50 protein-coding genes (2 of these 50 cut by a window edge) are annotated in these 56,036 nt (G+C 71.3%); 21 read left to right on the top strand and 29 right to left on the bottom strand.

Annotation, left to right across the window (positions count from 1 at the left end; genetic code table 11):
* The 12 genes from ACWCP6_RS04765 to ACWCP6_RS04710 form a co-directional block, all read right to left on the bottom strand.
* Positions 1-701: the 5' portion of an ABC transporter permease gene (locus ACWCP6_RS04765; RefSeq protein ID WP_450930872.1), read on the bottom strand. Its footprint begins 592 nt before the window's first position; the window shows 701 of its 1,293 coding nt (coding positions 1-701); its start codon is at positions 699-701; its stop codon lies beyond the left edge, outside the window.
* Positions 698-1,831: an ABC transporter permease gene (locus ACWCP6_RS04760; RefSeq protein ID WP_450930871.1), complete on the bottom strand. Its 1,134-nt coding sequence runs from the start codon at positions 1,829-1,831 to the stop codon at positions 698-700. The genes ACWCP6_RS04765 and ACWCP6_RS04760 overlap by 4 nt, the downstream gene beginning before the upstream one ends.
* A complete protein-coding gene (locus ACWCP6_RS04755) occupies positions 1,828-3,405 on the bottom strand; it encodes an ABC transporter ATP-binding protein (protein WP_450931107.1) in 1,578 nt (525 codons plus the stop codon). Before ACWCP6_RS04755 ends, ACWCP6_RS04760 begins: the two co-directional genes overlap by 4 nt.
* 201 nt (positions 3,406-3,606) lie before the next feature.
* On the bottom strand, positions 3,607-4,665 hold the full coding sequence (locus ACWCP6_RS04750) for a BMP family lipoprotein (RefSeq protein ID WP_450930870.1): 1,059 nt from the start codon (positions 4,663-4,665) through the stop codon (positions 3,607-3,609).
* A gap of 392 nt (positions 4,666-5,057) precedes the next feature.
* Positions 5,058-6,344: an amidohydrolase gene (locus ACWCP6_RS04745; RefSeq protein WP_450931106.1), complete on the bottom strand. Its 1,287-nt coding sequence runs from the start codon at positions 6,342-6,344 to the stop codon at positions 5,058-5,060.
* Between the two features lie 396 nt (positions 6,345-6,740).
* Positions 6,741-7,229, bottom strand: a complete 489-nt coding sequence (locus ACWCP6_RS04740) for a hypothetical protein (protein ID WP_450930869.1) — start codon at positions 7,227-7,229, stop codon at positions 6,741-6,743.
* The gene (locus tag ACWCP6_RS04735) at positions 7,210-7,674 is read right to left on the bottom strand and encodes a hypothetical protein (protein ID WP_450930868.1); all 465 of its coding nucleotides are present in this window, start codon (positions 7,672-7,674) and stop codon (positions 7,210-7,212) included. Before ACWCP6_RS04735 ends, ACWCP6_RS04740 begins: the two co-directional genes overlap by 20 nt.
* A 193-nt stretch (positions 7,675-7,867) precedes the next feature.
* Positions 7,868-8,344, bottom strand: a complete 477-nt coding sequence (locus ACWCP6_RS04730; protein ID WP_450930867.1) for a GNAT family N-acetyltransferase — start codon at positions 8,342-8,344, stop codon at positions 7,868-7,870.
* Positions 8,345-8,924: 580 nt separating this feature from the next.
* Positions 8,925-10,118, bottom strand: coding sequence for a hypothetical protein (locus ACWCP6_RS04725; RefSeq protein WP_450930866.1), 1,194 nt, complete (start codon positions 10,116-10,118; stop codon positions 8,925-8,927).
* A gap of 208 nt (positions 10,119-10,326) precedes the next feature.
* Positions 10,327-11,265 (bottom strand): N-acetylneuraminate synthase family protein, encoded by a 939-nt coding sequence (locus tag ACWCP6_RS04720; RefSeq protein WP_450930865.1) that lies wholly within the window; start codon positions 11,263-11,265, stop codon positions 10,327-10,329.
* Positions 11,266-11,279: 14 nt separating this feature from the next.
* Positions 11,280-12,581, bottom strand: coding sequence for a cytidylyltransferase domain-containing protein (locus ACWCP6_RS04715; RefSeq protein ID WP_450930864.1), 1,302 nt, complete (start codon positions 12,579-12,581; stop codon positions 11,280-11,282).
* 38 nt (positions 12,582-12,619) lie between these two features.
* A complete protein-coding gene (locus ACWCP6_RS04710; protein ID WP_450930863.1) occupies positions 12,620-13,942 on the bottom strand; it encodes a DUF6716 putative glycosyltransferase in 1,323 nt (440 codons plus the stop codon).
* A gap of 198 nt (positions 13,943-14,140) precedes the next feature.
* Between ACWCP6_RS04710 and ACWCP6_RS04705 the strand changes: the two genes are divergently transcribed.
* From ACWCP6_RS04705 to ACWCP6_RS04695, 3 genes are read left to right on the top strand one after another with little or no spacing between them, the layout of a single operon-like run.
* The gene (locus ACWCP6_RS04705; RefSeq protein WP_450930862.1) at positions 14,141-15,118 is read left to right on the top strand and encodes a glycosyltransferase family 2 protein; all 978 of its coding nucleotides are present in this window, start codon (positions 14,141-14,143) and stop codon (positions 15,116-15,118) included.
* Positions 15,115-16,500, top strand: a complete 1,386-nt coding sequence (locus tag ACWCP6_RS04700) for an alpha-2,8-polysialyltransferase family protein (RefSeq protein ID WP_450930861.1) — start codon at positions 15,115-15,117, stop codon at positions 16,498-16,500. Before ACWCP6_RS04705 ends, ACWCP6_RS04700 begins: the two co-directional genes overlap by 4 nt.
* Positions 16,497-17,645 carry an acyltransferase family protein gene (locus tag ACWCP6_RS04695; protein ID WP_450930860.1) on the top strand — a complete coding sequence of 383 codons (1,149 nt, stop codon included), beginning with the start codon at positions 16,497-16,499 and terminating at the stop codon, positions 17,643-17,645. The genes ACWCP6_RS04700 and ACWCP6_RS04695 overlap by 4 nt, the downstream gene beginning before the upstream one ends.
* 41 nt (positions 17,646-17,686) lie before the next feature.
* Here the strand turns inward: ACWCP6_RS04695 and ACWCP6_RS04690 are convergent, their stop codons facing one another.
* Positions 17,687-18,355: a TetR/AcrR family transcriptional regulator C-terminal domain-containing protein gene (locus ACWCP6_RS04690; RefSeq protein WP_450930859.1), complete on the bottom strand. Its 669-nt coding sequence runs from the start codon at positions 18,353-18,355 to the stop codon at positions 17,687-17,689.
* A 57-nt stretch (positions 18,356-18,412) separates the two neighbouring features.
* Between ACWCP6_RS04690 and ACWCP6_RS04685 the strand changes: the two genes are divergently transcribed.
* Positions 18,413-19,903 carry an FAD-dependent monooxygenase gene (locus tag ACWCP6_RS04685; protein WP_450930858.1) on the top strand — a complete coding sequence of 497 codons (1,491 nt, stop codon included), beginning with the start codon at positions 18,413-18,415 and terminating at the stop codon, positions 19,901-19,903.
* Positions 19,904-19,916: 13 nt separating this feature from the next.
* Here the strand turns inward: ACWCP6_RS04685 and leuE are convergent, their stop codons facing one another.
* Positions 19,917-20,570 carry a leucine efflux protein LeuE gene (leuE, locus tag ACWCP6_RS04680; protein WP_450930857.1) on the bottom strand — a complete coding sequence of 218 codons (654 nt, stop codon included), beginning with the start codon at positions 20,568-20,570 and terminating at the stop codon, positions 19,917-19,919.
* Between the two features lie 193 nt (positions 20,571-20,763).
* Between leuE and ACWCP6_RS04675 the strand changes: the two genes are divergently transcribed.
* A complete protein-coding gene (locus ACWCP6_RS04675; RefSeq protein ID WP_450930856.1) occupies positions 20,764-23,886 on the top strand; it encodes a COR domain-containing protein in 3,123 nt (1,040 codons plus the stop codon).
* Here ACWCP6_RS04675 and ACWCP6_RS04670 read toward each other — a convergent pair.
* Entirely contained in the window at positions 23,862-25,442 is a 1,581-nt protein-coding gene (locus ACWCP6_RS04670) for an acyl-CoA mutase large subunit family protein (RefSeq protein ID WP_450930855.1), read from the bottom strand. The genes ACWCP6_RS04675 and ACWCP6_RS04670 overlap by 25 nt on opposite strands.
* A 349-nt stretch (positions 25,443-25,791) precedes the next feature.
* Here ACWCP6_RS04670 and ACWCP6_RS04665 point away from each other — a divergent pair, with 349 nt between their 5' ends.
* Entirely contained in the window at positions 25,792-26,631 is an 840-nt protein-coding gene (locus tag ACWCP6_RS04665) for a L,D-transpeptidase family protein (protein ID WP_450930854.1), read from the top strand.
* 924 nt (positions 26,632-27,555) lie between these two features.
* Here ACWCP6_RS04665 and ACWCP6_RS04660 read toward each other — a convergent pair.
* From ACWCP6_RS04660 to ACWCP6_RS04645, 4 genes are all read right to left on the bottom strand, one after another.
* On the bottom strand, positions 27,556-28,896 hold the full coding sequence (locus ACWCP6_RS04660; RefSeq protein WP_450930853.1) for a hypothetical protein: 1,341 nt from the start codon (positions 28,894-28,896) through the stop codon (positions 27,556-27,558).
* Positions 28,896-29,582 (bottom strand): RNA polymerase sigma factor, encoded by a 687-nt coding sequence (locus tag ACWCP6_RS04655; protein ID WP_450930852.1) that lies wholly within the window; start codon positions 29,580-29,582, stop codon positions 28,896-28,898. Before ACWCP6_RS04655 ends, ACWCP6_RS04660 begins: the two co-directional genes overlap by 1 nt.
* Positions 29,583-30,350: 768 nt before the next feature.
* Positions 30,351-31,124 carry a hypothetical protein gene (locus tag ACWCP6_RS04650; RefSeq protein WP_450930851.1) on the bottom strand — a complete coding sequence of 258 codons (774 nt, stop codon included), beginning with the start codon at positions 31,122-31,124 and terminating at the stop codon, positions 30,351-30,353.
* On the bottom strand, positions 31,121-31,738 hold the full coding sequence (locus ACWCP6_RS04645; protein WP_450931105.1) for an RNA polymerase sigma factor: 618 nt from the start codon (positions 31,736-31,738) through the stop codon (positions 31,121-31,123). Before ACWCP6_RS04645 ends, ACWCP6_RS04650 begins: the two co-directional genes overlap by 4 nt.
* A 185-nt stretch (positions 31,739-31,923) precedes the next feature.
* Between ACWCP6_RS04645 and ACWCP6_RS04640 the strand changes: the two genes are divergently transcribed.
* Positions 31,924-32,631 carry a DUF998 domain-containing protein gene (locus tag ACWCP6_RS04640; protein WP_450930850.1) on the top strand — a complete coding sequence of 236 codons (708 nt, stop codon included), beginning with the start codon at positions 31,924-31,926 and terminating at the stop codon, positions 32,629-32,631.
* 103 nt (positions 32,632-32,734) lie between these two features.
* A complete protein-coding gene (locus ACWCP6_RS04635) occupies positions 32,735-33,574 on the top strand; it encodes an alpha/beta fold hydrolase (RefSeq protein WP_450930849.1) in 840 nt (279 codons plus the stop codon).
* Positions 33,575-33,899: 325 nt separating this feature from the next.
* On the opposite strand, the gene ACWCP6_RS04630 is transcribed toward ACWCP6_RS04635, so the two are convergent.
* Positions 33,900-34,124 carry a hypothetical protein gene (locus ACWCP6_RS04630; protein WP_450930848.1) on the bottom strand — a complete coding sequence of 75 codons (225 nt, stop codon included), beginning with the start codon at positions 34,122-34,124 and terminating at the stop codon, positions 33,900-33,902.
* 111 nt (positions 34,125-34,235) lie between these two features.
* On the opposite strand from ACWCP6_RS04630, the gene ACWCP6_RS04625 reads away from it, so the two are divergent.
* Both ACWCP6_RS04625 and ACWCP6_RS04620 read left to right on the top strand, forming a co-directional pair.
* Complete coding sequence (locus ACWCP6_RS04625) at positions 34,236-35,060, top strand: helix-turn-helix domain-containing protein (RefSeq protein WP_450930847.1); 825 nt, start codon at positions 34,236-34,238, stop codon at positions 35,058-35,060.
* Entirely contained in the window at positions 35,047-35,343 is a 297-nt protein-coding gene (locus ACWCP6_RS04620; RefSeq protein WP_450930846.1) for a DUF397 domain-containing protein, read from the top strand. Before ACWCP6_RS04625 ends, ACWCP6_RS04620 begins: the two co-directional genes overlap by 14 nt.
* Positions 35,344-35,447: 104 nt before the next feature.
* On the opposite strand, the gene ACWCP6_RS04615 is transcribed toward ACWCP6_RS04620, so the two are convergent.
* The gene (locus tag ACWCP6_RS04615; protein ID WP_450930845.1) at positions 35,448-35,981 is read right to left on the bottom strand and encodes a hypothetical protein; all 534 of its coding nucleotides are present in this window, start codon (positions 35,979-35,981) and stop codon (positions 35,448-35,450) included.
* A gap of 203 nt (positions 35,982-36,184) precedes the next feature.
* A complete protein-coding gene (locus ACWCP6_RS04610; RefSeq protein WP_450930844.1) occupies positions 36,185-37,477 on the bottom strand; it encodes a sensor histidine kinase in 1,293 nt (430 codons plus the stop codon).
* Between the two features lie 260 nt (positions 37,478-37,737).
* Here ACWCP6_RS04610 and ACWCP6_RS04605 point away from each other — a divergent pair, with 260 nt between their 5' ends.
* Positions 37,738-38,481 (top strand): class I SAM-dependent methyltransferase, encoded by a 744-nt coding sequence (locus ACWCP6_RS04605; RefSeq protein WP_450930843.1) that lies wholly within the window; start codon positions 37,738-37,740, stop codon positions 38,479-38,481.
* A gap of 39 nt (positions 38,482-38,520) precedes the next feature.
* Here ACWCP6_RS04605 and ACWCP6_RS04600 read toward each other — a convergent pair whose 3' ends face one another.
* The 4 genes from ACWCP6_RS04600 to ACWCP6_RS04585 all read right to left on the bottom strand — a co-directional run bounded on the left by ACWCP6_RS04600 (position 38,521) and on the right by ACWCP6_RS04585 (position 42,493).
* Positions 38,521-39,252 (bottom strand): hypothetical protein, encoded by a 732-nt coding sequence (locus tag ACWCP6_RS04600; RefSeq protein WP_450930842.1) that lies wholly within the window; start codon positions 39,250-39,252, stop codon positions 38,521-38,523.
* An 82-nt stretch (positions 39,253-39,334) separates the two neighbouring features.
* On the bottom strand, positions 39,335-39,907 hold the full coding sequence (locus ACWCP6_RS04595; RefSeq protein WP_450930841.1) for a hypothetical protein: 573 nt from the start codon (positions 39,905-39,907) through the stop codon (positions 39,335-39,337).
* 115 nt (positions 39,908-40,022) lie between these two features.
* On the bottom strand, positions 40,023-40,760 hold the full coding sequence (locus ACWCP6_RS04590) for a DUF4328 domain-containing protein (RefSeq protein WP_450930840.1): 738 nt from the start codon (positions 40,758-40,760) through the stop codon (positions 40,023-40,025).
* Positions 40,761-40,918: 158 nt separating this feature from the next.
* Positions 40,919-42,493: a family 20 glycosylhydrolase gene (locus tag ACWCP6_RS04585; protein ID WP_450930839.1), complete on the bottom strand. Its 1,575-nt coding sequence runs from the start codon at positions 42,491-42,493 to the stop codon at positions 40,919-40,921.
* Positions 42,494-42,866: 373 nt separating this feature from the next.
* On the opposite strand from ACWCP6_RS04585, the gene ACWCP6_RS04580 reads away from it, so the two are divergent.
* The 8 genes from ACWCP6_RS04580 (at position 42,867) to ACWCP6_RS04545 (ending at position 48,980) form a co-directional block, all read left to right on the top strand.
* Positions 42,867-43,457, top strand: a complete 591-nt coding sequence (locus ACWCP6_RS04580; RefSeq protein WP_450930838.1) for a 2-oxo-4-hydroxy-4-carboxy-5-ureidoimidazoline decarboxylase — start codon at positions 42,867-42,869, stop codon at positions 43,455-43,457.
* Positions 43,458-43,604: 147 nt separating this feature from the next.
* Positions 43,605-43,985, top strand: a complete 381-nt coding sequence (gene sdhC, locus ACWCP6_RS04575; protein ID WP_450930837.1) for a succinate dehydrogenase, cytochrome b556 subunit — start codon at positions 43,605-43,607, stop codon at positions 43,983-43,985.
* A gap of 5 nt (positions 43,986-43,990) precedes the next feature.
* Positions 43,991-44,470: a succinate dehydrogenase hydrophobic membrane anchor subunit gene (locus ACWCP6_RS04570; protein WP_450930836.1), complete on the top strand. Its 480-nt coding sequence runs from the start codon at positions 43,991-43,993 to the stop codon at positions 44,468-44,470.
* A 22-nt stretch (positions 44,471-44,492) separates the two neighbouring features.
* On the top strand, positions 44,493-46,247 hold the full coding sequence (gene sdhA, locus ACWCP6_RS04565; protein ID WP_450930835.1) for a succinate dehydrogenase flavoprotein subunit: 1,755 nt from the start codon (positions 44,493-44,495) through the stop codon (positions 46,245-46,247).
* Positions 46,247-47,008 carry a succinate dehydrogenase iron-sulfur subunit gene (locus ACWCP6_RS04560; RefSeq protein WP_450930834.1) on the top strand — a complete coding sequence of 254 codons (762 nt, stop codon included), beginning with the start codon at positions 46,247-46,249 and terminating at the stop codon, positions 47,006-47,008. Before sdhA ends, ACWCP6_RS04560 begins: the two co-directional genes overlap by 1 nt.
* Before the next feature lie 214 nt (positions 47,009-47,222).
* On the top strand, positions 47,223-47,630 hold the full coding sequence (locus ACWCP6_RS04555) for a hypothetical protein (protein WP_450930833.1): 408 nt from the start codon (positions 47,223-47,225) through the stop codon (positions 47,628-47,630).
* 4 nt (positions 47,631-47,634) lie between these two features.
* Positions 47,635-48,147, top strand: coding sequence for a thiol-disulfide oxidoreductase DCC family protein (locus tag ACWCP6_RS04550; protein WP_450930832.1), 513 nt, complete (start codon positions 47,635-47,637; stop codon positions 48,145-48,147).
* Positions 48,148-48,269: 122 nt separating this feature from the next.
* Positions 48,270-48,980, top strand: coding sequence for a TetR family transcriptional regulator (locus tag ACWCP6_RS04545; protein WP_450931104.1), 711 nt, complete (start codon positions 48,270-48,272; stop codon positions 48,978-48,980).
* Between the two features lie 36 nt (positions 48,981-49,016).
* Here ACWCP6_RS04545 and ACWCP6_RS04540 read toward each other — a convergent pair whose 3' ends face one another.
* Positions 49,017-49,604 (bottom strand): MarR family winged helix-turn-helix transcriptional regulator, encoded by a 588-nt coding sequence (locus ACWCP6_RS04540; RefSeq protein ID WP_450930831.1) that lies wholly within the window; start codon positions 49,602-49,604, stop codon positions 49,017-49,019.
* 89 nt (positions 49,605-49,693) lie between these two features.
* On the opposite strand from ACWCP6_RS04540, the gene ACWCP6_RS04535 reads away from it, so the two are divergent.
* Complete coding sequence (locus tag ACWCP6_RS04535; RefSeq protein ID WP_450930830.1) at positions 49,694-51,004, top strand: MFS transporter; 1,311 nt, start codon at positions 49,694-49,696, stop codon at positions 51,002-51,004.
* Here ACWCP6_RS04535 and ACWCP6_RS04530 read toward each other — a convergent pair.
* A complete protein-coding gene (locus tag ACWCP6_RS04530; protein WP_450930829.1) occupies positions 50,937-52,490 on the bottom strand; it encodes an ABC transporter substrate-binding protein in 1,554 nt (517 codons plus the stop codon). The genes ACWCP6_RS04535 and ACWCP6_RS04530 overlap by 68 nt on opposite strands.
* 591 nt (positions 52,491-53,081) lie before the next feature.
* On the opposite strand from ACWCP6_RS04530, the gene ACWCP6_RS04525 reads away from it, so the two are divergent.
* Positions 53,082-55,118, top strand: a complete 2,037-nt coding sequence (locus ACWCP6_RS04525; protein WP_450930828.1) for an N-acetylmuramoyl-L-alanine amidase — start codon at positions 53,082-53,084, stop codon at positions 55,116-55,118.
* Between the two features lie 76 nt (positions 55,119-55,194).
* Here the strand turns inward: ACWCP6_RS04525 and ACWCP6_RS04520 are convergent, their stop codons facing one another.
* On the bottom strand, positions 55,195-56,036 hold the 3' portion of the coding sequence (locus ACWCP6_RS04520) for a metallophosphoesterase (protein ID WP_450930827.1). It continues 475 nt past the right edge of the window; 842 of the gene's 1,317 nt are visible here — the last part of the coding sequence; the start codon falls outside the window, past its right edge; the stop codon is at positions 55,195-55,197.

The raw sequence follows: 56,036 nt of genomic DNA, 5'->3' as shown, positions 1-56,036 counted from the left end.
CCGACGAACAGGACCACGGCGAGGATCGTCACCACGGACACGTCGGTGACCAGGCCGCCGAGGATGCCGGCCAGGTCGGAGACGAAGAACCAGTGGTGCTTCTCGATCGACTTCAGCCCGCTGGACAGGCCGGGGATGGTGACGCTGGGAAGGCTGTCGACCGGCGGGGACTGCTTGGGGTTGCCGCCCTTGGCCGAGGCCGTGCCCTCGGAGAAGAAGATCTTGGCGAGGTACTGGGTGGCGCCCAGCGCCAGCAGGTTGACGGCCACACCGGAGACGATGTGGTCGACGCCGAAGGTGATCGTGGCGACCGCGTGCACCAGGCCGCCTATGACACCAAAGCCGATGCCGCACAGCAGGCCGAGCCAGGGGTTGGTCTGCCAGCCGATCCAGCCGGCACCGAAGGTGCCGAGGATCATCATGCCTTCGAGGCCGATGTTGACCACACCGGAGCGCTCGGACCACAGACCGGCGAGGCCGGCGAGCGCGATCGGCACGGCGAGGCCGACCGCGGCGCTGATCTGGCCCTCGGAGGTGAGCTGGTCGGCTCCGGTCGCGACACGGACGGCCGCGACCAGGAGCAGGGCGCCCGCGATCATCAGCGTGATCTGCGCGGGCGAGTGACGCCGCCGCTTGAGCGGCGAGGCGCCGGCCGCCTTGGGCGCCGCGGGGGGCGGCGTCTCGGTCATCGTGGCAGTCACTTCGCCACCTCCTGGTTCTCGGACGAGGCGGCGGCTGCCTGGGCGGCGAGCTCCGCACCGACGCGCTGCTGCTGGCGCTTGAGGCCGTAGCGGCGCACGACCTCGTAGGCGATGACGACGCACAGGACGATGACGCCCTGGATGACGCCGAGGATCTCCTTGTCGTACCCCTGGAACTCCAGGTGGTTGGTGGTGCGCTCCAGGAAGCCCCAGAGCAGCGCGCCCAGCGCGATGCCGACCGGGCTGTTGCGGCCGAGCAGCGCGATGGCGATGCCGGTGAAGCCGATACCGGCAGGGAAGTCGTTGCCGAACTGGTGGCTGTCGTTGAGCAGGGTCGGCATGCCGACCAGACCGGCCACGGCACCGGAGATGATCATGCTGGTGGCGATCATGCGCTTGACGCTGACGCCGCTCGCGGCGGCGGCCGACTCGGACTGACCGACCGTGCGCAGGTCGAAGCCGAAGCGGGTACGGCCGAGCACGAACCAGTACGCGACACCGACGAGCGCGGCGATCACGATGAAGCCCCACAGCACACCGGCCGGGCCGGCGTCGATGCTGAAGAACCACGAGCTCTCGGGCAGCGGCTTCGTGGAGACGAGGGTGCCGCCCTGCTGGAGCTCGCCGAGACGGCCGGGCTGGAGCAGGTAGGCGATGATCGCGGTGGCGATCGCGTTCAGCATGATCGTCGAGATGACCTCGCTGACGCCGCGGGTCACCTTCAGGACACCGGCGATGGCGGCCCACAGGGCACCGACGACCATCGCGCAGATGATGATCAGCGGAATGGAGATGAAGCCCGGCAGGGTCAGCGCGCCGCCGAGCACCGCCGCGAAGAACGCGGCGAGCCGGTACTGGCCGTCGACACCGATGTTGAACAGGTTCATCCGGAAGCCGATGGCCACCGCGACGCCGGACAGGTAGTAGGTCGTCGCCTTGTTGAGGATGTAGACCTGGCTGTCGCTGGCCGAGCCGTACGTCAGCATGTCGCTGAACGCGGCGAACGGGTCCTTGCCGGTCGCCATGATCACCAGCATGGTGACGATGAGGGCCGCGACGATCGCCAGCAGCGGCGCCGCGATACCGAGGAGCAGCCGCTCCTTGTCGATCCGTGAGGTCAGCTTCTTCATTCGGCTTCGTCCTCCGAACGCTCCGAGTCCGTCGGGTGCTCCAGGTGGCCGGTGGCCGCACCCGTCATGGCGGAGCCCAGCTCCTCCGGTGTGATGGTCGCGGGGTCGGCGTCGGCGACCAGGCGGCCGCGGTACATGACCCGCAGGGTGTCGGACAGGCCGATCAGCTCGTCCAGGTCGGCGGAGATCAGCAGCACCGCCAGGCCCTCGCGGCGGGCCTCGCGGATCTGGTCCCAGATCTGCGCCTGCGCGCCGACGTCCACGCCGCGCGTGGGGTGGGCGGCGATCAGGAGCTTGGGGTCGTGGCTCATCTCGCGGCCGACGATCAGCTTCTGCTGGTTGCCGCCGGACAGGGAGGCGGCGGTCACGTCGATGCCGGGGGTGCGGACGTCGTACTCGCGGACGATCCGCTCGGTGTCCGTGCGCGCGGCCTTGGTGTCGAGGAGTCCGCCCCTGGAGTTGGGCCGCTCGGTGACGTGACCGAGGATGCGGTTCTCCCACAGCGGTGCTTCGAGCAGCAGGCCGTGGCGGTGGCGGTCCTCGGGGATGTAGCCGATGCCGCCCTCACGGCGCTTGCGCGTGGGCGTGTGCGAGATGTTGTCCGTGTCGAGCACGACGAGACCGCCGTCGGGGTCACGGATGCCCATGATCGCCTCGACGAGCTCGGACTGGCCGTTGCCCTCCACGCCGGCGATGCCGAGGACCTCGCCCTTGTGGATGGTGAAGGTGATGTCGTCGAGGATGACCCGCTCGACGCCGTCGAGGTCGGTCTGCGTCAGGCGCAGTCCGTCGACCTTGAGCATCGGGACGTCCGTGACGGTGGACTCCTCGGTCTCCGGCGACGGCAGCTCGCTGCCGACCATCAGCTCGGCGAGCTGCTTGGAGGTGGTCGTCCTGGGGTCGGCGGTGCCGACGGTGGTGCCGCGCCGTATGACGGTGATCTCGTCGGCGACGGAGAGCACCTCGCCGAGCTTGTGCGAGATGAAGATGACCGTGAGGCCCTCGGACTTGAGCTCGCGCAGGTTGTCGAAGAGCGCGTCGACCTCCTGCGGCACGAGGACGGCGGTCGGCTCGTCGAGGATCAGCGTGCGGGCGCCGCGGTAGAGGACCTTGAGGATCTCCACGCGCTGGCGGTCGGCGACGCCGAGTTCCTCCATGAGAACGTCGGGCCGCACGTTCAGGCCGTACGCGTCGGAGATCTCCTTGATCTTCTTGCGCGCCTTGGCGCCGATGCCGAACAGCTTCTCCGCGCCGAGGACCACGTTCTCGAGGACCGTGAGGTTGTCGGCCAGCATGAAGTGCTGGTGCACCATGCCGATGCCGCGCTCGATCGCGTCGGAGGGGCTCTGGAAGGTGACCTGTTCGCCGTCGACGGTGATGGTGCCCTCGTCCGGCTTCTGCATGCCGTAGAGGATCTTCATCAGGGTCGACTTGCCGGCACCGTTCTCACCGCAGAGGGCATGGACGGTGCCCTTGCGGACGGTGATGTCGATGTCGCGGTTGGCGACGACACCGGGGAAACGCTTGGTGATGCCGCGCAGTTCGACGGCAGCGGGAGGGCTGGACGCGTTGATGGCGCACTCTCCTCGGGGGAAAGGGACTTCGGGGGAGGGCGGGCGTCGGCGACGCTAGCGCGGCAACTCCTAGCTACACGCGTAGAGTTGACACATTGTTATGGCTCGGTGGGAGGGGCGGTGGGTCGCCCCCCTCACCGAGCCGAGGTCCGCCGGGACCGTGAGGTCACGGAAGGGCTGGTGCCTCCCGTGACCGACGGGTCACGGGGTCGTCTTGACCTTGATCTTGCCGTCGACGATCTTCTGCTGGGCGGCGTCCAGCTGCTTCTTGATGTCGTCGATGTTGCCACCGCTGGTGGCGAGGGAGACACCCTTCTTCGCCAGCGAGTAGCTGTTGGTGCCGGTCAGCGGCTTGCCGTCGTGGACGGACTTGATGAGGTCGTACACACCGACGTCGACGTTCTTGACGACGGAGGTCAGGATCGACTTCTTGTACTTGGCCAGACCCGGGATGTTGTACTGGTCCGAGTCGACGCCGACGGCCCAGGCACCCTTCTGCCCGTGGACGGCCTCGATCGCGCCGTTGCCGGAGGAGCCGGCCGCGGAGTAGATGACGTCCGCGCCCTTGTCGAGCATGCCCTGCGCGGCTTCCTTGCCCTTGTCGGGGCTGGCGAAGCCGGAGGTGTCGGAGCCGTGGCTCAGGTACTGGACGTCGACCTTGATCTTCGGGTTGGTGTCCTTGACGCCCTGGACGTAGCCCGCCTCGAACTTCTTGATCAGCGGAACGTCCACGCCACCGATGAACCCGACGTGGTCCTTCTTGGTCTTCAGGGCGGCGGCGACGCCGGCCAGGTAGGAGCCCTGCTCCTCGGTGAAGACGATGCTGTCGGTGTTCTTGGTGTTCACCACGGAGTCGACGATGCCGAAGGTGGTCTTCGGGTACTTCGCCGCGACCTTGGTCATCGAGTTGGCGTAGGCGTAGCCGACACCGATGACGGGGTTGAAGCCCGCGTCCGCGAGGTCGGACAGACGCTGCTCGCGGTCGGCCTCGGTGTCCGAGGTCTTGGCGGTGAGCTCCTTGGTGGAGCCGCCGAACTCGGACTTGGCCTTGTCGGCACCGCGCGCGGCGGAGTCGTTGAACGAGTGGTCACCACGGCCGCCGACATCGAAGGCGAGACCGATCTTCACGCCCTTGCCGCCACCGGCGGAGGACGAAGCGTTGGACTCGTTCTCATTCGAAGTGCTGCCGCACGCGGTGGCGGTGAGCGCGAGAGCCGCGGTCGTCAGACACGCGGCGGAGATCTTGGCTACCCGGCGCAAGGGAGGCTCCTAATCAACCTGACCTGGGGCGCCTGTGCGGCGCTTGTTTCGCGGCATCGTAACGCGCGTAGATGCCCGATACAGCCCCCTTCAGAAGCCGTTATCGATTTGACGCGAACAGCTCTTGAACGCCTGCATGGCACAGGGTTACGCCGCACGGGGGCGGGTGCTGACGGAGGGACAGCGATCACTCACTCGACGGGGTCGCCGGGCCACTTCCGCAACGGTGTTGAGCAATGACGGCGCCACGCGGAGCGGCCCGCACAGCGCGGTGCGCGGGCCGTTCGCCCCGGGGGCGGGGCCTGGTCCCGATGGCGTGAATCGTGCGCTCGGGCGTGGCGACTCCGGCGGTCCGGGACGGCGTCGGCCCTGCCCGCCCGGAGGCACCCGTCCTACGGTCGGGCGGCGTCGAGGAGGGCGGCGGCCGTGAACATCTCGACGCCCACGGTGATCGCGGACTCGTCGGCGTCGAAGTCGCCCTGGTGCAGATCGCGGACGATGCGGTCGCCGGGCTTGCGCACCCCGAGCCGGGCCATCGCGCCGGGCACGTGCTCCAGGTACCAGGAGAAGTCCTCGCCGCCCAGGCTCTGCACGGTGTCCTCGACGGACTCGACCCCCCGGCGGACGGTCATCGCGTCGCGGAGCAGTTCGGTCACGGCCAGGTCGTTGACGACCGGGGGCACGCCCCGGACGTAGTTGATCTCGGTCTTGGCCCGGTAGAGCCCGGCGATCTCGTCGATCGCGGCGTGCACCAGGTCGGGCGCCTGCCGCCAGGCCTCCAGGTCGAGGCAGCGCACGGTCCCGGCGAGCTCGGCGTGCTGCGGGATCACGTTGCAGGCGTGCCCCGACTCGATGCGACCCCAGGTGACGGAGAGTCCCGAGCGGGCGTCGATACGGCGCGCGACGAGCGGGGGCACCTCGGTGGCGACGCGGGCGACGGCAGTGACGAGGTCCGTGGTCAGGTGCGGGCGGGCGGTGTGCCCGCCGGGTCCGTCGAGCGAGACCTCCAGCCGGTCGCAGGCAGACGTGATCGCACCGACCCGCAGTCCGATCCGACCGGCGTCGACGCGCGGGTCGCAGTGCACGCCGATGATCCGTCCGACGCCCTTCAGCACGCCGGACGCGATCGCGTCGGTGGCGCCGCCGGGCAGCACCTCCTCGGCCGGCTGGAAGATCAGCCGGACCGGCCGCGGCAGCGCTCCCTGCCGTTCGAGCTCCGCGAGGGCGAGCCCCGCGCCGAGCACGACGGTGGTGTGCACGTCGTGGCCGCAGGCATGGGCGCGGTCCGGCACGGTCGACCGGTAGGCGCAGTCCAGCTTGGTGTCCGGGATGGGCAGCGCGTCGATGTCGGCGCGCAGCGCCAGCATGGGCCGCCCGCCGTCGTACGTACCGATGTCGCATACGAGCCCCGTGCCGGTGTCGAGCACCCGGGGGGCGAGCCCCGCCCGCTCCAGCCGTGCCTTCAGCGCGGCGGTCGTGCGGAACTCCTGGTTGCCGAGCTCGGGGTGCATGTGCATGTCGCGCCGGAACGCGATCAGCTCGTCACGCAGCTCCGCGGTCAGCAGACCCGGGAGCAGCGGGCTCCCGGCGCCACCGGGGCCCCCGAATTCGCCGGGCAGGCCGCCCTCCCCGGGCAGCTCTCCCTCACCGGGCAGGTCGGCATCAGCATCGCGGGACATCAATTGGTTCACCCTTTGAAGGGTAGGCCGACACGGGGGCCAACTGTCGTGCGATCAAGAAAACTTCAGCCGGATTGACGTAAGAAATCTGGCGTCTGTCCGCATGGCGAGACCACGGAAGGGGTAGGCATGTTATTTACCCCTGTTCCGGGCGCCGCACGCCTTCGCCGCGGGCACGTCCGGCCATGCGGTGTGATTCGCCCCACTTCGCCTGGCGTTCCGCCGGGCCGCCGCCCTGCCCGTCGGCATTCGGGTGGTTCCCCCTGCCCCGGCGCCCGCGCATCCGGGCTGCCCGGGACCTCCGGGCCCCGGTCCCCGGGGAACCCGCACCTCCGGCGCGATCGAGGGATCGAAGCCTTCCACTCTTCGAACGTCAGACCGACGAACGTATGCGTCTCAGTCCTCGCCGACCTGGATCAGGACCACGAACCGTTCGCCGTCGGTCCCGGCGACGAAGGTGTCCATCGTGCAGCCGGTGACCGTGTCGAAGGTGCATCCGTCCCTGTTGGACCACCAGATCGCCGCCGACCCGAGCAGCTCGACCACCCGAAGGGCGAGATCGTCGGCCTCGGCGCCGTCCATCAACGGCATGTCCCACAGCAGGCTGCGCGAGGCCGTGTCCGCCATCAGGACGGCAGCCTGTGCGTCGTCCTTCAACATGAAGGATCCCTCGACCTGTTGGACGGTCGTGCGGCTCTCCGCGCACTCGTGCCAGTGGTCCCGCCACAGCCGGCGCACCAGGGTGTGCACCTCCGCCGCCACGGCGGCCTTGAGCCCCGCTGCGCCGTCGGTCGGGCGCAGCGCTCCGGTGCGTGCGTACACGTGCGGCCGGTGCGACAGCCGCTTCAGCCGGGCGGCGAGCTCGTCACTCCGTCCTCGTGTCACCCCACACCGCCTCCAGATCCTGGCAACGAACCGTGATGCGCGCGTCGGTCAGCTCGATCTCGTGCACGCAACCGCCGTCCTCGTCGGGAAGGATCTCGTCGAGGAGCACCGTGTCGACACGCATCCAGTCGATGGAGTGCTCGTAGTCGATGGAGAAGTGCCGTACACCCGAATAGCTGATGCGCAGCCCGTGGTCGTGCTTGAACGCGTTGGGCGCGAACTCCAGGATCAGCCCGCCGCTCTTGTCGGTGGCAAGGTGGATCCCGGCCAGCTCCAGATCCTTCACACAGCGCGTGGCGCCCGCGATGTCGTAGTGCCCGGGGTCGGAGACGAAGGACCATGCTCCGGCCGGCAAGTGACCGCGAAGCTGGGGTAGTTCGGCCAGATAGGCTCTCGGGTCCAGATAGAACCCACCGGATTCCCAGGACGTCCTGACGAACTTCATGCGCGCCCGCCGGACGACCGGTGCGAGTGGGCGGTGCGGCGGTCCGGACCATCGGTACCGAGGCCGAACGTTTCGGTCCGCTCCCTGACGTCAGGGTTCTGCAAGGGGTCCATCGGGTTCTCCTGGTGAGGCGTAAGGGGGGCACACGGCGTGCTCCTTCGCGGTGGCCGTATGCGCATGGCTTCCGAGTCGCTCAGCTCCGGGTCAAGTCCCGCTCCCCCACCGTCTGTCCGCCACTCTCCTCGCCCGTCGTGCGGAAGCCGAGACGCAGGTAGAAGGCTTCGGGGCCGTCCGGGCCCGGGTGCCAGGTGAGCGTCATGCGGGTGCCGCCGCGGCGGCGGATCTCGGCGGCTACCGACTCGACCGCGAACCGGCCGTAGCCGCGGCCCTGTTCACCGGCGGCGATGTTCAGGCGCCAGAGGCCGGAGCGGACGTCGGTTCCGCTGCCGTCCCCGCACCAGTCGATGTCGAAGAAGGCCATCAGGAAACCGACGGGCCGGTCGCCGTCGAGGATGAGACGGGGCCAGGCGGTCGCGCCGTACGCGTACGCCTCGGCCAGGGACTTCACGACCGGCGCCACCACGTGCTCCTGGTCGGGGCGGACACGTATGCCCAGCGCGGTGTCGACGTTGTCGGGAGTGATCTCGGCGAGGCGGAGTGTGCTCGTCATACCGAAACCGTAAGGCCGTGGATCAAGTGGTTTTTGTGTCCCGCCCAGGGCGACCCCGGCGACCCCGGCGACCCCAGCGACCCCAGCGACAACAAACCCTCGCACCCATTCCTCGCGCACCCGTTGCGCCGTCCGGCCGCGGTGGCCACATCCGCCCTCCTGGCCGGCGGAGTCCTGATGCCGGCGGGCGCCGCCTTCGCGGCTCCGGCGCTGGGGTCCGTGGTCACCAGTGACCACAAGGACCACAAGGACGACAAGGGCAAGGGCGACAAGGGACGTCACAAGGACGACAGCGACCACGGGCGCTACGGCGACGACGACTACTGCAGCTCCGGCAACGCCGAGGGCGGCAAAGGAACGGGGGGGCGACGCCCAGGTCCGCGAGGCTCCGGGCGGCACCGGCGGTCGTGGTCGGGCGGGCTGCGGTGGCCGCGGCACCAACGGCAAGGACGGACCCGCCTGTCCGGACGATCCGAAGCGCCCCGAGCCGGGCAAGGACAGCACGGGCAGCGGCCCCTCCGCCCCGGAGAGCCCGCCGCCCCCGCCACCGCCCGACGTCGTGGTCAAGTGAGCGGCGGCACTAGGCCACACCCACCGCCACGGAAGCCAGCCGGTGCACGTCCCGCGCCGTGCCCGTCACGCCGGACAGGAAGCCCTGGGCGCGCGGCGAGGCGTTCTCCGTGAGCCAGGACGGGTCGATGTCGCAGACGGCGACGCGCACTTCGGTGCCCACGAGGGCGAGCGGCAGGGTGTGCACGACCGTCGACGGGAAGCTCAGGATCGTACGGCCGATCGGGCCCCGGCGGGCGATGAGCTCCAGGGGGAGGTCGGGGCGTACGACCTGGAGGCCGGTCTCGGCCGCCAGGCGGTGGAGTTTCTCCGCGCTTTCGCGCCGGTGGGCGAAGTAGCGGGTCGCACCGTGGGTGCGGGCGAGGGAGCGGACCGCTTCCAGGTAGCGGTCGGGGTCCACCACCCCCGTCTCGACCAGCGACGTACCCACCAGGTCCGCGCCCTTCGTCAGGCGCGGCGGGCCGAAGCGGGCCCGGGTCCAGGCGAAGTCGTTGGCCGTGACGCGGACGCCGTCGGGGGTCCGGTCGATCGGCATGGACGAGAAGACCTCGACGGTGCGGCGGTCGTTCGGGGTGAGGCGGCGGCGGGCCGAGGCCGAGACCGGCGCGAAGACCAGGTCGCGGGCGCCGGGGCGGCCGCCGCGGCGGTGCCAGCGCACCAGACGCTCGCCCTGGGCCAGTTGGGAGACGAACTCCATCGTCGCCGTGCCGTCGTCGACGACGACCAGGTCACGGGCGCGCGTGATGGTCAGGAGCAGCTGTACGTAGCGCGAGAACGGATCGCCGATGACGATCCGGCGCGCCTTGCGGAGGAGCGGGGTCAGACCGCCGATCGTGTGGAAGGGGGCCGTGGGGCCGCCCCTCGCCTCCTCCCAGCGCACCCGGTGGCCCTCGTCCCGGGCGAGTTCGGCCATACGGCGCAGCTGGCCGCGGGTCATGGGGTCGGTGGGCGACAGCACCACCAGGGTCAGACTGAGGGGTTCTGCGGAGTCGTCCCCGGCCGGGCCGGTTTCCTCGGACACCGCCGTCGCCATCTCGCGCCGCTTCTGTGGTGGCACGGCGTCGGAGAGCTGCCTGCGCGCGGCGGGCGCGGTGGCCCTGGGCGCCTGGGTGTGCGCCCACTCCAGCACGTTGAGGAGCTGGACGGGGCTCTCGACGAAGGCGAGCGTGGAGGTGGGGCCACTCGGCCCGACGCGGGGACTCATGGTCGTACGACCGTTGCCTTTCCGGCAGTTGGGGTCGGCCCGGGCCCGGCTTCCGGAGCCGGGGTTCGGTGCGGTCCGGAAGCCGGATCCGGAGCGGACCGGAACCGGGCCCGGTGCGGGGCCGGGACCGGGTCCGGTGCGGGTGTCCGGTGCGGACCCGGGCCCGAGGCGGGCTCGCGGTCCGGGTCCTGCGCGGGTGTTTCCGGGATCAGACCGCGGCGGGCTCGCGGTCCGCGGCCTCCGCCTCGGTCTCGGCGATGACGCCCGCGACGCGGCGGAGCTTCTTCATCGGGCCGAGCTCGGACTCGTAGACCTTCTTGACGCCGTCACCGAGGGAGGCCTCGATGGTGCGGATGTCGCGGACCAGGCGCTGCAGGCCCTGCGGCTCGACGGACGCCGCCTGGTCGGAGCCCCACATGGCCCGGTCGAGGGTGATGTGGCGCTCGACGAAGGTCGCCCCGAGCGCGACCGCGGCGAGGGTGGTCTGCAGACCGGTCTCGTGGCCGGAGTAGCCGATCGGGACGTTCGGGTACTCGGCCTGGAGGGTGTTGATGACGCGCAGGTTGAGCTCCTCCGCCTTCGCCGGGTAGGTCGACGTGGCGTGGCAGAGCAGGATGTTGTCCGAGCCGAGGACCTCGACCGCGTGGCGGATCTGCTTCGGGGTGGACATGCCCGTGGAGAGGATGACCGTGCGGCCGGTGGCGCGCAGGGCGCGCAGCAGCTCGTCGTCCGTCAGCGAGGCGGAGGCGACCTTGTGGGCCGGCAGGTCGAACTTCTCCAGGAAGGCCACGGCCTCGGTGTCCCACGGGGAGGCGAACCAGTCGATGCCGCGCTTCTTGCAGTGCTCGTCGATGGCGCGGTACTCGTCCTCGCCGAACTCCACACGGTGGCGGTAGTCGATGTACGTCATGCGGCCCCAGGGGGTGTCGCGCTCGATGTCCCACTGGTCGCGCGGGGTGCAGATCTCCGGAGTGCGCTTCTGGAACTTGACCGCGTCGCAGCCGGCGTCGGCGGCCACGTCGATCAGCGCGAACGCGTTCTCCAGGTCACCGTTGTGGTTGATGCCGATCTCACCGGTGATGTACACGGGCCGGCCCGGACCGGCGGTCTTGGAACCGAAGGTGCGCAGACGGGAGTTGGGGGTCATGACAGGGGGATTCCTTACTTGTCGAGGGAGTCGAGAGAAGGGCCGAGGATCCAGCTGGCGATCTCTCGGATCGCGCCGTCGCCACCCGGGGTGGTGGTGACCGCGCGTGCGGCGCCGCGCACGACGTCGTGGGCGTTGGCGACCGCCACGGGCCAGCCGGCGAGGGCGAAGCACGGGAGGTCGTTGACGTCGTTGCCGACGTAGAGCACGCGCTCAGGCGCGATGCCCTGCTCCTCGCACCACTGCTTCAGTGCGAGGTCCTTGCGGTCGATGCCGTGGAGGACCGGGATCTTGAGCTTCCTGGCCCGGGCGGCGACCACCGGGTTCTGTTCCGTGGACAGGATCAGCATCGTCAGGCCCGCCTTGCGCAGGGCCGCGATGCCGAGGCCGTCCCCGCGGTGCACGGAGACGAACTCCCGTCCGTCGGAGTCGATCAGCACCCTGTCGTCGGTCTGGGTGCCGTCGAAGTCGAGTACGACCGCGTCGATGTCGTCGCGGGCGGGGAGCGCGTCGGGCCGGCCCGCGTCGAAGAGGGGGGCCAGCGCGCGGGCGCGGGCCAGGTCGTGCGGGTCGTCGATCTCCAGGACCCGCGCGGGGTCGGTGCGCACGAGTTCGGTGTGCCCGAAGAAGCGGTGCTTCTCGGTGCGGAACCCGGCGGCGTCCATGGCGTACGCGGCGCCGGTCTCCAGCAGGTCCTGCGGCCGGTCCTGGCGGCGCGGGCGGAAGGACTTGTCGTGGTTGACGCCGTAGCCGCCGGTTGTCCTGACGACCGTGGCGGCTGCGCCGCCCATGGTGTCGGAGGTGCGCTGGGCGCCGATCGCGGCGGTGCCGCCGTCGTCGGCGGCGTCGCGCCAGACGAAGCCGTGGAAGGGCGCGACGGTCACCGCGGTGTCCGCGCCGTTCTCCACCACCGCTGCGGCGACCGCGTCGACGTCCTCGCGGATCACGAACGGACTGGTGCACTGGACGAGCAGGACGACGTCGACGGAGACGCCGTGCTGGGCCTCGTGGGCGTCCATGGCGTGCAGTACGGCGGCCTCGCTGGTCGCCGTGTCGCCGGCGATGGCGGCGGGGCGCAGGACCACCTCGGCGCCGGCCGCGCGGGCGGCCGCGGCGATGGCGGCGTCGTCCGTGGAGACGACGACGTCCGTGACCAGCCGGGTCGCACGGCACTCGCGGACGGCGCGGGCCACGAGGGGCACACCGCCGACGGGGGCGAGGTTCTTGGCGGGTACGCCCTTGGAGCCGCCGCGTGCGGGGATCACGGCGAGGACACGGCGCACCGGCGCCGCTGTGCCCGCTTCCGGGTTGGTCATGGACGGGTCTCCTTGGAAGAAATCGGTGTGCCGGGTCGTCACAGCTCGCCCATGCGCCGGATGACCGGTGCGACGCGCTGCACGCCGTGGCGGTAGGCGCCGCGGGCCGCGCGGCGCACGATCTGCCGTACAGGGCCCGGCTCCTTGTCGGCGCCGGGTGCACCGGGCAGCGGGGCGCCGTCGGGGTCCAGGTGGTGGCGGGCGAGGATGCCGGGCAGATAGCCGGAGGCGGTGGCGCGCGTGTAGTACGGGGCGAGCGGCTGCAGTTCGGGCCGGGCGAGCAGCTTGGCGACGCGCTCGCGCGCGGCGTCGAAGAACGTCTCGTACGTCCCGTCGGACGCGACGCCCTGCCGGGCCACCCACTCCGGGTCGGGCTGCGGGGCGTGCCCCGTGTCCAGGGCGTCCCAGGACGCGAGGCACCCGGAGCCGATGAAGTGGTGGTTGCCGAGCGCCTCGCGTACCCCGAGGTCGGTGAGGACGGCCGTCGGGATGCGCCGGTGCAGGGACTCCAGCGCGGCGGTCGAGGAGACCGTGACGAGCAGGTCGGTGCGGTCCAGGACCTCGCCCATGTGTCCGTAGACGAGGCGGAAGTTGGCCGGCAGGCCGCCCTCGATCCGCTGGGCCAGCTTCTGGTACGGCAGTTCCTCGATGTGGGTGGTGTGCTCACCCGGCTTGCTGCGCAGCTTCAGCAGCACCTCGCGGGCGGGGTGCAGCCGGGCGTGCCGGACGAGCCGGTCCAGCAGGTAGGTGCGGTCCGCGCGGCTCTCCGGGACGGAGGGCTGGGCGGCGAAGACGACCGTGTAGGGGTCGTGCGGCTCGTCCTTGTCGTAGGGGGCGCCGCCGAGGAACGGCAGCGCGGTCTCCACGACCGACGAGGCGTCGGCGCCCACTCCTTCGTACACGGCGCGGAACCGCTCCGCGTCCTGGCGGGAGTTGGCGAGGACGAGGTCCGCCCCGTGCCGCAGCAGCAGGCCGTCGGCGAGCTTCTCGTAGACGACGCCGACATAGCCGGTGACGACGACGGGACGCCTGGTGCGGCCCTGCCAGGCCTGGGCGAGGCCGTGCAGCATCGCCTGGACGGCACCGCCGACGAGGGCCAGTACGACGACGTCGTACGGCTCCCGGTCGCTGTCGGACACGTCCCTCAGGAATTCGACGGCGGTGACCTCCTTGAGGGAGGCCGCACGCACGCCCACTTCCTTCAGCTGGCGGGCGGTGGGGGTCGCCCGGCCGCGCAGCAGAAAGCCGTCGAGCACTATGTCCGATTCGATGCGGTTCGCGGTGAGCGCGCCCCATTTCCATCGAGTATCGGAGTCCGCCAGGACGGCGATCCGCAGGGACTTCGTGGTACTTGCTGGCACGTCGACGACGCTAGGAAGGCATTCCGAGCCACGGCCCAACCTGAATGCAACAAACGGTTAACAGCACGTCGACGAATGGCGAATCGGCCCCCGAAACCCTGGAGAAACAGGCCGGTTCACTATTCCGCCACGTGTCGTTCACCTGACATCTCACCGTGGGTCAAGACGAATGCCGGACCGACACCTAACGTCACCCAGGTGGTTAAGCTCTCCGTCATCGTGCCGTTCTACAACGTGCAGCAATACGCGCCCGACACCCTGAGGAGTCTGCGCGCGAACGCGCGCGACGACTTCGAATTCATTCTCGTCGACGACTGTTCGAAGGATGAGACTCCCGACATCCTCGAACGGGCTGCTCGCGAGCTGCCCGGTGCGGTGCACATCAGACACGAGAAGAACGGCGGCCTCGCGACCGCCCGCAACACGGGGATCGACGCGGCTCGCGGCGAGTACCTCACCTTCCTGGACGGCGACGACTGGCTCGCGCCCGGCCACTACGGCCGGCTCGTCTCCGCGATCGAGGAACTGGGGTGCGACTTCCTGCGTACCGACCACGTCCAGTGCACGGCACGGGCCCGGGCGATCCACCGCGTGCCGCACGGCCGGCGCGGGGTCGTGATGCGCCCCCGCGACGCGATACTGCCCGCCGACCGCTCCACCTCCGTCGACTACGCGTACGCCTGGGCCGGCATCTACCACCGGCGGCTGCTCGACAAGGGCCTGCTGCACTTCACCGACGGGCTGCGGACCGCCGAGGACCGGCCCTGGATCTGGAAGCTGCACCGGGAGGCGGATTCCTTCGCGACGGTCGGCCTGCTGGGCGTGTTCTACCGGCGCGGCGTCGCGTCCTCCCTCACGCAGATCGGTGACGTGCGTCAGCTCGATTTCATTCGTGCGTTCGACCAGGTGGTAAAGGAAACGGCCGAGGATCACGACGCGGAAAAACTGCTGCCGAAGGCAGTCCGCACGTATTGCGCGATTATCAGCCACCATTTGGGATCCATCGAAAGGTTCGAACCACCCGTGGCGCGGAAACTGAAGGCCATGAGTGCCGCCGCACTGAAGCGGATGCCGCAGGACGTCCTGGACGACGCACTCGATTCGATGGACCTGGAGCGGGCGACGCGGCTGCGCCGTCTGCGCCGCCGGCCCGCCCCGGCGGGGGTGGCCGCGTGAGCAGCACGACCCTCGGCGGAGCACCCACGACCCCGGGCGCCTCCTCCCGGACCACGCAGATCTTCCTCGCCTCCACCCTCTACGGCGTCGCCACCCTCGCCGCCGCCCTGGACTCCGACTGCTTCGGCCCCGCCGACCGCCGGATCCTGCTCGTCGCCAACAACGCGGCCACGCCGGAGACGACGCCGCCGCTGGACGAGGCGCCCGGCTTCGAGCGGCTGCGCGGCCGCTTCGACGACGTGCTGTCGTGGAACGAGACCATCTCCCCCTTCCACCCCGGCGGCTGGGCGCCCCGCGCCGACGACGTACCGCTGTGGGAGCGCCATCTGCGGCTCGCCTGGGGCCTCGGGGACGACGCCGTGGAGCTGGCCCTGGAGTCCATCCAGGTCAACCCGGCCACGGCCGTGGCACAGATCTTCAGCGGTGCCCCCGTCACCGTCTACGCGGACGGCCTGATGAGCTACGGCCCCACCCGCAACAAGCTCGACCCGCTCGTCGGCTCCCGCGTGGACCGCCTCCTCCACCTGGACCTGGTGCCCGGCCTGACGCCGCTGCTGCTCACCGAGTTCGACGTCGCGCCGGAGATCGTGCCGACCGAGGCGTTCGTCAAGGTGCTCGCCGAGCTCGCGGACAGGGAGGACTCCCTCCCGGAGGTCTCCGAGCCCGCCCTACTGCTCGGCCAGTACCTCTCCGCGCTGGAGATCCTCACCGCCGAGGAGGAGGAGAACCTCCACGTACGGATGCTGCGCGGCGCCGCCGCTCTCGGTCACACGCGGATCGTGTTCAAGCCCCATCCGACGGCCCCGGAGCGCTGGTCGCGGAACCTGGAGAAGGAGGCCGAGCGACTGGGCGTCGAGCTGACGGTGCTGGACACGCCCGTGCTCGCCGAGGTGCTGTACCAGCGGATGCGCCCGGCCCTGGTCGTCGGCTGCTTCTCGACGGCGCTGCTCACCGCGTCCTCGTTCTACGGCCTGCCGGTGGCACGGATCGGCACGGAGCTGCTGCTCGAACGCCTGACCCCGTACGAGAACAGCAACCGCGTGCCCGTCACGGTCGTCGACGTACTGCTGCCGGAACTGACCGACCGCGCGGCGGTCGAGGCGCAGCGGCTCGACACGGACATCGACACGCTGAACGGCCTGGTCACGGCCGTCGGCTTCGCCATGCAGCCGAAGATCTATCCGCACCGGCGGCCCGATGCCGAGCGCTATCTCGTCCGGCATCTCGACACCGTCACCTGGCGCTACTTCAAGCGCCGTCGGCTGACCGCGCTCGCCCTCCCGGGCGCGGTGCCGTCGCAGCTCGCGTTCCTCCCGCGCAACGCGACCGTCCGCAGAGTCGCGCGGCGCGCCCGGTCCATCAAGCGGGCCGCGCTCGGATGAGTGCCCCGAGCACGACGCTCCCGACGCCCTCACCGGGAGCCGGCACCACTCGCACGTCCCCGGCCGTCGTACGGGCCCCGCGCCTGCGGGCCCTCGACGGGCTGCGTCTGATGGCCGCGCTCATGGTCGCGGCCTATCACTACGGCGGCCGGGACGGCGAGATCTCCCAGGCCTGGGGGACCTCGCCGAAGGCGCAGTTCCCCGCCCTGCACCACTGGTTCGCCTACGGCTGCATGGGCGTGCAGATCTTCTTCGTGATCAGCGGCTTCGTGATCTGCATGAGCGGCTGGGGCAGGCCGCTGCGGGCCTTCTTCGCCTCGCGCGCGTCGCGGCTGCTGCCCGCCTACTGGGCGGCGGTGCTGCTCGTCGCCGCGGTCTTCGCACTGCCGTACGTGGCGTACAGGACCACGTCGCCGAGCGACACGCTGCTCAACCTGACGATGCTGCAACAGCCGCTCGGCGTGGACCGGGTGCTCGGCGTGTGCTGGACCCTCTGGGCGGAGGTCCGCTTCTACGTCCTGTTCGCCCTGTGCGTGGTCCTGCCCGGGGTCACGCGCCGCCGCGTGATCCTCTTCTGCGCCTGCTGGACACTGGCCGCGGCGATCGCGCAGGGCACGGGCGAGCCGTTCCTCACCACCGTGCTGATGCCGGAGTACGCGCCGTTCTTCGTCGGCGGCATGGGCCTCTACCTCGTGCACCGCGACCGGCGCGACGCGCTGGCGTGGGGCATCGTGGCGGTGAGCTGGCTGATCGGGCAGCACTACGCGGTGTCGGGGCTGTGGCACGCGCCGAACCCGCACTTCTTCTCGTACCGCTCGTCGTTGTGGATCATCCTGATCGTCACCGCCGGGTACGTCCTTGTCGGTGCGATCGCCCTCGGGGCCTTCCACTGGGCGAACTGGCGCTGGCTGACGGTGGCGGGCGCGCTCACCTACCCCTTCTACCTGGTGCACGAGCATCTGGGCTGGGTGGTCATCACCGCCCTGCACCGGAGCCTCGGCATTCCCGCGTACGCGACGCTCCCGCTCACGGTCGGGTCGATGCTGCTGCTGGCGTGGCTGCTGAACCGGTTCGTCGAGGAGTGGCTGACGCCACTGCTGCGCGCGCAGCTGTCGGCCCGGCGCGCGGGTTCCGGCACGGGCTGAGCACACGGCGCTCGCCGTCCCTCATGGCGGGAACGGCTCGCTCAGGTCCGCGGGCCGTTCTCCCGCAGCGTCGCACCGATGCCCACGATCACGGCGCGCAGGCCGGCCTCGAAACCGTGCTCGTGGTCGCCGAAGAGTTCCTGGCCCGCGGCGGCGGCCCGCGGGTGGGCGGCGAGGCGCTCGGCGCGCGCCGCCAGGTCGTAGACCGCCTCGCCTTCGCCGGCGCGCGCCGGGTCGGGCCCCATCGACTGCTCCTCCGTGACGTAGCCGATGGTGTAGCTGTAGACGGTGAACCAGGCACGCACGGCGGCGCGGGGTGAGAAGCCCGCCCGTTCCAGTGCTGCCAGAAAGGCGTCGATCGGGGCCGCGTACGCCGTGTCCGTGAAGCGCGAGCCGCTGTAGACCTTGGCGCCGTCGCGGTAGCGCAGCAGCTGCGCGCGCATGCCTCGCATGGCCTGGGCGAGCGCCTGGTCCCACTGCTCCGGCGGCTCGCCGAACTCGGCGGTCATGCGCCGCATCATCTCCGTCGCCATCTCGTCGAGCAGCGCCTGCTTGTCCTCGAAGTGCCAGTAGAGGGCGGGCGCCTTGACGCCGAGCTCCTTGGCGATGGCGCGCAGGGTGAGTCCGTCGAGGCCGACCTCGTTCAGCAGCCGCAGGGCGGTCTCGGCGACCTTGTGCCGGTCCAGTCGTGTCGTACGCGTCGTTGCCACGCCCCCATCTAACCAAGCGCTTGACAACTTAACACTGTTAAGTGCAGCCTGGCGGACATGGAACTTAACAACGTTAAGGAGACGGTGGACGTCATCGTGGCGGGCGCGGGACCGACCGGCCTGACGCTCGCCGTCGACCTGGCCAGGCGCGGCGTGACGGCGCTCGTCCTCGAGCGGGGCGACGCGCTCTTCCCCGGATCGCGCGGCAAGGGCTTGCAGCCCCGCACGCTGGAGGTCTGGCACGACCTCGGCACCATCGACGAGGTCGTGGCGGCGGGCGGACCCGCACCGGTCGGCATGGTCTGGCAGAGCGGTGTCCGGCAGGGCGAGCACCGCATGTTCGACGCGCACGAGCCGACGGAGACCGAGCCGTACTCCGGTCCGTGGCTGCTGCCCCAGTGGCGCACGCAGGAGATCCTCGCGGCACGGCTGCGGGAGCTGGGCGGGCGGATCGTCCTGGGCGCGGAGGTCACCGAGGTACGGCAGGACGCGGAGGCCGTGACGGTGCGCGTCGGCGAGGGGGCCTCCGTCCGGACGGTGCGCGCCCGCTTTCTCGTGGCCGCCGACGGGGGCCGCTCCACGGTGCGCCGCGCCCTCGGTGTCGCGATGACCGGCGAAGGGGGGCTCCCCGGCCCGAACGGAGCCGGCGGTTCGGGGGCGGTCGACCCCGCGCCGATGCTCGTGGCCGACGTGCGGATCGCCCCGACCGCCCTGGACCGCGACAACTGGCATGTGTTCCCGCAGCCGGACGCGCAGGACTTCGTCTCCGCGTGCCCGCTGCCGGGAACGCCCGACTTCCAGGTCGTGGCCCGGTGCGGGGCGGACACGCAGCTCGACGTGTCACCCGAGGGGGTGCGCAAGCTGATCGCCGACCGCACCCATCTCACCGCCGACGATGTGACCGAGGTGCGCTGGTCCTCGGAGTTCCGGCCGCGCGCCGCACTGGCGGACGCGTTCCGCGTGGGCCGGGTCTTCCTCGCCGGGGACGCCGCCCATGTGCACTCCCCCGCGGGCGGCCAGGGCCTGAACACCAGCGTGCAGGACGCGTACAACCTGGGCTGGAAGCTCGGCGCGGTGCTGCGGCACGGCGCTCCCGAGGCGCTGCTCGACTCCTACGAGGAGGAACGGCGGCCGATCGCGGCGCAGATGCTCGGCCTGTCCACGCGCATCCACCGGGGCGAGGCCCGCCGCGGCGCCGCGACCCGCCAGCTGGGCCTCGGCTACCGTGACTCGTCCCTCTCCGTGGACACCCGCGCGGACCTGCCGGACGGTGCCCTGCACGCCGGCGACCGCGCACCGGACGGCCGGCCCGGCGGCATACGCCTCTTCGACGTGTTCCGGGGTCCGCACTGGACGCTGCTGGCGGTCGGTACGGACGCGGAGCCGCCTCCGCTGCCCGCCGAGGTCCGCGTGCACCGCGTCCCGACGTACGCGCCGTACGGCACCGGCCTGTTCCTGGTCCGCCCCGACGGATACGTCGGCTGGGCGGGCGGCACCCCGGAGGGGCTCGGTGCCTACCTGGCCAGGGTCGGGGCCGGCCGCTGCTGAGCGGCGCCGGCGCTCAGGCGCTGGCGAGCGTCAGCTTCACCGCGAATCCGAGGAACAGCACGCCCGCCGCCGATGTGGCACCGGCCGACAGCCGCCTGCGGCGCCGGAAGGCGGCGGCGAGGCGCGTCCCGCTGAAGATCAGCGCGGTGAGGTAGAGGAAGCTCGCCAGCTGCGCGAAGGCACCCAGCACGACGAACGACAGCGCCGGGTGGGCGTAGGAGGGGTCCACGAACTGCACGAAGAAGGCGACGAAGAACAGGATCGCCTTCGGGTTGAGCAGACTGATCACGACGGCCTTGCGGTAGGGCCGCTCCTCGCCCGCGTCGGCGGGTGCGTCCGCGACGGCGGCGGCCCGCTCGCGGCGGGTGCGCCACATCTCCCACGCGGCCCGGAGCATCCCGATCGCCAGCCAGCTCAGATAGCCGGCGCCCGCGTACTTCACGATCCCGAACAGCACGGCGTTCGCCTTCAGCAGCGAGGCCACACCGGCCGCCGACAGCGTCATCAGCACGGCGTCCCCGCAGAACACACCCGCCGCGGCCTTGTACCCGGTGCGCACCCCACGACGGGCGGCGACCGACAGCACGTAGAGCGAGTTCGGCCCCGGGAGCAGAACGATGAGGACAAGGCCCGCGAGGTAGGTGGGCAGATCGATGACACCGAGCATGAGGTGGAGTGTCGCACGACAGTACGACCGGGGGGTGCGGGGGCCCGGGGGGTGAGACTGCCTGGCGGGCACAGGTCCGCCGGAGGCTGCCGCGGTTTTCGACAACGCCCCGATCGGAGCCGGCCCGGGCGCCTAGATTGGCTGGCCCAGGGGGCGACATGGCCCACCGCATGCGATCGGAACGGGACGGCACGTGGACACAGCCGAGGGTGCCATGGGCGTGATGGCGCAGATCGAGGAGTGCCGGCGGACGGGGGCGAAGACGCTCGACCTCTCCGGACTGGGGCTCGAGTCGTTACCCGAGGCGCTGGGCGACCTCACCCACCTCACCACGTTGAAGCTGAACGACAACGGCCTCACCGAGCTACCCGCCTGGCTCAGCCGCCTTACCGGACTCAAGGCTCTGTCGGTCGCCGAGAACGGACTCCGGGTACTGCCGGACGCGATCGGTGATCTCACCCGCCTGGAGTCGCTCTCCTTCTCCTCGAACCGGCTGACCCGGGTCCCGGAGACCATCGGCAGGCTGTCACGTCTCGACAGCCTCTCGCTCGACAACAACAGGCTGACCGAGGTTCCCGCGAGCATCGGCAACCTGACGCGGCTGACCCGTCTCATGCTGCATGCCAACGAGCTCCACGCATTGCCCGAGACACTCCGGAACCTCACCCGGCTCCGGTGGATCGCGCTGGGCAACAACGAAATCCGCGCCCTTCCCGAGGGCTTCACCGAGCTCACGCAACTCGCCGAGCTGTGGCTCCACGAGAACAGGCTGACCGTCGTCCCGGAGGACATCGCGGCGCTCACCAAGCTCGAGATCCTGTCACTCGACGGCAACAGCCTCATCGACCTCCCCGAATCCCTGGGCGAGCTCACGGGGTTGGACACGCTTCGGCTCCACAAGAACCGCCTCGCGGTCCTCCCGGACGCCCTCGCCAACCTGACGTCACTCACCACCCTCACCCTCGACGGGAACCCCCTCACCAACCCGCCCCCGGAAGTGGCCGCCGCCGGCGCCCAGGCCGTCGTCACCTTCCTCTCCGAGATGCGCGCCGACCCGGTGCGCCAGTGGTCGTCGAAGGTCGTCGTGGTCGGCGAGGGCCGCGTGGGCAAGACATCGCTGCTGCGCGCCCTGCGGGGGGAGGCCCACAACCCTCAGGAGGACAGCACTCACGGGCTCACCGTCGGGACCCTGGACATGCCGCACCCGAATCCCCCGGGCGGGGAGCCGGTCACCATGCGGCTCAGCACCTGGGACTTCGGCGGGCAGGAGATCTACCACGCCACGCACCAGTTCTTCCTGACCGACCGCTCGCTGTTCCTGCTGCTCTGGGACGCCCAGATCGGCTGGGAGGGCAGCAAGCTGCACTACTGGCTGGACATGATCAAGGCGAGGGCCCCGCACGCCCCCGTCGTCCTGGTCGCCACCCACCTCGGCCCGCGGCCGCCGGACCTCCCGCTCGGTGAGCTCCAGGAGACGTATCCGGGACTCATCGTGGCGAGCCTCAGCGCGGACAGCGCGAACGGTGCCGGTGTCGCCGAGGTGAAGGAGTTCATCCGCCAGGAAGTGGCCCGGCTGCCGCTGATGGGCGTGACCTGGCCGCGTACCTGGCTGCGCGCCGCGGACGCCGTACGCGCCCACGAGGCCAAGCACATCACCCCGGAGCAGCTGGGCGACCTTCTGTCGACGGCCGGTGTGCGCGAGCCCTCTCACATTGCGTCGCTCACCGCGGCGCTGCACAGCCTCGGAGATCTGCTCTACTACCCGGACGACGAGGAACTGTGCGACCTGGTCGTGCTGCGGCCCCAGTGGCTGACGGCCTACATCAGTCGTGTCCTCGACTCCGAGGACGTGCTGAACGCGGGCGGCCTCTTCAGCCACTCCTTCGGCAACACGCTCTGGAACGACGTCGACCGGTCCATGCGGCGGCATTTCATCCGCATGATGGAGAACTTCGACCTCTCGTACCGCACCGAGGACCAGACAGCGAGCCTCGTGGTGGAGCTGCTGCCGTGGAACCCGCCGTCGTACCAGGAGACCTGGAACACCCCGGAGGCCGGCGCCCAACGCGAGCTGCGTCTCAGGTACCGGCTGCACACGGTTCCGCCGGGGATCCCCACCTGGTTCATCGCGAGGGAGCACCGGTTCTCCACCCCGGTGCGCTGGCGCTCCGGCGCACTGCTGAAGCACCCGGACGGCGTGCACGCCGCGCTCGTGATGGTGGACCGGCATGCCAAGGCGGCGGAATTGCGCGTGCGAGGACCGTATCCGCACGACTTCTTCGCCGTGCTCAAGGACGGCTTCGAGCAGACGCTGCAGCGCTATCCGGGTCTGGACATCACCCGGTTCGTGCCCTGTCCGCACCGGGATGCGGAGGGCCGTCCGTGTCCGCACGAGTTCCGGCACGAGCAGCTGCTGGCCCGGCTCGCGCACAAGCCGCCGCGCGAGACGATCGAGTGTCCCGAGCACCTGGGCGACGTGGAGGTGCCGTTCCTGCTCCAGGGCATCGAGCGGCCTGCGCCCGACCGGGCCGAACAGATGGCCCACCAGGTGCTCGCCAAACTGGACGAGCTGGAGGTCGTCGGGCAGCGGCGGCACGCCGAAGCACTCGGCGGGATCGACCAGGCCCGAGCGGAGGTCTCCGCCATGGTGTCGGAGCAGCAGCGCGTCTTCCTGGGCACGCTGCGCCGCGAGCAGAGCCGGCAGGAGGTGCTCTGTCCGAGCCTGGTGTGGGTGCGGCGTGTCTCACGCCGCGAGTCGGGCCACCGACTGCTGCCCGGCGATGTGTTCCAGCTGCACCTGTGCTGCGAGGCCCCCGGGGAGTGGCATCTGCTGGACGGCGTCGAGCCCTACGAGCTGCCGGCGAACTCGGAGTTCACGAAGACCGTTCTGCCCTATGTCCACGGGACCCTCAGGGCCCTCAAGTACGTCGTGCCGGTCTTCGGTGCAGCGCTCGGAGCCGCGTCCGAGGACCTGAGCAAGGTGATGAAGGACGACCTGGAGCTGATGAAGGCACTGCTGGACGGCCTGCCCGAGGACACCCGCAGGCGGCTCGACGACAGCGAGGCCCGGTCCATGGTGCGGGCCGCCGACCATGCCGAGTACCGGCAGATGTACGCCCTGCTCAAACAGCTCGACCCGCAGGAGAACTGGGGCCGGCTGAACAAGGTCACCACGCCGGAGGGGCCCACGTACTGGCTGTGCCAGGAGCACGCCCGGTTCTATCGGCCGGGCGTGCTCGCGGTGGGCACCGGGCGGGAGCGCGCCGAGCTGCCGCGGCAGGTGAGTGCCGGTCAGAACACGTCGCTGGGGACGTAGGTCCCCCAGACCTCCCGGAGCGCGTTGCACACCTCGCCGACCGTGGCGCGGGCCCTGAGCGCGTCCTTCATGGGATACAGGACGTTGTCCGTGCCCTGGGCGGCCTTCTTCAGGGCGGCGAGGGCCCCGTCGACCGCGGCCTGGTCGCGCTCGGCCCGGAGCCTGGCGAGCCGGTCGGCCTGCTGGGCCTCGATGGCGGGGTCCACGCGCAGCGGCTCGTAGGGCTCCTCCTCGTCGAGCTGGAAGCGGTTGACGCCGACGACGACACGGTCGCCCGCGTCGGTCTCCTGGGCGATGCGATAGGCGGAGCGCTCGATCTCGCTCTTCTGGAAACCGCGCTCGATCGCGTTCACCGCGCCGCCCAGGTCCTCGACCTTCTGCATCAGCTCACGTGCGGCCGCCTCCACGTCGTCCGTCATCCGCTCGACGACGTACGACCCGGCGAACGGGTCGACGGTCGCGGTGACGTCGGTCTCGTAGGCGAGGACCTGCTGGGTGCGCAGGGCCAGCCGCGCCGACTTGTCCGTCGGCAGCGCGATGGCCTCGTCGAAGGAGTTGGTGTGCAGGGACTGGGTGCCGCCGAGGACGGCCGCGAGCCCCTGGACCGCCACCCGGACCAGGTTCACCTCGGGCTGCTGGGCGGTCAGCTGCACTCCGGCGGTCTGCGTGTGGAAGCGCAGCATCAGGGACTTCGGGTTCTTCGCCCCGAACTCCTCCTTCATCACCCGCGCCCAGATCCGCCGGGCCGCACGGAACTTGGCCACCTCTTCGAGGATCGTCGTGCGCGCCACGAAGAAGAAGGACAGCCGGGGCGCGAAGTCGTCCACGTCCATGCCGGCCGCCACGGCGGTACGGACGTACTCGATGCCGTCGGCGAGCGTGAACGCGATCTCCTGCGCGGGCGACGCCCCTGCCTCCGCCATGTGGTACCCGGAGATCGAGATCGTGTTCCACTTCGGGATCTCGGCCCTGCAGTACTTGAAGATGTCCGCGATCAGCCGCAGCGAGGGCTTCGGCGGGAAAATGTACGTCCCGCGCGCGATGTACTCCTTCAGCACGTCGTTCTGGACGGTGCCCGTCAGTCTGTCCGCCGGGACGCCCTGTTCCTCGGCGACGAGCTGGTAGAGGAGCAGCAGCAGTGCGGCGGGGGCGTTGATCGTCATCGACGTCGACACCTTGTCCAGCGGGATGCCGCCGAACAGCACCCGCATGTCGTCGATCGAGTCGATCGCCACGCCCACCTTGCCGACCTCGCCGTGGGCGATCGCGGCGTCCGAGTCGTGACCCATCTGGGTCGGCAGGTCGAAGGCGACGGACAGACCCGTCGTGCCGTTGGCGATGAGCTGCTTGTAGCGGGCGTTGGACTCGACGGCGGTGCCGAAGCCGGCGTACTGGCGCATCGTCCAGGGGCGGCCCGTGTACATCGAGGGATACACGCCGCGCGTGAAGGGGTACGAACCCGGCTCGCCCAGCTTCTCCGCCGGGTCCCAGCCCTCCAGTGCATCCGGTCCGTAGAAGGGTTCGATGGGCAGTCCGGACTCGGATTCGCGCGCCATTGCTGTGCCTCCTGCTGAGCTGCTGGGCCGCCGGACTCGTGCGACTGCCGGGCCGCCGAGCCACGGAGTCACCGAGCCACTGAGTTACTGAGCCACTGAGTTACTGAGCTGCTGAGTTACTGACTGCTGAAGCCATTGAAGCCGTCCCGGGCCTGATGCGGTGTTGCTACTCGCTGGTAATGGCTCGGGTCTCGCAACGGACTGTAGTGGCGGGCGTGCACCCGGTGGAGAGGCGCACGCCGGGACCTTGCTCACAGCATGCTGCGCGGAGGAGGATTTCCCGGAGGTTCGCCGTCGTGGTTCGCAGCCTTCGGGGGGTCAGGTGCCGGGTTCACTGCGCCGTACGTCCATGGGTCCGTCCCTTGTCCTCGTGGTCGCCGCGGCCCTGGCGGGCGGGTGCAAGGCCCAGGCCTCCGGCGCGCACGGCGGTCCACCGCCGGTCCATGTCACCTCCACCACGTCGCCCGGGCACGGCGGGGCGGCCGGGTCCGACGGCGTCGACGCCAAGCCGCGGACGAAGCCGACCGCGCCGCCCTCCCCGCACCGGCCGCCCGCTCCGCGGGCGCTGATGGCCGTGGGTTCGCGGGGCGAGCAGGTGCGTGAGCTCCAGGCGCGGCTGCGGGAGCTGAAGCTGTTCGACCGCTTCCCCACCGGCTACTACGGCAGCGTCACGGCCGGGGCCGTTTCTGCCTTCCAGCGCGCGCACGGGCTGCCGGGCACCGGGCGCACCGATGCCACGACCTGGCGCCGGGTGCGGGACCTGACGGACACGCCGACGCACGAACAGCTCCACCCGCCGACGACGCTGCCCGCGGCGAAGCCCGATCCACGGTGCCTGACCGGCCGGGTGCTGTGCATCAGCAAGAAGAGCCGCACGCTCAGCTGGATGATCGACGGGCGGGTGCTGTCCCGGATGGACGTGCGCTTCGGCGCCCAGTACACACCGACCCGCGACGGCACGTTCCACGTGTACTGGAAGTCCCGGCACCACGTCTCGACGATCTACCACACGGCAATGCCGTACGCGATGTTCTTCAGCGGCGGCCAGGCGGTCCACTACTCGGCGGACTTCGCGGCCCGCGGCTACAACGGCGCGTCGCACGGATGCGTCAACGTCCGGGACGCGGGGAAGATCGCGGCGCTGTTCGCCCAGGTGCGGACGGGCGACAAGGTCGTCGTCTACTGGTGAGCGGCGTTCGCGGGTGAGTGGTGCCTGCCCGCAGGCGGCGGAGGAGATAAAGGGCGCGGGCGGGACCGGGGGAACGTGTCCCGCCCGCGCCAGGGCACTGAGCCGTGGGTACGGGGGGAACCCCGGCTCGTGCGTGGGCCGATGACCAGTCGGCTCATTTCTTACTGCGTCGCCTGCTCCGAAAACGTCACACCTCCCGGAGATTTTTTTCGACGAGTTCGAGAAGCGCAGGTCAGAGCAGGTTTCCAGCAGGGTGGTCCGAGCCGGGGCGGGGTCACGCGGATCCGGACAGCGGGGGCGGCGGGGGTCGGCGACGACGCCGTAGGGGTGCCGGGGGCGCTGGGTGGACCCGCCGGAGCCGTCGGGGGATGGGGAGGCCGCCGCCGGGCCGTCGGGGGAAGGGAAGGACACCGCCGGGCCGTCGGGTGCGGTGGGGAGGACGCCGTCAGAACCGGATGAGGGGCTGGGCAGCGCCACGCGGGACCGGAGGGGCGGGTGCCGGGTCACGGGAGGCCAGGACGCCGTCGGAGCCGACGCGGGACGGACTGGTCGCCGTCGGGAACCCGGCGCTGGAGGGATGCCCGCGGGCCGGACGGGCGCCGAAGGTGGACGGGTGGTGCCGTGAGCCGGGCGGGCGCCCGCGACCCGGACGAGTGTCGGGAGATGGACGGGTGCCGCGGGCCGGACGGGTGTCGTGGACCAGGCAGGTGCCACGGACCAGGCAGGCGCCGAAAGCCGTACGGGCGGCCGCGGGCCGGCCGCTCGCCGAGAGTCGGACGAGGGGCACGGGCCGGACGGGCACCGCGAGTTGGACGAGGGACGGGCGGACACCGAGGGCCCGTCGGGTACCCGGGGCCGCCCGGCAACAGTCGAGGACCCGTCAGGCGTCGAGGACCCGGCAGGTGCCGAGGGCCGAGGGGTTCCTCAGGACAGCAGGGTGGGGAGGGCGCTGTAGGAGGCCGACGGGGTCGGGACCGGGAACGACGGCGTCTCGTAGGACGGGCTGCCGGTGAGCACGCCGCCGCTCTGCCGGACCGCGCCGTCCTGGTTCCCACCCCAGCCGCCCCAGCCGCCTTCGCTGTCGCCGCTGCCGTCCTTGCCGCCGCTGTCGTTGCCGTCGTCGCCCTTGCCGTCGCCGCTGCCGCTGCTGTCGCCGCCGTTCTCACGGCCGCTGTGGGACAGGTCCAGCACCCGCGTGCAGAACTTGCTCACGCGCTCGGCGCCGTGGGCGTCGTCCTCCAGCATGCGTCGCCGGTCGGTGTCGAGCGTGCCCTTGCGGTAGTCGCGGCAGGAGGCGACGACGCGCGTCCAGCGTTCACTGGCGCTCTCCGAGCGCTGCTTGTCGTCGGAGCGCGAGCCAGGATCCGACGAGGCACCGCCCGGCTGGGCCTGGGCCCCGCGGGACGAGGGCGCCACGTCGGGCCGGTCGGACGGCGTGCCGTCGGGCGTGGACTCGCCGGAGCGTCCGCCGTCCTCCGTCGTCGGGTCGGGGGAGGGCGAGGCGAGGGATTCGTCACCGGTGGCGGCGACCGAGACGGACGACCCGGGGCTCGGCTCGTCCGAGCCGCCGAACGGCGACGGCAGCACCCCGGTGGTGGCCGCGAAGGCGACCCCGCCGACCATGAATCCGGCCAACGTGGCCGCGAGCCCGAACCGCACGGGTCTGCCCCAGCGGGCACGCCGACGGGGTGTGCGCCCACCGGCACGGTGGCCGCCCGCACCCTGGCCGCCCGCACCATGGGCACGGCCAATACGAATTGCGCCCGGAGCCGTAGTGCCCAGCGATATGTCACCCGGACCCATGTCGCCCGCGACGGCGCCCTCCTGGCCGGCCACAGGGACGGGGCCGACGTACGTCTGTCCCTCGCGAGCCTTGCGGAAGGCGGCCAGTGCGGCGGCCTCGCCCCGCATTTCCTCCACCGCCTCGGCGGGGTGGGGGCGCCCCTCGGCGGCGAGTGCGTCGAGTGCGGCGGCGAGCCGCGTGGCTTCGAGACGGGCACGGGGGTCGCCCCCGCCGAGGCCGTCGGATCCTCCGAGACCGTCGAACAAGGGGCCGCTCAGCAGCCGCTCAGCGGCGTCCTGGTCCAGCCAGCGGCCGCCGTCACGGGAACGCCGACGGGCACCCTGGCCCGCACCACGGCCGGTGTCGGGGTTCTGCGCATGGGCGGCGCCGCGCTCGGGCCAACGGCCCGCGTCCCAGCCCGTGGCGGAGCTGCCGGGGGTCGGCTGTCCGTCCTCGGGGAAGTCACTGCGCTCGTCGGCCATCACATGTCCTTCTGCGTCCGCGTTCGCGAATGCGTCACACCGGCGGAGCGGGTGTACGTCACACCTGCGGACGTCACGGCACCTGCCTGCGGTTCTCGCTGCGGCGGTACGGCGTCCAGCGCGCCGGGGGCTTCCGGATTCGCACCCAGCAACTCCGCGAGCCGCTTGAGACCGCGGTGTGCGGCGGTGCGGACGGCGCCGGGCCGCTTGCCGAGCGTCTCCGCGGCGCTCTTCGCGTCCAGCCCGACGACCACGCGCAGCACGACGGCCTCCGCCTGGTCCTGCGGGAGCTGGGCGATGAGGGAGAGCGTATCGCTCGTGGAGAGCAGCTCCATCGCCTCGCCCGCGGTGTCCGACTCGGCGGGCTTCCCGGTCAGCTCGGTCTCGTCGCCGCCTATCGCTGGGCGGCGCCCGCGCATCCGTATGTGATCGAGCGCCCGGTTGCGCGCGATGCGCGCCGCCCAGCCCCGGAACCGGTCGGCGTCGCCGCTGAACCGGTCGAGGTCCCGGGCGATCTGCAGCCAGGCCTCCGATGTGACGTCTTCTGCATCCGGATCGCCGACCAGCGTCCGGACGTACCCCAACAGCCGTGGATGCACGGCGCGGTACACGATCCGGAATGCGGTCTCGTCCCCGTCCTGCGCCGCCAGTACCGCGGCGGTCAGCTCCGCGTCGTCCCCCAGCACTCTCTCATCCTGCCCCAGTCGGAGATGTGGCCCCGCGACGGGTTCGCCTTCCCGGTCTTGACGGACATGCCGCGCCGCCCGGCGCGAACCAGCACGCTACGGCCTGAAATGGGTCCACGTCCATGTTTGTACAACGCGCAACTATTGGACGACGGAGCGGGGTGTGACGAAAACGGCACGGGCGGCGCTGAAGGAAGTACGGGCCGCCGCGCGGCCCGTGCCGTGCGGCGGCCGGGGCCTCTCCTGTGGGGGGTGGCGGCCCCGGCCGTTGCCAACGGCAAGGGTAGAGCCCCTGTTGGGCTCAGCCCGCGCGTATCGGCTGCAACATGCCGGGGCGTCGCATTCCTTCGGGGAACACATCTGCATTTCACCCCGCTCTGGTGCACTTTGCACATCGCCTTCACGCACTTCGCACATCGGGGAACATCCGCGCCCTGAAGCGCACCTCGCCCGGTTCGGGACATTCACGCACTCGGCACACGGGTGTCGGCAGCCCGACTCCGTACGCGGACGCCGGCGCCCGGACTCGGAGCTCGGACGTCAGTCCCCGCACATCGCCAAGCGCCCGAGACGGATCGCGGCGCGCGCGTCTCGGCTCGCGCACCTCGGTGCACCGGGCACAGCGCGCGCACGTCGGCATGCGCAACCCGAGCACGCGACCCAGAGCACGACGGATACAGCACGCGCCCCCGAGCACGACGGACCCCGAGCACCAGGGACCCGGAGCACCACGGATCCCGAAGCACGACCGTTCCCGGCCCCGCGGTGTCAGTCCGCCCGCGCCGCCGTCCCGGGCCCCGTGTCCGGCACATGCGTGGTGGACTCGTCCGGGGTCGGGGTCGGGGTCGGGGTCCCGGATCCGGGTACGGACGGGTCGGCACCATCAGGGTCCACGCCGCGCGCCGACTCACGAGCCGTCACGCCGGCACAGAACCCGGGAACGTACTGCTCGCCGCCCGCGGCACGGACCAGCCGTTGCCACGCCGTCGAATTCGGCTTGTGGCCATGTGCATCGGCTGAGTCGTAGGCACGGCAGCGCGCCGCGTCATCCTTGCCCGCGCCGGCGCCCCTGCCCGCTCGGGGGTGCGCGGCGGACGGGGACGGGAGGGCCTCGCCGTCCGGGGCCGCCGAGGCGGACGCGGTGCCGCCGGGCGCCGCCGGCCGTCCGGACGCCCCTGACCACCCGCGCCGCCCGGACGGCCACTCGGGCGCGGAGGCGGTCTGCGCGGGCCGTGCCTGCCGCGCATCGTTGTCACCGCCGTCGCCGCGCGTACCGATCGTGGCCATCGCGACCCCGCCCAGCGTGAGCCCCGCCAGCACGGTGCCGAGTGTGGCGCGCAGGGGCCAGCGCGCGGCCCACCGCCGAGCGCGGGGCCGCCAGTCGTCGCGCCGTCGCGTACGCGCGCCGTGCGCACCGGAGTCGCGTGCGGCGAGGAACGCGGCCACCGCGCGCTGCTCGGCGTCCGGGCTGATGCCGTCGGGACGCACGGCCGCCGCGAGGAGGGCGCCGACGCCGGGTGGGGCCTGTGGGGTCTCAGTCATCTCGCCTTCCCCAGCGTCCCGGGCCCGTCATCCGTCACACCGCGCACGCCGAGATGCCGGGCGAGACGTTTCAGCCCCCGGTAGGCGGCGGTTCGGACCGCGCCGGGCCGCTTGCCGAGCACACGGGCCGCGGTGGGCCCGTCGAGGCCGACGACCACGCGCAGCAGCACGGCCTCCGCCTGGTCCTGGGGCAGCCCGTTGATCAGGGCCAGGGCCTCGCCGGTCGAGATGGCCTCCAGGGCCTGGTCGGACGTGCTGTGCGCGGCGGGCAGCTCGAGCACGTCCTGGTCGAGGTGGGAGGGCCGGGGCCGTGCCTTGCGACGGCGCAGCAGGTCGAGCGCCCGGTGCCGTGCGATGGTCGCGGTCCAGCCGCGGAAGCCGGCGCCGTCGCCCCGGAACCGGCCCAGGTCGCGGGCGATCTCCAGCCATGCCTCGGCTGCGACGTCCTCGGCCTCGTCGCCGACGAGGCCCCGCAGATAGCCGAGGAGCCCCGGCTGTACGAGCCGGTAGGCGACCGCGAAGGCGGCCTCGTCCCCGTCCTGTGCCCGCGCGACGGCCGCGCCCAGCTCCCCGTCGTACGCCGACGCCCGGCGGGGTTCCCCTCCCTGGCCCAACAAGCGCATTCCTCTTCGCAGCGATGCGGCACGAGCCGGATCCGGCCGGATCGGCGTGCCCTTGCCCCCACGGTCATCTGCGTCGGCCCGCACAGAAGTGTCACAGGGTCACTCCGGCACGCCCCGGGAAAGCAGGGGGGACAGCCGGAGTGTGCCGGGCACCCGCGAAGTGATCACCTGGAGCCATGACGACAGGACAGCTCAATGCGGGGCGGACGCAGTCGCGTGCGACGCCGGAGACGACGACGCGGTGGTCACGACTGGGCCTGCTCGCCTGGGCCTTCGGCGCCGTGCAGTTCTTCGTGATCCACTTCGTGGTGGAGTCGGCGTGGCCCAGGGCCTACAGCTGGGCGGCGAACAACATCAGCGACCTCGGCAACATCCGCTGCGAGGTGCGCACGGAGCCGGAGTCACGGTACGTCTGCTCTCCGAGGCACGAGTTGATGAACGTCTCGTTCACGGCGTCGGGCCTGCTCCTGCTGGCCGGTGCGCTCCTGACCTGGCGGATATGGAGCCGGAGGCCCGGCCCGCTGGTCTCCCGCATCCTGCTGGCCGGGGCGGGCGCGGGCTTCGTACTGGTGGGCCTCGCACCCTCCGACACCAGGGAGAACGCCCATGTGCTGGGAGCCCTGCTCATCATGGCCACGGGCAACGCCGGCCTCATCCTGGCCGGATTCGGCACCGAGCCGGGCACGACCCTGCACCGCCTGCGCCATGCGACACGGCTCCTCGGCACGCTGGCGCTCCTCGCCGCGTTCCTCCATCTCTCCGGCCACTACCTGGGGCTCGGTATGGGCGGAATGGAGCGTGTCGCCGTGTTCCCGCTCTTCATATGGACGTTCACCGTGGGCGCCGTCGGCCTCTCCTCGCGCGCTCGCAACCTCTCCCGCTGATCCCGGTTCGGAAGGCGACCACCCCCCCTCGGCGCGTGCGCCCCCTGTCCGTGTCGGCGGAAACCGATTGCCCTGCCCGAACGCCGCTGACAGGGTCGGGGCCATGCCCACCTTCTCTGCACACGACGGCACCGAACTCGCCTACCAGGAGTTCGGTGACGGTCCTCCGGTGATCTGCCTGCCCGGTGGGCCGATGCAGGACTCCGTCTATCTCGGCGACCTCGGCGGCCTGTCCACGCACCGGCGGCTGATCAGGCTGGACCTCCGGGGAACCGGCCGGTCGGCGACACCGGAGGACCCTGCCTCCTACCGCTGTGACCGGCTCACCGACGACGTGGAGGCCCTGCGCAGGCATCTGGGTCTCGAACAGGTCGACCTGCTCGGGCATTCCGGCGGCGCGAACCTCGCCGTCCTCTACACGGAGCGCCATCCGGAGCACGTCGGCAGGCTCGCGCTGATCACTCCGGGCGTCGCGGCTGTCGGCATCACGGTCGCGGGGGACGTACGGCGTGCGACGGCGCGGCTGCGCCGGGACGAGCCCTGGTTCTCGGCAGCGTTCGCGGCCCTCGAGGGGATCGTCGCGGGCAGGGCGACCGCCGCATCCTGGGAGGCGATAGCGCCGTTCTACTACGGCCGCTGGGACGAGACGGCGCGGGCCCATCGGTCCGCGGAGGACGAGCAGCGGAACACCGAGGCCGCGGCCGTCTTCGGCTCCGAGGGCGTCTTCGCCCCGGACGCGACCCGCGCGGCGCTCGCTCGGTTCGGGCGGCCCGTGCTGCTGCTCGCCGGGGAGTACGACCTGAATTCCCCGCCACCCGCTATGGCCGAGTTCGCCGGGCTGTTCCCGGACGCCCGGCTCGTCGTGCAGGCGGGTGCCGGGCACTTCCCGTGGCTCGACGACGCGGGCCGGTTCACTGCGTCCGTCGCGGCGTTCCTGCGGTGAGTCAACCGGTCAATCCGGGGGCCGGACATTGACGTTGAGCCGGAAGAGATGGCGGGGTCGTAGGCCGCCTCGACCGCCGCGAGCCGTTCGCAGTTCCCGGCTCTCAGGGTCACACCGCGGGGGACGTGTCGCCATCCGGCTCCTCCGCGCACGGACGGTCACTTCGGGTGAGAACAACGGGTGCACTCACAGGGCGGATAGCGCCCGGGCGAGTCGATCGGCAGCAGTCCGTCCCGCTCGGGCCGGTACGTCGTCCGGGGGCCCCAGGTGCGGCCCCCGTCCCGTGACACCCGCAATGTGAGGTACGGCCCGAGGCCCGGCAGCCTCACCACCGGCCCCCGTGCCTCTCCGCCTTCGACCGCAGCCACGCCTTCACCCGCTCTTCCTCGTCCGGAGAGGCCTCACGCAGGTCCTGCGCGGCGATGGTCGCGACGAAGTGCACGAACCGCACACGGCGCAGCTCACCGTCGACGCCGATGACCTTGCCGGGCCCGTAGACGTCGGTCCCGGTGTGCGCGACGTACGCGCCCTCCTGGTGCGGCGTTGCCATCGCACTACCTCTCGCTCTCTGTGGGGATCCGATCACAGAGTGAGGTCATCGCAGCTACGCTCGCCAGAGGGATCGCTGTGCCAACGGCTACGTCACATCCTGGAGTTGCGGATGGCAATCGAGGACAACCCCGAGTCCCGCGTCAGCTACGGCGAGGAGCTCAAGCGGCGCCGGGAGGCGGCGGGACTCACCCAGGAGGAGCTGAGCCTGCGCGCGATCATGTCGCGCACGCACATCGCCCACATCGAGGCGGGGCGACGTCGTCCAGCGCTGGACGACGCGCGACGGTTGGATCAGGTGCTGGAGACGGGTGGGGTGTTCGAGCGGTTTCTGCCCACGCTGGATGGGCGCAAGGTTGCGGAACACTTCACACTGGCAGCCGAACTGGAGCGGCAGGCAACGACAATTCGCCAGTACGCACCCAAGCTGGTCCCTGGCATCTTGCAGACCCAGGCGTACGCACATGAAGTGCTCAGCTCGGGCCACGAGCACAGAACGGACGAGGAACGTGACAAGCTCCTCGTCACGCGACTGGAGCGCGCCCGCATCCTCGACGACTTCCAATCGCCACTGGTGTGGTCCCTGCTTGACGAGGCAGTCCTCAGGCGCCCCATTGGCGGCTCTGCAGTGATGTGTGAGCAGTTACGACACATCGCCAGGCTCGGTGAGTCGCGGCGTATTCGCGTGCATGTACTGCCCTTCCATGTGGGCTACTACAAGCTGCTGGAAGGCTTGGTCTCCCTTATGTGGTTCGAGGAACTCCCGCCCGTGGCCTACGTGGAGGGCTTGGAAACGGGAAAGGTCTGGGAGATTCCATCCGTAGTACGCCAGTGCCAGGTCGCCTACGATCATGCTCTGGGCGATGCGTTGTCGCATCGCGAATCCCTGGCCATGATCAGGTCTGTCGCGGAGGAATACGACCATGCACAGCGCTAAGCACGTCGTCCCCAACGCCTCGACCCTGCCGATGTGGCGCAAGTCGACCTACAGCGGCGGTGAAAGCGGCAGTTGCCTGGAAGTCAGCGAGGCGTACGCGACCTGGCGCAAGTCCACGTACAGCGGCGGTGACAGCGGCGAGTGCCTCGAAGTCAACGACACCGCCCGCCCCCTCGTCCCCGTTCGTGACAGCAAGAACCCCCACGGTCCTGCCGTCGTCTTCACCGGCACCGCCTGGACGTCGTTCGTGGAGGCCGTGAAGCAGCAGTCCGTCATGGCCTAGCACCAGTCCGATGAGGCCCGCGCCGCAGGCGCGCGGGCCCCATCGGGGTGTGTGCCGCCTCGGCCGTCACGGGGTGATCCGCTGCACGACCGGGGCGCGACCGGCTACGACTTCGACGCCGACGGTGAGGCCGACTGGCTCACGGACGCCGAGGCCGAGGTCGCCGCGCTCGTCGCAGGCGACGCCGAGGTGGACCCGCTCTTCGACGGCGACGCGGACGCCGACCCGCTCTTCGACGGCGAAGGGGAGGTCGTCGGGCTCTTCGAAGGCGACGCGGACGTCGTCGGGCTCTTCGACGGCGTACCCGTCGGCTTCTTCGACGGAGTCATGGTCGGCTTCTTCGTCGGCGTCTTCGTGGGCTTCTTGGTCGGGGTCTTCGTGGGCTTCTTCGTCGGCTTCTTGGTGTACTTCTTGGTCGGGGTCTTCGACGGCTTCTTCGTCGGCTTCCTGGTGGGCTTCCTCGTGGGCTTCTTCGTCGGCTTCTTCGTCGTCGTCGGGGAGGGCTTGGCCGTCGTCGTGGTCGGGGACGACGCAGGCGCGGCCTCTGCCGAACTCGCGGCGGCCCCGGTGACCAGCGCCACCGCCAGGCCGCCCGCAGCGACGGCGAGCCTCCAGCGGTTACGGAACGGTGCATTCATGAAGTGCTCCCATCATGAACTTCTGCCCCATTTGTCACTTTGTGCGCGCCCAAACGAGGGTGACACGGGGTCCCCGAAACGGCGACCCGGCCCCGAAAAACCGCCCCTGAACAGCAACTATTCGCCCGGACTCGGCGAGCGCGGCCGCACCCTCCCGGCATGCCCGCCGAAGGCGGCAGAACACTGCGCCCCACGCGGAGCGGTCACCGCACCGGCAGCGCGATCCGGACCTCCAGGCCGCCGCCTTCCCGCGGCACGGCCGTCACGCTTCCGCCGTGGGCCCGGACCACGGAGCGGACGATGGGCAGGCCGAGGCCGACGCCACGGTCGCCCCCGGTTCGCTCCGCGCGCAGCCGCCTGAAGGGCTCGAACAGGCCGTCCACCTGGTACGCCGGGACCACCGGACCCGTGTTGGACACGGTCAGCACCGCATGGCCGGACCGGACCGAGGTGGTCACATCCGCCCACCCGCCTTCGAGGGTGTTGTGGCGGACGGCGTTCTGCACCAGATGCAACGCGGCCCGCTCCAGCAGCACGCCGTTCCCCCGCAGGGATGCGGGGGCGCGCCGGCCTCGCAGCTCCACGCCGTCGGCGACCGCTTCCGCGCGGACCTGGTCGACGGCCCGCTCCGCCATCTCCGCCAGGTCGACCGGCTTCCGCTCGGAGACGCCGTTCTCGCTCCGGGCGAGCAGCAGCAACCCCTCCACCAGCCGTTCGCTGCGGTCGTTCGTGGCGAGCAGCGTCCTGCCCAGCTGCCGCAGCTCCAGCGGTGCACCCGGGTCGGAGAGATGAACCTCCAGGAGCGTGCGCTGGATGGCCAGGGGGGTGCGCAGCTCGTGGGACGCGTTCGCGACGAACCGCTGCTGCGCGTCGAAGGCCCGGTCGAGCCGGTCGAGCATCTCGTCGAAGGTGTCCGCCAGCTCCTTCAACTCGTCGTCCGGCCCGGCCAGCTCCATGCGCCGGTGCAGCTCGGAGCCGGCCACCGTACGTGCCATGCGGGTGATACGGCCGAGCGGGGACAGCGCCCGCCCGGCCAGGACGTACCCGAGGGCGAAGGCCAGCGCAGCCAGCGCCAGCAGGCACAGCAAGGAGTGCTGCAGCAGCGAATTGAGCGAGGCGGCGCGCTGGTCGTCCAGGCATGCGCCCATGACGCCGTCGAGCCCGTCGGTGCTCCGGGCCCGACCGACGTCCGGACAGGTGTCGCTGACGACCCTGAGGTCGTGGTCCCCGTGGATCCGGAAGGCCACGCCGCTGTCGCGCAGCGCCCGGGCGGCCAGGAAGTAGATGATCAGGAGCAGCACGGTCCCGGCCATCAGGAACATGCCGCCGTACAGCAGCGTCAACCGCATCCGGATCGTCGGGCCCCTGTGCGGGGGGCGCCGCGTCGGCTCGTGCTGGTGTGCGGTGCGGCGGGGCAGGCGCTGCTGCTCGCGCGGAGGGTGCTTCGGCCGCGGCGGGGTCAGCAGCCGATGCCCTCCCTCAGGAATACTGGCCATGACCTCGGATCCGGAGGCGGGAACGCGGAATCGTCCGCGGGACATGATGTCCGAAGCGCACCTAAACTCCCGGTAAGGGTCCGTGTGTTGGCCCTGTCGCACGGTCGGGACCGGTCTGCGGAGCCGGGCACGCCGCCCCGGGCCGGAGGAATGCGCACGCCGCCCGGCAGCCCGTGGTGCGAGGTGGCCGGCCGCGGCCCGGATCGCGGCGCCCCGCTCGCGCAACACCCGTACGGGACAACCGGATAGGGTCGTCGGCCATGACCGAGATCGACACCGGCGAAGACGCCGCGACCGGGATCGACACCGGCGACGCCGAGGCCGAGGCCGGTACCCGGCCCGGGACCGAGCCGGAGCATCTGACCAGGACACGGTCGTTCTACGACGCCGTGGCCGGCGAGTACGCGGACCGCTACCGCGATTGGTTGGAAGCCCAGCCCTTGGAACGCGCGGTGCTGGGCGGCTTCGCCGGTCTCGTGCTGGAGGACGGCGGCGGCCGGCCGGTCGCCGAGGTGGGCTGCGGACCGGGGCGCGCCACCTCGTATCTGCACGGCCTCGGGCTTCCGGTGTTCGGGATCGACCTGTCACCGCGGATGGTCGCGCTGGCACGGGCGGCGCACCCGGAGATCCGCTTCGAGGTGGGGTCGATGCTGGAGCTCGACCTGGCGGACGGCTCGCTGGGCGGGATCGCCGCCTGGTACTCCGTCATCCACCTGCCGGAGGACCGGCTGCCCGACGCGTTCGACGAGTTCCGCCGGGTACTGGCGCCCGGCGGCCATGTGCTCGTCGCCTTCCAGGTGGGGGACGAGCCGCTGCATCTGGACCGGCCCTTCGGTCACCCGGTGTCGCTCGACTTCCGGCGGCACCGGCCGGAGCGGATCGCCGAACTCCTCGACCGGGCCGGGCTGTCCGTGCACGCACGGATGGTGCGCGAGCCCGCCGATGACACCGAGACCACCCCGCAGGCCTTCCTCATCGCACGCAGACCCGTCGACGACGCATGACCCCGCCCCACTCGCCGGGGCCCCGCACACGCGCCCGCGTCAGGTGTTCGAGAGGTCCGGCTCCCAGGACACGGCCACGAGGCGGTCGCTGAGGGTGCCGGCCGGCTGCGAGCGCCGGTCCGCCCGGTAGGCGCGGATCGCCGGGTCGGCGAGGGTGAGGGTCACGACGGGGCAGTCCTCGACCTGGTTGGTGTCGGCGGGCGAGCAGGTGGTCACGTCGGTGAGGCTGTGACCGGGGCAGACGGCGCCCGGGGGCAGCTCCACCTCGAGGTAGAGGTCCCGCTCCCGCGCGGCCCGGAAGCTCCCGGACGTCGGCGTCGGCATCCGCTTGCCGGCGGGTCCGGAGACGACGGTCGCGGTCAGGCCGCGCGCCTTCGCGGTGCGGCCCTCGCCGTGCGGCCCGAACACGTCGACGGTGACGCGGTGCTCGGCGACCGGCGCGGTGAGGAGCAGCGGCGCTTCGCCCGCCTCGACGGTGGCGGAGAGGGTGAAGCGGGGGCGGCCGTGGAGCTTCGGCCCCGGGTCGTAGTAGCCGTAGCTGCGGATGCGCAGGGCGGGGACCTCGTCCCGTTCGCCCTCGCCCAGCGGTTCGGGCCGCGCGGGCACATCCGCCCCGCACCCCCGGCTCCCGCCCGTCGGGATGGCGCGCAGCAGCCCGTACCCGGGGCCGGCGAACGCGGGGAGCCGCAGGACGAGCAGCGCGAACAGCAGGCTCAGCAGCACGGCGAGGACGAGCCAGGCCCGCGGCGAGCCGACGCCTACGCGGTACATGCGCCGGTATCCCCCTTCGACGCGCGCCGCGCGTGCCCCGGCCAGGGGCAGTCCGGGAGCCGGATCTCCGCCCCGGTCGGTCTCAGCACCGCCCGCGGGCCCGCCGGGAGACGACCGCGCGCAGGATGCGCCGGCCTTCCGTGGACAGGTCCAGCGCCTGGCGCAGGCCCGTCGCGCCGTGGTCCGAGAGCAGCTCCAGGATGCGTATCTGACGGCGCAGTTCGGCCGCGACCAGCGGGGACATGCCCTCGGTACGGCCCTCGCGGCGCGCCGCGAGGGAACCCTCGTCGTCGTCGTCGGCCGTGTCCAGGAGCCGGTGGATCTGCAGTGCGGCGACGGAGCAGGCGTCGGCCCAGGCGCGCAGGTCGCCCTCGCCCGGGGCGTCCGGGGCGGCGCCGAGCATGCGGCGGACCAGCGTCGCCGCCTCATCGGGGAAGTCGTCGCACTCGACGGCTTCGCCCTGCCCGTCCGTCAGCTCCTTGCGGGCCGCCGCCAGGCGCTCGGTCCAGTCCTCGCCGTCCACCAGGCTCGACCACAGCGGGCGCAGGACCTCTTCGTCCCCGCCCAGCAGCGGAACGCACCGGTCGAGGCAGGCAAGACCGCTCGCCGCCAGACCACGCTGATCGGCCTGAGCGATCAGTTCCACCAGGCTCATCCACGCCTCCCTTTACGCACGCCGCACTTCCCCTTACTGCGTGCGATGGCTCAGGAACGTCACTGCTGGCCGAAAATCGCCCCTCGGTCGATGCGTGTCCGCGTCGGCAGGGCCGTCAGGGGACGAGGAGTCCGGGGCCCTGGAGGATCCTCACCTGCTGCATATGTGTCAGGGTGCGCACGAGGACGATCGCGAGGGTGGCGGCAGCGATGTCCAACAGGTCGTAGACGGCCCAGCCGGCGAACGCGTCGTGGTAGTCCGCCGTGGAACGGCTGTCGGCGACGTCGGAGAGGTTGCTCAGATGGCCCACCAGCCACAGGCCCCACCAGGCGTTGACCAGGCCGTGCGAGGGCCGGGGCCCGGGGCCGTCCGGGCGCCGCGGATCGCTGGACCGCCAGACGTCGAGGACGACGCGGCGCGGGTACCAGAGGTTCGCGATCGGCACGACCCAGCCCCAGAAGACCCAGCCACGGCTGAGCTCGTGCCCGTCGGGCCGGAACACCTCGGCGTTCACCCGGGCAGCACGCAGCCACACGACGAAGACGATCCCGCACACGACCAGGGCGGCGGCATGGGCCTCGACCACGGTGTCGTACAGGTGGACGGCCCGCCGGGCCGCCCGGCCGTCGTCCGAGGCGTGGACGAACGCGCCGGCGAAGAGCGCGACGACGTCCACGGCGATGCACACACCGAGCAGCGCCACGGTCGCGAGCGAGAGCCGGACGGGCGCGGCGAGCGGCGCGTCCTTCTCGGCGGGGACCGGCCCGGCCGGGTCGCCGCCCCGGGCGTCCTCCGGAGCGGCCGCACCGGTGCACACGGTGCACAGCCTCGAATCCGGATCCGCGGTGTTCATGCGGCAGTGAGTGCACAGCACGGCGAGTGGTCCCCCTGGAACGGCTGCGGTCCCTCCCCGGGACCGGGCATGCGAAAGCGGCCACCACCCGGTGGCCGCCCGCCGAAAGGTAGAGGCCGGGCCGCCCTGCTGTCCAGGCAGTTCGGCGGCCCGGCGGCTCAGCCGCCCAGCCGGTTCGCCAGCTTCACGAAGGCCGGCCACGACAGGGAAGGACGGCCCGGGTCCCACAGCTTCTGGATCGTGGCGCGCAGCGGCATACGGATGCCGGCCGCCACCTGGCCCTCGGTCTGGGCGTTCGGGAAGTCCGACCACACGGCGAAGCTGCCGCCGAGGATCTGGCCCGCGTACGAGGCGGGGACGGGGTTCGTGCCGCGCACGACCAGCGGGGTCCACTGCTCGTAGATGCGCTGCCCGGTCGGGTAGACGAAGTTGTTGGGCTGGCCGAGCACGTAGTAGAGGTACTCGTCGTTGTAGTTGATCAGCTTGCGGCCCGCACCGAGGTACTGCACGGGGTCGCGGGCGCCGATCTCCTTGCCCGTCCAGTAGGCGACCTGGAGGTCGGCGGCGGGCTGCACGACGCCGCCGCGGTAGAAGCCGTCGTTCCAGGCGCGCATGGTCCTGTGCTGTGCGCGCACCACGTCGGCCCGTGCGTTGAGCCAGCCGGTCGCCAGGTCCTGGACGCGGGCGTTAGGGCCGTACTTGGCCCGCGCAGCGGAGGCCAGCTGCGGATACGAGGCCTCGGGGTTCTTCACCATCAGCGCGCTGTACTCGTCGCCGCCGAGGTGCCAGTAGGGCCCGGGGAACAGCTTCGCGTACTCGTTCAGCAGGTCGTCGACGATCCGCGCGGCCTGCGGGTTCGAGATGTCCACGGCGCCGCGCGCGGGCACGCCCTGCGCGTTGCGCAGCTGGAGCGAGGGGTGGGCGGCGATCACCGCGCCCAGGTGGCCCGGCGAGTCGATCTCCGGCACGACGGTGATGTGCCGGCTCGCGGCCACCGCGAGGATCCTGCGCACCTGCGCCTTGGTGAGATGGTCCTTCGCGACGATCTCGGGGTGCGTGTCGGACTGGATGCGGAAGGCCTGGTCGTCGGAGAAGTGCAGGCCGAGCTGGTTGTACTTGAGGTCGCCGAGCTCGCGTATGCGGTCCTCTATCCAGCCCTCGGAGTACGGCTTGCGCGCGATGTCCAGATTGAAGGCGCGCTGCGGCTTGGCGGGCGCGTCGCGCACGACGCCCTCGGGGGCGGTACCGCCCCCCTGCACCTCCTGCTTCAGGGTGCGGGTGCCGTAGAAGACACCGGCGTCGGTCGGGCCGACTATCTTCACCCGGCCGTCCTTGACGGTGAGGGTGTACGCCTCGGGGCCGGCCCCGGCCCCGCGGTCCAGCGCCAGCTCCACATCGCCGGGGCCCGGCTTCGCGGAACCCCCGTAGCCGAGCTTCAGCTCGCCGGCCAGCAGCCGGCCCTCGTCCTCGAGGCCCGGGTCGGCGACCACGACGCGCGCCGAGGAACGCGGCTTCCAGCCCGGCCCGCGGGCCGGGGTGTGCTCCCGCACCGCCGGGATGGTCTGCGGCGCGGAGGAGAGCGGATAGGTGCGGGTGGGCGTCGGTGTGGGTTTCGCGCCCGCGGGCCGCTCCGCGGTGGCTCTCCCGCCTTCTCGCGGCCAGAGGGCGACCGCAACGGTCAGTGCGACCATCGCGACCGCTGCTATGAGCCAGGCCCAGCGTGACTTGGCCATGTGGGCCGTCTCCTTTCCCGTGTCCGATATCCGTGCGTCGGCGTCCGGCAGCCGTGAAGGCGCCCAGTCGTATCAATGCCAACCTAGGCACGGCCAGCGTGATGACCGTCACCCACGGCACCCCAAACTCTTCCATTCGGGTGAAATTCGCGCATCCGTCGGACGGCTTCCACCTCACATCGATAACGTGACGACACATCCTTCACCTGGCCCCCTGCCGTATCGCTCTCGATCGTCGGCCCGAAGACCGGCCGGATCACCGTCCCGCACAGGAGCCCCGCTGCCCGCGCACCGATCCCCAGGCCTGCCCGGCCACGCCGCCATACGCGCGGCGCAGAGCCGCGGCGCATCCGCGGCCGGCCGGGCCGCGTCGGTGCCCGGCCGCCAGGCACCGGCGCCCGGCGGACCCGTCCCGACTCCCGGCCGCCCGGCCCCGCCGCCGGGACTGGTCTGGTTCAACGCGGCACCGGAACCCCAGGCGCACCACGCCCTACTGGGGTGCTGCGCCAGCCACCGCTGGGCCGAGCGGCTCATCGCGCACCGGCCCTACCCGAACCTGGACGCGCTGCTCGCGGCCGCCGACGAGGCCGCGTACGACCTGGCGCCCGGCGACCTCACCGAGGCCCTCGCCCTGGAGGCGCCGGCCGCGCCGCCCGGCGTCGCCCGCTCCGACGCCGCACGCACCGCTCTGGACGCCGCCCACGCCGCGTACGAGAGCCGCTTCGGGCACGTGTTCGTGATCTGCCTGGACGACTGCACCCAGGGGGAAGCCCTGGACCGGGTCCTGGACGGCATCCGGTCACGGCTGAACAACGATCGCGAGGACGAGCGGGTCATGGCCGCGGAGGAGTTGCGGCGACTCGCCCGGGGGCGGATCACCCGCTTGATGACCGAAACAGCGGAATTGAACCACTCCGACAGCCGCCCCGGCAGCCGTCCCGATAGCCCGTACGTGCCTGTTTGATTGCTTGTTTGATCACACGGACGGGCCCCGCGTGAGCGTTCCGACAACACGTCGCTACGATGGCCGGGGCCGGTGGACCGTACCCGGCCGGGCCCGACCGACACTGAAGCCGGCGCGGCCCCAAGACCGCTCCCGGAGGGTTCTTCCGTGCCGGCTGGAACGCTGTACCGCGGCCGGGAAGGAATGTGGTCCTGGGTGGCTCACCGAGTCACCGGCGTCCTCATTTTCTTCTTCCTGTTCGTACACGTGCTGGACACCGCTCTTGTGCGTGTGTCCCCCGAGGACTACGACAAGGTCGTAGCCACGTACAAGACGCCGATCGTCGCGCTGTTGGAGTACGGCCTCGTCGCCGCAATCCTCTTCCACGCGCTCAACGGCCTGCGTGTCATCGCCGTCGACTTCTGGTCCAAGGGCCCGCGCTACCAGAAGCAGATGCTCTGGTCCGTTGTCGGTATCTGGATCGTGCTGATGGCCGGGGCTATCTACCCCGTCCTCGGGCACGCCGCTCGTGTTCTGTTCGGGAGCTGACGCCCATGGCCACCACTGAGAGCACGTCAGGCGTCGGCCCCGTCGAGGGCGCCTCGCTGTACGACGTCGACAACCCCGCGCCCTTCATCGAGGCTCCGCGCAAGCGCACCGGCAAGACTCCCAAGTCGACCCGTGGCAACTTCGAGATGTACGGCTGGCTGTTCATGCGCCTGTCCGGCATCGTGCTGGTCGTCCTCGTCCTGGGCCACCTGCTCATCCAGCTCGTGCTGGACGGCGGCGTCTCCAAGATCGGCTTCGCGTTCGTGGCCGGCCGCTGGGCCAACCCCTGGTGGCAGGTCTGGGACCTGGCCATGCTCTGGCTCGCCATGCTGCACGGCGCCAATGGTCTGCGCACGGTCATCAACGACTATGCCGAGCGCCCGAACACGCGCCTGTGGCTCAAGGGCCTGCTCTACACCGCCACGGTGTTCACCGTCCTGCTGGGCACGCTGGTGATCTTCACCTTCGACCCGAACATCCGCTAGGCCACGGGGCTGAGGTAACGACATGAAGATCCACAAGTACGACACGGTCATCGTCGGCGCCGGTGGCGCCGGCATGCGCGCCGCCATCGAGTCGACGAAGCGCAGCCGCACCGCCGTTCTGACGAAGCTGTACCCCACCCGCTCCCACACGGGCGCCGCGCAGGGCGGCATGGCCGCCGCGCTGGCCAACGTGGAGGAGGACAACTGGGAGTGGCACACCTTCGACACGGTCAAGGGCGGCGACTACCTGGTCGACCAGGACGCGGCCGAGATCCTGGCGAAGGAGGCCATCGACGCCGTCCTCGACCTGGAGAAGATGGGCCTGCCGTTCAACCGCACGCCCGAGGGCAGGATCGACCAGCGTCGCTTCGGCGGTCACTCCCGCAACCACGGTGAGGCGCCGGTCCGCCGGTCCTGCTACGCCGCGGACCGCACCGGCCACATGATCCTCCAGACGCTGTACCAGAACTGCGTCAAGGAGGGCGTGGAGTTCTTCAACGAGTTCTACGTCCTGGACCAGCTGATCACCGAGGTCGACGGCGTCAAGAAGTCGGCGGGCGTGGTCGCGTACGAGCTGGCCACCGGCGAGATCCACGTCTTCCAGGCGAAGGCGGTCATCTACGCGTCCGGCGGCACCGGCAAGTTCTTCAAGGTGACGTCCAACGCGCACACCCTGACCGGTGACGGCCAGGCGGCCGTCTACCGTCGCGGTCTGCCGCTGGAGGACATGGAGTTCTTCCAGTTCCACCCGACGGGCATCTGGCGCATGGGCATCCTGCTGACGGAGGGCGCCCGTGGTGAGGGCGGCATCCTCCGCAACAAGGACGGCGAGCGCTTCATGGAGAAGTACGCGCCGGTCATGAAGGACCTCGCGTCCCGTGACGTCGTCTCGCGCTCCATCTACACGGAGATCCGCGAGGGCCGCGGCTGCGGTCCCGAGGGCGACCACGTCTACCTGGACCTGACGCACCTTCCGCCGGAGCAGCTGGACGCGAAGCTTCCCGACATCACGGAGTTCGCGCGCACCTACCTCGGCATCGAGCCCTACACGGACCCGATCCCGATCCAGCCGACCGCGCACTACGCCATGGGCGGCATCCCGACGAACGTCGAGGGTGAGGTCCTGTCCGACAACACGACGGTCGTCCCCGGCCTGTACGCCGCCGGTGAGGTCGCGTGCGTGTCGGTGCACGGTGCCAACCGCCTCGGCACGAACTCCCTGCTGGACATCAACGTCTTCGGGCGCCGCGCCGGCATCGCCGCCGCCGAGTACTCGCAGAAGGCCGACTTCGTCGAGCTGCCGGAGAACCCGGCCGAGCTCGTGGTCACCCAGGTCGAGCGGCTGCGTGAGTCCACGGGCACCGAGCGGGTGGCCGAGCTGCGCCGGGAGCTCCAGGAGACGATGGACGCCAACGTGATGGTGTTCCGTACCGAGCAGACCATCAAGACGGCGGTCGAGAAGATCGCCGAGCTCAGGGAGCGCTACAAGAACGTCGCGATCCAGGACAAGGGCAAGCGGTTCAACACCGACCTGCTGGAGGCCATCGAGCTGGGCAACCTGCTCGACCTGGCCGAGGTCATGGCCGTGTCCGCCCTCGCCCGCAAGGAGTCCCGCGGAGGTCACTACCGCGAGGACTACCCGAACCGCGACGACGTCAACTTCATGCGCCACACCATGGCGTACCGCGAGGTCGGCGACGACGGCACCGAGTCCATCCGTCTCGACTACAAGCCGGTCGTCCAGACCCGCTACCAGCCGATGGAGCGTAAGTACTGATGGCTACCCCCGTAATGGACAAGGCCGAGGAGCAGGCCGCCCAGGCCTCCCCCTACATCACGGTCACGTTCCGGATCCGCCGCTTCAACCCCGAGATCTCGGCCGAGGCGACCTGGGAAGACTTCCAGCTGGAGATCGACCCGAAGGAGCGCGTCCTCGACGGTCTCCACAAGATCAAGTGGGACCAGGACGGCACGCTCACCTTCCGCCGCTCCTGCGCCCACGGCATCTGCGGCTCGGACGCCATGCGGATCAACGGCAAGAACCGGCTGGCCTGCAAGACCCTGATCAAGGACATCAACCCGGAGAAGCCGATCACGGTCGAGCCCATCAAGGGCCTCACGGTCCTGAAGGACCTGGTCGTGGACATGGAGCCGTTCTTCCAGGCGTACCGGGACGTCATGCCGTTCCTGGTCACCACCGGCAACGAGCCGACGCGTGAGCGCCTGCAGTCGGCGGAGGACCGGGAGCGCTTCGACGACACGACGAAGTGCATCCTCTGCGCCGCCTGCACCTCCTCGTGCCCGGTGTTCTGGAACGACGGCCAGTACTTCGGCCCGGCCGCCATCGTCAACGCGCACCGCTTCATCTTCGACTCGCGCGACGAGGCGGGCGAGCAGCGCCTGGAGATCCTGAACGACAAGGACGGCGTCTGGCGCTGCCGCACCACCTTCAACTGCACCGACGCATGCCCCCGTGGCATCGAGGTCACGAAGGCCATCCAGGAGGTCAAGCGCGCCCTGATCACGCGCCGCTTCTGACCTTCCAGGCCACATCGGCCGTACGTCACCGAAGGCCCCGTTTCCCGGCTGGGAACGGGGCCTTCGGCGTACCCGGACCACCCCACGGAGCACCGGGGCGAACGGCGGGAGCAGCGAGCCACACCCTCGCTTGAACATGTTCAAAAGTAGGTCTAGAGTCCCCCTCGGGAAAGCGTTTTGAACGCGTTCAAGGAAGTTCGAGGAGGGGTGGGGCATGGACCTCACAGTGGTCGCGTACGTCGTCTACCTGGTGATCAGCATCGGGCTCACCGTGTGGGTGGCGCGGACGCTCAGCACGAACGGGCGGATCTTCCTGGCGGATGTGCTGCGCGGGAACGAGAAGCTGGCGGACGCGGTGAACCACCTCCTTGTGGTGGGGTTCTACCTGGTCAACCTCGGGTTCGTGGCGCTCTACCTGAGCGGCGGCGACGACATCGACGACGTCCGCGGGGTGTTCGAGGCCCTGTCGACCAAGCTCGGCGTGGTGCTGCTGGTGCTCGGCGGGCTGCACCTGGGGAACGTATGGGTGCTCAACAAGATCCGGCGGCGCGGCATGATGGAGCGCGAACAGCAGCCGCCGGTGCCGCCGCAGGGCTGGACCGCTCCGGCGGCGGGGGCGTGACGCGGTGACCACGACCGCGACGGCGGACCGGGGCGCCACGGGGGCCCCGGTCCGCCGGCTCACCGTCCTGTACGACGCCGAGTGCCCGCTCTGCACCTTCCTGCGGGACTGGCTGGTGCGCCAGCCCCAACTGGTGCCGCTGGAGCTGCTGCCGGCCGGCTCGGCCGATGCCCGGCACCGGTACCCGGAGCTGGACCACGCCGCCTCGCTCGCCGAGATCACCGTGATCGGCGACGCGGGCCAGGTGTACCGGGGGCCCGCAGCCTGGGTGGTGTGCCTCTGGGCACTGCGCGAACACCGGCCGACCGCCCACCGCCTGAGCACCCCGGCGGGGGCGCGGCTCGCGAGGGGCGCCGTCCTCGCGGCGGCCAGGTGGCGCGGTGCGCAGCTCCAGGCCCGGGCCACCGGCTGGGGCGGGGGCGTCTACCGCAGGGCCGACGGATGGACGTACGACCCGGCGTCGGGCTGGTCCTACGCCCCCGGAGCCGTGTGCGACTCCGGCCGCTGCACCACTTAGGCTCTGGAACCGTGCCAGCAGAACCGAAAGAACCCTCAGTGCCCGCCGACCCCGAGGAGCTCGCGGGCGGGGCCAAGCCTGCGAAGAGCGAGCAGACCCGCACCCTGATCCTGGAGACGGCGATGCGCCTGTTCCAGGAGCGTGGCTACGACAAGACCACGATGCGGGCCATCGCCAAGGAGGCCGGGGTCTCGGTCGGCAACGCCTACTACTACTTCGACGGCAAGGAACACCTGATCCAGGGGTTCTACGACCGGATCGCCGCCGAACACCAGGCCGCGGTCCGGCCGGTGCTGGACCGGGAGACCGACCTGGAGGCACGTCTGGCCGGGGTCCTGACGGTGTGGCTGGACATCGCGGCGCCTTACCACGAGTTCGCCGCGCAGTTCTTCAAGAACGCGGCGGACCCGGAGAGCCCGCTCAGCCCCTTCTCGCCGGAGTCCGAGCACGCGCGCGAGGCGGCGATCGACGTCCACCGCGAGGTGCTGGCCGGCGCCAAGGCGAAGGTGCCGGACGAACTCAAGGACATCCTTCCCGAGTTGATGTGGCTGTCCCAGATGGGTCTCGTGCTCTTCTGGGTCTTCGACCGGTCGGAGGGGCGGCAGCGCAGTCGCAAGCTGGCCGAGCGCGGAGCCCGGCTCACCACGCGCGGTGTGGCCCTCGCCAGGTTCCGGGTGCTGCGCCCGCTCGTCCGTGAGGTGCACGAGCTGTTCACGGACTTCCTGCCCGGGATGACCGAGGGGCGCGGGCGCACCTCGCAGACCGGGCGCCGCGCGTCGGGCGGGGCCGGAAAGCGGGGCGGCCGGACGGAGGAGCCGGGCGGGGGCGAGTAAGTCCCGAGGGGGATTGGTGGATCCGCCAAGTCCCCGTCAGGCCTGCCAGCCCGCCCCGCCGTCCCGCTCCGCCACGACCATGATGCGCCGGAGCATCTCGTTGAGCTGTCCGCGCTCGTCCTTCGACAGGACACCGAGCAGCCGGTCCTCCTCGTGCCCCAGCACGTCCATCGCCCCGAGCCAGGTCGCCCGGCCCTCCTTCGTCAGCTCCACGTCCACCCGTCGCCGGTCGGCCCTGGACGGCGTGCGGCGTACGAAGCCCCGGCGTTCCAGGACGTCCAGGCGCCCGGTGACGGACGCGGGGGCGAGGTCCAGATCGGCGGCGAGTTCGGACGGGGCCGCCTTGCCGCCGCGGCCCGCGAGCTTGTGCAGCGTGTCGAACTCGTGGCGCTCCAGGTCGAAGTCGGCCAGTGACTGCTCCCGCACCCGGCGCAGATGCACCGACAGCTTCTTCATACGTGTGACTGCGCCCTCGACGTCCGGGTCGAGGTCGGGCAGCACCGGCAGCCAGCGCGCCACGTGTTCGTCGGTCCAGTCGTGCGCCGGAGCGGCGTCCGGCTCCGGCGCCTGCGGTTCGGGGGCCCGCGGCCCGGGGCCGTGCGACTCGGAGGCGGCATCTCTCATGGCGCTCAGCCTACTTCCGGCCCACCGGAGTGGTTCGACCCCAGATATTTCGTTGACGAATAATTCGTTGCCGAAATATATTGGCGATCATGTCCCCACCGCTCCTGCGCAACCGCCCGTTCCGGCTGCTCTTCGTCGGCCGCACCCTGTCCCTCGTCGGCGACTCGGTCGTGCCCGCCGCCCTCGCCCCGGCCGTGCTGCGCGCAACCGGCTCCGCCTCCGCGCTCGCCCTGGTGCTGGGCTGCGCGATGGTGCCCCGACTGGTGCTGCTGCCCCTCGGCGGGGTGGCCGGCGACCGCTTCGACGCCCGCACGGTCGCCCTCGTCACCGACCTGATCCGCTGTGCGACCCAGCTGTACGTCGGGACCCGGCTCCTCGGCGGCACCCCGGACCTGGCCCAGATCGCGGTGGCCGAGGCGATCGGCGGCGCGGCCTCCGCCTTCGCCATGCCGACATTGCCACGGCTGATCACCGGCACCGTCGACGAGAGCAACCGGCACGCCGCCAACTCCGCGCTGGGCGTGGTCCGCAGCGGCACCGCCCTGGGCGGGCCCGCGCTCGCCGGACTGCTGATCCTCACCGTGGGGCCGGGCTGGGCCTTCGTGCTGGACGCCGCGTCGTTCGCGGTGAGCGCCGCGCTGCTCGCGGTGATCAGGGTCTCCCCCGTCCCCCGGGAAGCCGCCGAACGGCCGTCGCTGCGGAGCGATCTCGTCGAGGGCTGGCGCGAGGTGCGGTCCCGCGACTGGTACTGGACGAGCCTCGTCGCGCACGCCTCGTGGAACGGTGCGGCGGCGGTCATGACGACCCTCGGCCCGGCGGTCGCCGTGCGCCATCTGGGCGGCGAGAAGGCATGGCTGGCGATCCTCCAGGCGGGCGCGATCGGGCTCCTGCTCGGCTCACTGCTCGCCGGCCGGGCCCGCCCGCGCCGCCCGATCCTGGTCGCCAACCTGGGCCTGGCCACGTATGCGCTGCCACTGGGGCTGCTCGCGGCGCACGCTCCCGCGCCCGCCGTGATCGCCGCGTACGGCATCGCCCAGGGTGGCCTCGGATTCCTCGGCCCGGTCTGGGACACCTCCGTGCAGTCGGCGATCCCGCCCCGGGTGCTGGCCCGCGTCACCTCGTACGACTGGCTGCTGTCCCTCGGCGCGATGCCGCTCGGCTATGTGCTGGCGCCGCTCGCGGCCGACGCCTGGGGCACCAGCGCGCCGCTGTGGGCCGCCGCGCTCGCCGTGGCGGCGGCGTGCGTGGGCACCGTGGCGGTCCCGGGGGTGCGCCGGTTCGGCGCACCGGACGGGGCCACGACGGACAAGGCCGGACCAGCGGCCCGGCGGGTCAGATCCACCCCAGCCGCCACAGCCGGAACACGCCCGTCCCGTCGGACAGATACTGACAGCCCGTGACGTCCTCGCTGCTGAGGACGTACTCCTTGCGCTGCCACAGCGGGATCAGCGGCACGTCCCGCGCCACGTCCTCCTGGATGCGGCGCAGGTCGGTGGCCGTGCGGCCGCGGTCCTCGTACTGCTGCGTGCTCGCGATCAGCCGGTCGACCTCGGCGCTGCTGTAGCCGTTCTTCATGCTGGAGCGGGTGCCGATGAGCGGTGAGAGGAACGTGTCCGGGTCGGGGAAGTCGGGGACCCAGCCGACGGCGTAGGCGTCGAGCTTCCCGTCGGCCCACTTCTTCTGGAAGTCCGTCCATTCGTAGTACCGCGTCCGCACCCTGAACAGCCCCGTGGCCTCCAGCTGCCGCTTGATCTCGGCGGCCTCCTGCGCGGACGCGGCGCCGCGCGAGTAGGCGTACTGGAAGCTCACCGGCGTCCGTACGCCGGCCAGCCGGAGCAGGGTGCGGGCGCGGGCCCGGTCGGGCTCCGAGTAGCGGTCGAAGAACGACGTCGTGTGTCCGGTGATGCCCCGCGGCACCACCGAGTAGAGCGCGTCGACGGTGCCCTGATAGGTCGTCGAGACGAGCCGTTCGCGGTCGATCACCGCGGCGATCGCCTGGCGCACCCGCACATCGTGCAGCGGCGAGCCCGGCCGGACGTTGAGCACGAGGTTCCGGGTCTCGGCGCTGTCCGTCTCCGTGTACCGGGTGTCCGCGTCGGCCGGGTTCAGCCCGGCCAGCTCCGCCGGTGGCAGCTGACGCGCCGCCACATCCACCTTGTGCGTCCTCCAGGCGGCCGCCAGCTGGGGACCGTCCTTGTAGTAGCGCAGCACCACCGGGCGCCCCCGGTCCTCGACCGCGCCCCGGTAGCGGGAGTTGGGCGCGAGCTCGGCGCTGCCGCCCTTCGTGTACCGCTTCAGGACGTACGGTCCGGTGCCGTCGACGCCGTCGACGGTGCGCAGCGAGTCCGCCGGATACGCCGTACGGTCCACGATCGAGCCGGCTCCCGTGGCGACCTTGAACGGGAACGTGGCGTCCGACGCCGACAGATGGAACGTGACGGTGCGGTGGTCGGCGTCCACGTGCTTCAGCGTGGAGAGCAGCGTGGCGGGTCCCACGTCCGAGTTGATCCGCTTCACCCGGTCGAAGGAGTACTTGACGTCCTCCGCGGTCACCGCGCGCCCGCTCGGAAAGGTCAGGCCCGTCCGCAGATGGCAGCGGTAGGTGCGCAGTCCGCTGCCGAGGAAGCGGCAGTCGCGGGCCGCGTCCGGTACGGGCGCCGTGCCGCCCGGGCCGAACGTCAGCAGTGACTGGAACACATTGCTGTACAGCGCCCAGGACCCCGCGTCGTAGGCCCCCGCCGGATCGAGCGAAGTGACGTCGTCCGTCGTCCCCACCCGAATGGTCCGGTCGGTGTTCTCGCGCGACGGTAACAGCTGCCAGCCCCCGACCCCCGCGGCGACCAGCACCATCAACGTCACGATGATCCGCATGCGAACCGATCGCATCGGCGTCCCTCCCCAGTGACGGCGATCACTCAACCACAGGTGTTTCGGGTGGGGGAAGAGGGAGAGAAGTACGCAGATTTCGGGCCTGTTTCGAGCGGCGGCGCCGACGGGAGCGGAGCCCGGACCGCGATGCGAACCACCTGCGGCGACAGCGACAGCAACGGCGACAGCGACCTCGGCGACTGCGACTGCGACTGCGACTGCGACTGCGACTGCGACTGCGACTGCGTGCGAACGAGTGCGAGCGCCGCCCCCGAGCCCCTGCGCGAGGGAGCGGAAGCGCCGGTCCGGGCGCCGACACGCGGCGCGCGGACGATCCGTCACCCGGCCGGAGGAGCCCGGCACTGGGCCGGGCGTGGCCGACGGCCCGCCGACCGGGTGGCGCCGGACGGGATATTGGTCCGCGCCGGTGACGCTCGGCAGGCCCCGGCGCGCGAGCCGCGAGAACGTACGGGAAGTGGCCGTCGACGGGACAACTCCCGTCCGCCGGCCCCGTTCGGCGGACCGTCGGGGAGCCGCCGGAGCCGAATCCGTGCTGCCCGCGTGTGCCCGTCGCACCCGCCCGCACCCGACCCCCAGTGGAGGCCCCGCATGCGAGGACCTGTCACCGACCGCGCCCCAGCCGCGAGATGTCTGCACCGGACGGCACGCGTGACCGCGTCCGCCGCGCTGCTGATACCGCTGCTGAGCGCCGGGCCGGTGGGCAGCCCGCAAGCGGCCTCCGCCACCCTGCTGCAGCGCGTCTTCGCGGACGCCGCGGCCCAGTACCGGGTGCCGCAGAGCGTGCTGCTGGGCGTCTCGTACATGGAGTCCCGGTGGGACGCGCACGCCGGTGCCCCGAGCGTCATCGGCGGCTACGGGCCGATGCACCTCACCGACGCACGCGCGGCCCTGGCCGGGGCACCCCACGACGGCACCGCCCACGATGCGGCACGGCCGCTCACGGTGACGGCAGGCGCGCCGGAGACCAAGGGCGCCTTCCCCGAACAGCTGACCACCCTGGAGAAGGCGGCCGGGCTGACCGGGATCCCGGCGAGCCGGCTCCGCACGGATGCCGCCGCGAACGTACGCGGAGGCGCCGCACTGCTGGCGGCGGCGCAGCGGCAGCTCGGCAGGCCGCTCAGCTCCGAGCCGGGCGAATGGTGGGGCGCGGTGGCGCGCTTCTCGGGTTCGTCCGACAGCGGTACCGCGGCGACGTACGCGAACGACGTCTTCGAGGTGATCCGCGACGGGGCGCACCGCACCACGGACGCCGGGCAGCGGGTGACCCTCGCCGCGAGCCCCGGTGTGCGGCCCGATGCGGCGCAGGTGCGGGCCGACCTGCCGAAATCCGCAACGCCCGGAAGCGGCGCCGCGAGCGGGGCCGTGGGTGAGGCCCCGACCGACCTCGAGGCCAATGCCAGGAACAACGCCAGGAGCGGCGCCGAGTGCCCGGCGACGCTGGCGTGCGACTGGATCGCCTCCCCGCACGTGGAGTTCGGCGACGACCAGTACGGCAACCACGACGTGGCCGACCGCCCCGAGGACCAGAACATCGACTACATCGTCATCCACGACACCGAGGCCACCCGCAGCTCCATGCTCCAGACGGTGCAGGACCCGTCCGAGGTGTCCTGGCACTACACGGTCCGCTCCAGCGACGGGCACATAACGCAGCACGTGAAGACGAAGGACGTGGCCTGGCACTCCGGCAACCAGTTCATCAACGCCCGGTCGATAGGCATCGAGCACGAGGGCTTCCTCGCGCAGCCGAACACCTGGTACACGGAACAGATGTACCGGTCGTCGGCCCGTCTGGTGCAGTACCTGGCCAAGAAGTACGGCATACCGCTGGACCGGCAGCACATCTTCGGGCATGACAACGTGCCCGGACCGGTGCCCGCGAGCATCCCCGAGATGCACGAGGACCCGGGACCGTACTGGGACTGGCGGCACTACTTCGACCTGCTCGGGGCGCCGCTGCGCGCCACGGCCGGGCCGCACAGCGACCTGGTGACCGTCCTGCCGGACTTCGCCACGAACCGGCCGGAGTTCACCGGCTGCACCGAGAGCGGCAAGCCGTGCGCACCGCACGGCTCCAGCGCGGTGCGCCTGTACAGCGAGCCGAGCGAGAAGGCCCCGCTCGTACGGGACGCGGGCAAGCGCCCCGACGGCGAGGACTCCACGATCGACGTCAACGACATGGGATCGCGGGTGTCCACCGGCCAGATGTACGCGGTCGCCGAGCGCCGCGGTGACTGGACCGCCATCTGGTACCTGGGCCAGAAGGCGTGGTTCAAGAACCCGGCGTCGCACCCGACGGCCGTCGGTGCCACCGGCCTGATGGTGACCCCGAAGCCCGGACTGACCGACATACCGGTCTTCGGACGGGCCAACCCGGAGGCGTCGGCGTACCCGGCGGGCGTCCCCGTCCAGCCCGACGAACCGCTCCCCTACGCGCTCCCCGCGGGCCAGCGGTACGCGACCCAGGGCAGCACGACCGGTGCGTACTTCGACCCGTCGAACTTCGACAGCGTCTCCCCGGACCGCTTCGTGAAGGGAAGGACCCTCTACTACGAGATCCAGTTCGGACACCGGCTCGCCTTCGTCCGCGCAGACGACGTGGACGTGGTGCGCGCCGGACAGTGATCCGACGAGGAGGCACTCCTCCGCCCCGAGGGCGCTCCGGCCCGGTCCCCGACCGGCGGAGCGCCCTCGGGCCTGCTCAGGCCTGCTTCGACGCCAGTTCCACGACCGTGATGTCGGACGGGGCGCCCACCCGGACCGGTGGGCCCCAGGCTCCGGCGCCGCGGGTGACGTACAGCTGGGTGTCGCCGTAGCGCTCCAGGCCGGCGACCGTGGGGTTGACGAGTTCGGCCACGTAGTTGCCGGGCCAGAGCTGGCCGCCGTGGGTGTGACCGGAGAGCTGGAGGTCGACGCCGTGGAGTACGGCGTCGTGGATCACGACGGGCTGGTGGGCGAGGAGGACGGAGGCGCGGGAGCGGTCCCGGTCGCCGAGCGCCCTGTCGAAGTCGGGGCCGTGGGCCTCGCGTGCGCCGGCCACGTCGTTGACGCCCGCCAGGTCGAAGGCGCCCATCTCGACGCGGGCGTTCTCCAGCGGGTGCAGGCCCAGTTCGCGCACGTGCTCGACCCACTGCGCGGCGCCCGAGTAGTACTCGTGGTTGCCGGTGACGAAGTAGGCGCCGTGGCGTGAGCGGAGCCGGGAGAGGGGCTCCGCCGCCGGGCCGAGGTCGTGCACGCTGCCGTCGACCAGATCGCCGACGACCGCGATCAGATCGGGCTGGGTGGCGTTGATGGTGTCGACGACCTTCTGGGTGAAGCTCCGGCCGAGGACCGGGCCCAGATGGATGTCGCTGACGACCGCGATACGGAATCCGTGCGCCGAGCGCGGCAGTTTGGCCAGCGGGACGGTCACGCGTTTGACCTGCGGGCCGCGCAGGACGCCGTAGGTGCCGTAGCCGACGGTGCCGAGCGCGGCGGCCGCGACGGTGCCGCCGACCACCCGGGAGACGAAGAGACGGCGGGTGGGGGCCGTCGCCACGGGCG

Source organism: Streptomyces sp. NPDC002004, assembly GCF_053593975.1.
Note: the sequence above shows the minus strand (reverse complement) of the source record. Positions and strands in the feature narration are given on the sequence as shown.

What these genes read in the sequence shown, in the direction of transcription:
- ACWCP6_RS04760 (WP_450930871.1), bottom strand. Translation starts at nt 1,831, where the DNA reads ATGAAGAAGCTGACCTCACGGATCGACAAGGAGCGGCTGCTCCTCGGT.
- ACWCP6_RS04745 (WP_450931106.1), bottom strand. Translation starts at nt 6,344, where the DNA reads ATGTCCCGCGATGCTGATGCCGACCTGCCCGGTGAGGGAGAGCTGCCC.
- ACWCP6_RS04735 (WP_450930868.1), bottom strand. Translation starts at nt 7,674, where the DNA reads ATGAAGTTCGTCAGGACGTCCTGGGAATCCGGTGGGTTCTATCTGGAC.
- ACWCP6_RS04730 (WP_450930867.1), bottom strand. Translation starts at nt 8,344, where the DNA reads ATGACGAGCACACTCCGCCTCGCCGAGATCACTCCCGACAACGTCGAC.
- ACWCP6_RS04725 (WP_450930866.1), bottom strand. Translation starts at nt 10,118, where the DNA reads ATGAGTCCCCGCGTCGGGCCGAGTGGCCCCACCTCCACGCTCGCCTTC.
- ACWCP6_RS04720 (WP_450930865.1), bottom strand. Translation starts at nt 11,265, where the DNA reads ATGACCCCCAACTCCCGTCTGCGCACCTTCGGTTCCAAGACCGCCGGT.
- ACWCP6_RS04715 (WP_450930864.1), bottom strand. Translation starts at nt 12,581, where the DNA reads ATGACCAACCCGGAAGCGGGCACAGCGGCGCCGGTGCGCCGTGTCCTC.
- ACWCP6_RS04695 (WP_450930860.1), top strand. Translation starts at nt 16,497, where the DNA reads ATGAGTGCCCCGAGCACGACGCTCCCGACGCCCTCACCGGGAGCCGGC.
- ACWCP6_RS04685 (WP_450930858.1), top strand. Translation starts at nt 18,413, where the DNA reads ATGGAACTTAACAACGTTAAGGAGACGGTGGACGTCATCGTGGCGGGC.
- leuE (WP_450930857.1), bottom strand. Translation starts at nt 20,570, where the DNA reads ATGCTCGGTGTCATCGATCTGCCCACCTACCTCGCGGGCCTTGTCCTC.
- ACWCP6_RS04670 (WP_450930855.1), bottom strand. Translation starts at nt 25,442, where the DNA reads ATGGCGCGCGAATCCGAGTCCGGACTGCCCATCGAACCCTTCTACGGA.
- ACWCP6_RS04665 (WP_450930854.1), top strand. Translation starts at nt 25,792, where the DNA reads ATGGGTCCGTCCCTTGTCCTCGTGGTCGCCGCGGCCCTGGCGGGCGGG.
- ACWCP6_RS04660 (WP_450930853.1), bottom strand. Translation starts at nt 28,896, where the DNA reads ATGGCCGACGAGCGCAGTGACTTCCCCGAGGACGGACAGCCGACCCCC.
- ACWCP6_RS04650 (WP_450930851.1), bottom strand. Translation starts at nt 31,124, where the DNA reads ATGACTGAGACCCCACAGGCCCCACCCGGCGTCGGCGCCCTCCTCGCG.
- ACWCP6_RS04640 (WP_450930850.1), top strand. Translation starts at nt 31,924, where the DNA reads ATGACGACAGGACAGCTCAATGCGGGGCGGACGCAGTCGCGTGCGACG.
- ACWCP6_RS04635 (WP_450930849.1), top strand. Translation starts at nt 32,735, where the DNA reads ATGCCCACCTTCTCTGCACACGACGGCACCGAACTCGCCTACCAGGAG.
- ACWCP6_RS04630 (WP_450930848.1), bottom strand. Translation starts at nt 34,124, where the DNA reads ATGGCAACGCCGCACCAGGAGGGCGCGTACGTCGCGCACACCGGGACC.
- ACWCP6_RS04625 (WP_450930847.1), top strand. Translation starts at nt 34,236, where the DNA reads ATGGCAATCGAGGACAACCCCGAGTCCCGCGTCAGCTACGGCGAGGAG.
- ACWCP6_RS04620 (WP_450930846.1), top strand. Translation starts at nt 35,047, where the DNA reads ATGCACAGCGCTAAGCACGTCGTCCCCAACGCCTCGACCCTGCCGATG.
- ACWCP6_RS04615 (WP_450930845.1), bottom strand. Translation starts at nt 35,981, where the DNA reads ATGAATGCACCGTTCCGTAACCGCTGGAGGCTCGCCGTCGCTGCGGGC.
- ACWCP6_RS04610 (WP_450930844.1), bottom strand. Translation starts at nt 37,477, where the DNA reads ATGGCCAGTATTCCTGAGGGAGGGCATCGGCTGCTGACCCCGCCGCGG.
- ACWCP6_RS04605 (WP_450930843.1), top strand. Translation starts at nt 37,738, where the DNA reads ATGACCGAGATCGACACCGGCGAAGACGCCGCGACCGGGATCGACACC.
- ACWCP6_RS04600 (WP_450930842.1), bottom strand. Translation starts at nt 39,252, where the DNA reads ATGTACCGCGTAGGCGTCGGCTCGCCGCGGGCCTGGCTCGTCCTCGCC.
- ACWCP6_RS04595 (WP_450930841.1), bottom strand. Translation starts at nt 39,907, where the DNA reads ATGAGCCTGGTGGAACTGATCGCTCAGGCCGATCAGCGTGGTCTGGCG.
- ACWCP6_RS04590 (WP_450930840.1), bottom strand. Translation starts at nt 40,760, where the DNA reads ATGAACACCGCGGATCCGGATTCGAGGCTGTGCACCGTGTGCACCGGT.
- ACWCP6_RS04585 (WP_450930839.1), bottom strand. Translation starts at nt 42,493, where the DNA reads ATGGCCAAGTCACGCTGGGCCTGGCTCATAGCAGCGGTCGCGATGGTC.
- ACWCP6_RS04570 (WP_450930836.1), top strand. Translation starts at nt 43,991, where the DNA reads ATGGCCACCACTGAGAGCACGTCAGGCGTCGGCCCCGTCGAGGGCGCC.
- sdhA (WP_450930835.1), top strand. Translation starts at nt 44,493, where the DNA reads ATGAAGATCCACAAGTACGACACGGTCATCGTCGGCGCCGGTGGCGCC.
- ACWCP6_RS04560 (WP_450930834.1), top strand. Translation starts at nt 46,247, where the DNA reads ATGGCTACCCCCGTAATGGACAAGGCCGAGGAGCAGGCCGCCCAGGCC.
- ACWCP6_RS04555 (WP_450930833.1), top strand. Translation starts at nt 47,223, where the DNA reads ATGGACCTCACAGTGGTCGCGTACGTCGTCTACCTGGTGATCAGCATC.
- ACWCP6_RS04545 (WP_450931104.1), top strand. Translation starts at nt 48,270, where the DNA reads ATGCGCCTGTTCCAGGAGCGTGGCTACGACAAGACCACGATGCGGGCC.
- ACWCP6_RS04540 (WP_450930831.1), bottom strand. Translation starts at nt 49,604, where the DNA reads ATGAGAGATGCCGCCTCCGAGTCGCACGGCCCCGGGCCGCGGGCCCCC.
- ACWCP6_RS04535 (WP_450930830.1), top strand. Translation starts at nt 49,694, where the DNA reads ATGTCCCCACCGCTCCTGCGCAACCGCCCGTTCCGGCTGCTCTTCGTC.
- ACWCP6_RS04530 (WP_450930829.1), bottom strand. Translation starts at nt 52,490, where the DNA reads ATGCGATCGGTTCGCATGCGGATCATCGTGACGTTGATGGTGCTGGTC.
- ACWCP6_RS04525 (WP_450930828.1), top strand. Translation starts at nt 53,082, where the DNA reads ATGCGAGGACCTGTCACCGACCGCGCCCCAGCCGCGAGATGTCTGCAC.